Origin of the sequence: Massilia terrae, assembly GCF_024753145.1 — a bacterium.
Taxonomy (GTDB): Bacteria; Pseudomonadota; Gammaproteobacteria; order Burkholderiales; family Burkholderiaceae_D; genus Telluria; species Telluria terrae.
The window spans coordinates 286,942-331,913 of the sequence record NZ_JANUGU010000006.1 but is presented as its reverse complement, the minus strand read 5'-3'; the positions used below and the strand labels follow the sequence as shown (position 1 = coordinate 331,913).

Genomic DNA, 44,972 nt, shown 5'->3' with positions numbered 1-44,972 from the left:
TGGGAATAAAAAAAGCCCGCGGTTTTCCGCGGGCTTTCTATTATTCGCAACAGCTGTCGCTTACTGCGGATTGAGCTTCTTGGTGATCACCCACTGCTGGCCGATCGACATGATGTTGTTCACCACCCAGTACAGCACCAGGCCGGACGGGAAGAAGAAGAACATCACCGAGAACGCCAGCGGCATGAACAGCATCATCTTGGCCTGCACCGGATCGGCCGGCGCCGGGTTCAGTTTCTGCGTGATGAACATCGAGATCGCATACACCACCGGCAGGATGCACCACGGGTCGTGCTGCGACAGGTCGGTAATCCAGCCGATCCACGGCGCGCCGCGGAATTCGATCGAGGCCTGCAGCACGTAGTACAGCGCCAGGAACACCGGCATCTGCACCAGGATCGGCAGGCAGCCGCCCAGCGGGTTGATCTTCTCTTTCTTGTACAGCTCCATGGTGGCCTGGTTCATCTTGGCCGGATCATCCTTGAAGCGCTCGCGGATCGCCTGCATTTTCGGCGCCAGCGTCTTCATCTTGGCCATGCTGCGATAACCGGCAGCCGACAGCGGGAAGAACAGCAGCTTGATCAGGATGGTGAACGCGATAATCGTCCAGCCCCAGTTGCCCAGGACTTTGTGGATCATGTTCATGCCGAGGAAGATCGGCTTGGCGATGATGGTCGCCCAGCCATAGTCCTTGACCAGTTCCAGACCCGGCGCGATGCCTTCCAGCGCCTTCTCGTCCTGCGGGCCCGAATACAGCTTGGCCGAGCTGGAAACGCTGGCGCCCGGCGGCAGGGTCCCGATCGGCATCACGGTTTCGATCGAATACAGGTTGGTGCCGACTTTCGCGGTGCGGATATCGCGCGGCTGGTTTTCCGGCGGGACGAAGGCCGACACGAAGAAGTGCTGCGAAATCGCGATCCAGCCGTCGTTGGCCTTGTTGGTATGCTCGACGGTGCCTTTTTCGATCTTCTCGAAGGTCAGCTTCTGGTATTTGTCGGTCGAGGTGTACAGCGTCGGGCCGGTGTAGCGGCTGTTGAAGTAGGACGAGCCTTCCGGGGTGTTGCCGTCGTGGACCAGCTGCAGGAACACCGACGGGGTCACCGGCGCGGCGCCGACGTTGGTGACGTCGTGGCGCACGTCGATCACGTAGTCGCCGCGCTTGAACGTGAAGGTCTTGGTCAGCTTGACGCCGCCCTGCTCGGCTTCGAGCACGACTTGCACCTGGTTGCCGCCGTCGAGGGTGCGCACACCCGGCTTCACCGAATACACGGTGTTATTGTCCGGCAGGCCATTGACGCCGGTCAGGCCGCTGCGGGCCAGGTAGGTGTGCTTCGGATCTTCTTCGAACAGCACTTCGTTCGTTGCACGATCGGTCGGCTTGCAAGCCGGCGACAGGCCGAAGCAGCCGCCGAACCAGCCCGGGCTGCCTTCTGCCTTATATTTCAGCAGCTCCAGGCGACGGATGACGCCGCCTGCGGTGTCGATGTCGGCCTTGAAGACGTCGGTGGTGACGGTAACCGTCTCGGCCTTGACGGGAACCGGCGCCCCCGGCACGGCGGCCGGAGCGGTCCCGCCCGGCTGCGCTGCGGGCGCGGCGGTGGCCGGGGTGGCGGCCGGCGCGCTCGCGGCCACCTTGGCGGCCGGCGGCGTGGTCGAGAACATCGACTGCTTGCCGTTCGACACCATCCAATCGTTCCACAGGACGATCAGGGAGACGGCGAACACGATCCACAGGATGGTACGTTTATTGATTTCCATTGGATTTCTTCAGGGGTGGTTGCAACCGCAAGCGGCTGGGTGGGAGTCCTGCTTCGCGGGGGGAACAGGGTCGACGCCGCCTTCGTTCCACGGATGGCAGCGGCACACGCGGCGCGCGGCCAGCCAGCTGCCGCGGACGGCGCCATGGGTGCGCAGCGCTTCCAGCGCGTAATTGGAACAGGTCGGGTAGAAACGGCAGTTCTGGCCAAGCATCGGCGAGACCAGCAACTGGTAGGCGCGCACCAGCCAGGCCAGCAGGGTGCTCATTTCGGGGCCGCCGTGGCGCGCGCCTTTTGCGAGGCGAACAGGCGCACCAGCTCGCTGCGCAGTTCGGCCTTCAGGGCGCGGGTGGTGGCGGCGCCGTCCCGTTTCACGACGGGACTGGACAGCCGGACGATGCAGTCGAACGGCGGCAGCGCCGTCGTGCGGAACAGCTCGCGCGTGATGCGCTTGATGGTGTTGCGGGTGACCGCACGCGGCGCGAACCGTTTGGCCGCAACGATGCCCAGCCGCGCATGCGGCAGGCTGTTGGGGCGGGTGTAGAGGACGAAATGCGCGGTTTTTTGCGCCGGCCGCAAACGAAAAACGGATGAAAACTCATCCGTTTTAACGATACGCCGAACGCGCGCGAAGTCGTGCACCCCTTCGCCAGTCATGGCCGACCGCGATCGATCGAGAGCAGCTTGGCCTTAGACGGCCAGGCGCTTGCGGCCCTTGGCGCGGCGAGCGTTCAGGACCTGGCGGCCACCACGGGTAGCCATGCGTGCGCGGAAGCCGTGCGTGCGCTTGCGACGGACGACGGAAGGTTGGTAAGTACGTTTCATGGTGGTCTCGCTTAAGACAAATTAGTATGCAAAATCGGGTCTGACGTCTCGTCAGCTTCGGGCGCCAATGACAGGATCGCAGATGGTTAAGCCAGCGTCACGCCACAGCAGATACTTATCTTGACCGCGTCACGCCGGGGCAATCGTTGAACGATTGAGATGGCACGCGGACAGGGAACCCTGAATTAGACAGCATTTTCGGTCCAGCTGTCAAGGCGGGTGTTGTTCGGGAGAGGGCATTGTTGGCCCAAGAACCGTCGCCCCGGCGGAGGCCGGGGGCCATGCTGAGTACGCTGGGCCTGCGGCGCTACCTTTCGACAACTCAGCTTGTCCATGGTTCCCGGCCTGCGCCGGGACGACGGTATTTACACTGCCAATGTCAAGCCTGCACCGCTGAAAATTTAAAGCTCGTGCCTGTGGATAACTTTAGCCAGTACAGGTAAAATAGCGTGTTACGTATCAATAAGCTGGCATTCATGGAAAACTTCTGGCAGTCCTGTTCCGCGCAACTGGAACTCGAGCTGACGCCGCAGCAATTCAGCGCTTGGATCAAGCCGCTGATCGTCCTCGACTACGAGGACGGCAAGCTGCGCATCGCCGCGCCGAACCGCTTCAAACTCGACATGGTGAAGTCGCAGTTTGCGCCGCGCATCACGGCCCTCGCCTGCCAGTATTGGGAAGCACCGGTTGAAGTGCAGTTCGTGCTCGACCCGAAGAACAAGAAACCGCTCGGCCCGGCCGCCGCGCCCGAACCCCAGCAGGACATGCGCCCGATGGCGCCGATGCTGTCGTCCAGCCCGGACAATATCAACATCGCCAACTCGCCCAAGCGCGAGCAGAGCCGTGTGAACCCGGACCTGACCTTCGACAGCCTGGTGACCGGTAAGGCCAACCAGCTGGCGCGCGCCGCCGCGATCCAGGTCGCCAACAATCCGGGCGTGTCGTACAACCCGCTGTTCTTCTACGGCGGCGTCGGCCTCGGTAAGACCCACCTGATCCACGCGATCGGCAACCAGGTGATGGCGGACCAGCCGGGCGCGCGCATCCGCTATATCCACGCGGAACAGTATGTGCGCGACGTCGTGACCGCGTACCAGCGCAAAGGCTTCGACGATTTCAAGCATTACTATCACTCGCTGGACATGCTGCTGATCGACGATATCCAGTTCTTCGGCGGCAAGAGCCGGACGCAGGAAGAGTTTTTCTACGCGTTCGAGGCGCTGATTGCGGCCAAGAAGCAGATCATCATCACCAGCGATACCTACCCGAAAGAGATCACGGGCATGGACGACCGCCTGATCTCGCGTTTCGACTCCGGCCTGACGGTCGCGATCGAGCCGCCGGAGCTGGAGATGCGGGTGGCGATCTTGCTGAAGAAGGCGCAGCAGGACGGTGTGACGCTGTCGGACGACGTGGCTTTCTTCGTGGCCAAGCACCTGCGCTCGAACGTGCGCGAGCTGGAAGGCGCGCTGCGCAAGATCCTGGCGTACTCGCGCTTCCACGGGCGGGAAATCACGATCGACATCGTCAAGGAAGCACTGAAGGACCTGTTGTCGGTGCAGAACCGCCAGATTTCGGTGGAAAACATCCAGAAGACGGTCGCGGACTTTTTCAACATCAAGGTCGCGGACATGTACTCGAAGCGCCGGCCGGCCAACATCGCCCGCCCGCGCCAGATTGCGATGTACCTGGCCAAGGAGCTGACCCAGAAGAGCCTGCCGGAGATCGGCGAGCTGTTCGGCGGCCGGGATCACACCACCGTGCTGCATGCGGTGCGCAAGATTGCCGGGGACAGGCAGAAGAGTCCGGAAGTGAATCATGAGCTGCACGTGCTGGAGCAGACGTTAAAGGGATAAATACGACCCCTTTAAAACCGTCGTCCCCGCGCAGGCGGGGACCCATAGACCGCGTAACGGGATACTCAGCATGGGTTCCCGCCTGCGCGGGAACGACGAGGTGGGGGTTCAGAAGTGAAGTTCAGTCAGGAAATTCTGGCAAAATAGTACTGATTGTCCTGCAAGACAAAGTTTTCATAAATACAACCTGAGGGATAACTATGCAACTGGTCAAAACCACCCGCGACACGCTGCTCCGGCCCTTGCAGATTGTGAGTGGTATTGTCGAGCGTCGGCACACTATGCCGATTCTGGCCAATATCCTCATCCGCAAAGACGGCGAGAACGTGTCCTTCCTGTCGACCGACACCGAGGTGCAGATCACGACGCACGCGTCCATCGGCTCGGGCGCCGAGGTCACCGGCACCACGGTTGCCGCGCGCAAGCTGCTGGACATCCTGCGCGCGCTGCCGGAATCGGGCGACGTCTCGCTGACCCTGCTGAACAAGCGCCTGACGGTGCAAAGCGGCAAATCGCGCTTCGCCCTGCAGACCCTGGCCGCCGAGGAATTCCCGACCGTGTCGGTGGCCGACAGCTACAACGCCAGCGTGACCCTGCCGCAGAAGACCCTGAAGCACCTGTTCAACATGGTGCACTTCTCGATGGCGCAGCAGGACATCCGCTACTATCTGAACGGCCTGCTACTGGTGCTGGACGGTCACAACGTGATCGCGGTCGCCACCGACGGCCACCGCCTGGCGTTCTGCCAGGTCGAGACCGAGCAGTCGTTCGCGCGCCAGGAAGTGATCATCCCGCGCAAGACCATCATCGAGCTGCAGCGCCTGCTGGAAGAGTCGGACGACACGGTCCAGCTGGACATCGCCGCCTCGCAGGTGAAGCTGACCTTCGCCGACATCGAGCTGGTGTCGAAGCTGGTCGAGGGCAAGTTTCCGGATTACACCCGCGTGGTCCCGAAGGGCTACAAGAACGACTTCACGATCAGCCGCGACGAACTGCTGCGTTCGCTGCAGCGCGCCGCGATCATGACCAGCGACAAGTTCAAGGGTGTGCGCTGCGTGATCGAGCCGGGCGTGATGAAGATCAGCTCGACCAACGCCGACCAGGAAGAGGCGGTGGAAGAACTGGAAATCGACTACGGCGGCGACAAGATCGACATCGGTTTCAACGTCACCTACCTGCTCGACGTGCTGAACAACCTGAAGTGCGACCAGGTGAACATCTCGCTGGGCGATTCGAATTCGTCGGCGCTGATTTCGATTCCTGACAACGGCGACTTCAAATACGTCGTCATGCCGATGCGGATTTAATCGAGCCGCACCGTTTGCACCGTCGCCCCGGCGAAGGCCGGGGCCCATGCTGACTTTCCGAAGTAGCACACGGTCTATGGATCCCGGCCTTCGCCGGGATGACGGTTTTGAGGTGAGTGGCTAAAGCCGGCACAAGCGGCATCAGCATTTGCCCGAACACAGTTTTAAGAGAAAGCAGTCATGTCCGAGAACACTGAAGCAATCCAAGCCGCCGCCCCGAAAGCGGATGATTACGGCGCATCCTCGATTCAAATCCTGGAAGGCCTGGAGGCCGTTCGCAAGCGTCCGGGCATGTACATCGGCGACACCTCCGACGGCACCGGCCTGCACCACCTGGTGTTCGAGGTGCTGGACAACTCGATCGACGAGGCGCTGGCCGGCTACTGCTCCGAGATCCACGTCACGATCCACTCCGACAACTCGATGTCGATCACGGACAACGGCCGCGGCATCCCGACCGGCGTCAAGATGGACGACAAGCACGAGCCGAAGCGCTCGGCGACCGAGATCGCCCTGACCGAACTGCACGCCGGCGGCAAATTCAACCAGAACGCGTACAAAGTGTCCGGCGGCCTGCACGGCGTCGGCGTGTCCTGCGTGAACGCGCTGTCGAAGCTGCTGCGCGTGACGGTGCGCCAGCACGGCAAGGTGCACCAGCTGGAATTCGTGCGCGGCGTGCCGCAGGACCGCCTGATCGAAGTCGTCGACGGCGTCGAAGTCTCGCCCATGAAAGTGATCGGCGACACGGACAAGCGCGGCACCGAAGTGCACTTCTGGGCCGACGAAGAAATCTTCACGCACGTCGAGTTCCACTACGAAATCCTGTCGAAGCGCATTCGCGAACTGTCGTTCCTGAACAATGGCGTCAACATCAAACTGACCGACCAGCGCACCGGCAAGGAAGAAATCTTCGCGTTCGAAGGCGGCACCCGCGGCTTCGTCGAGTACATCAACAGGTCCAAGACCGTGCTGCACCCGACTGTGTTCCAGGCCACCGGCGAGCGCCAGTCCGACCAGGGCACGACCATTTCGGTCGACGTGTCGATGCAATGGAACGACTCGTACAACGAGCAGGTGCTGTGCTTCACCAACAACATCCCGCAGCGCGACGGCGGCACCCACCTGACCGGCCTGCGCGCGGCGATGACGCGCGTGATCAACAAGTACATCGATGAGAACGACTTCGCCAAGAAGGCGAAGGTCGAAATCTCCGGCGACGACATGCGCGAAGGCCTGACCTGCGTGCTGTCCGTCAAAGTGCCCGAGCCGAAATTTTCGTCGCAGACCAAGGACAAGCTGGTCTCGTCGGAAGTGCGCGGCCCGGTCGAGGAAATCGTCGCAAAAACGCTCACCGACTACCTTAACGAAAAGCCGAACGACGCCAAGATCATCTGCGGCAAGATCGTGGACGCGGCGCGTGCGCGCGAAGCGGCCCGCAAGGCGCGCGACCTGACCCGCCGCAAGGGCGTGATGGACGGCCTGGGCCTGTCGGCCAAGCTGGCCGACTGCCAGGAACGCGACCCGGCGCTGTGCGAACTGTACATCGTCGAGGGTGACTCGGCAGGCGGCTCGGCCAAGCAAGGCCGCGACCGCAAGTTCCAGGCCATCCTGCCGCTGCGCGGCAAGGTGCTGAACGTGGAAAAGGCGCGCTTCGAGAAGATGCTGTCGTCGGAGCAGATCACGACCCTGATCGCGACCCTCGGCACCTCGATCGGCCCGGACGAATTCAACGTCGACAAGCTGCGCTACCACCGCATCATCATCATGACCGACGCGGACGTCGACGGCGCCCACATCCGCACGCTGCTGCTGACGCTGTTCTACCGCCAGATGCCTCAACTGGTCGAGCGTGGCCACATCTACATCGCGCAGCCGCCGCTGTACAAGGTCAAGGCCGGCCGCGACGAGCGCTACCTGAAGGACGACGTCGAGGAAGCGAGCTACATGATGATGGTGGCACTGAACGGCGCCGCGCTGATCCCGCGCGACGGCGCCGACCCGATCACCGGCGAAGCGCTGGGCGAACTGGTGCGCCAGTACAACCTGGCCAACGCGATCATGATGCGCCTGACGCGCGTGATCGACCGCTCGGCGCTGACGGCCATCGTCGCCGGCGGCGTGAAGCTGGACCTGTCTACGCTGGCGGCGGCCGAGGAATCGGCCAAGGCGCTGGATGCGGCGATCAAGGATCCGGCGGTGAAGGTGACCGTGCGCTCGGACGACCTGTCGGAAAAGCACGCGCTGCGCATCGAGCGCATTCGCCACGGTAACGTGCAAGTGACCTCGATCGACGCGGACTTCGTGGGCGGCGCGGATTACAGCGTGCTGGCCGGGTCGGCATCGACCTTCAAGGGCCTGATGGGCGAAGGCGCCATCATCCGCCGTGGCGAAGGCGAAAAGCTGAAGGAGTCGGCCGTCGCCGACTTCCACCAGGCGATGCAGTGGCTGCGTGAGGAAGCGGAGCGTGGCGTGTCGAAGCAGCGCTACAAGGGGCTGGGGGAGATGAATCCGGAGCAGTTGTGGGAGACTACGATGGATCCGACCGTCCGTCGCCTGCTGAAGGTCCAGATTGAGGATGCAATTGCGGCGGATCAGATCTTCACCACGCTGATGGGTGATGAGGTTGAGCCGCGCAGGAACTTCATCGAAACGAATGCGCTGCAGGCGGGGAATATCGACGTCTAAGCCGTATCGCAACAGCTCTCTTTACAAGGACCCCTTCGCCGGGTCCTTTTTCTTTGTGTGAACAAAAGCATCGGGGTACTTAAAGCCCCAAAACGTTCAATTTCTATTTGACATCAAAATCCCGCTGCAGGAGTAAAATGTTGACTCATTATCCATCGCACTTTGTGACTGGAGAGCCTAGTGAACCAACATATCCCATTGCCCTCAACTGGAAACCTGCTTCCAATAGCTAACTGCTGGTGGGTGAATCAGAACCAAACCTATACTGAAGAAATCTCTGGCGGCTTTCTGTGGTCCCCCAAGACGAAATCGAATGGTCATAGAAACCAGTTCTACGATTACATGACAGACGTTCGCTCCGGCGATATCGTCTTTTCCTTCAGCGATACCCTTATAAAGGCAGTCGGTATTGCGACAGGCGGTGCCTATAGCAGCGCGAAGCCCGTCTTTGACAAAGCTGGCGACAACTGGTCCAACATTGGCTGGTTTGTTCCAATTGAGTTCACGGAACTGGCGCGGCCGGTACGACCAAAAGACCATATCGATCAGATCCGGCCCTACTTGCCAGAAAAGTACTCGCCTCTTCAAGAGAACGGAGATGGTCTTCAGTCTGTCTATCTGACGCGGGTTCCTCAGCATATGGCCGGGATCCTTATCGGGCTGATCGGACGCGAGTACGAAACTGTGATTGGTCGCCGCCAGGATCTCGAGCAAGAAATCGTGTGCTCCAACCTTGAGGCGGCAATAGTTGGGCGCACGGATATTGGTCCAACAATGAAAGAGCAATTGGTCAAATCCCGACGTGGGCAGGGATTGTTCAAAATAAACGTGCGCCGAAATGAAAAGGCATGCCGCGTAACTGGCGTGAGCGACCCGAGAAACCTTCGCGCGAGCCACATCAAACCGTGGAAAGACTGTACCGATATGGAGAAACTCAACGGGTGCAATGGGCTTCTCCTTGCTCCGCACGTTGATCATCTTTTTGACAAAGGAATGATATCGTTCACGGATAACGGCGATCTAATCGTTTCACCGTTATTGGATCGCGAAATCTTGAGACGCTGGTCGATCCCCGAAGTGCTCAACGTCGGTTCACTACATAAGCAGGCGATGTTCTTGGCATTCCACAGGAAATGGGTGCTCAAAAAATGAACAAACAAATTCTTATTCCGCTAATCATCATTTTCGTTGCAGTGATAATTTCGGCTCTCCTTAGTTCGAAGAAGTCCGGGCGCAGAGAGGGAAAGTACAGGGCGCGCAAGCTTCTAACTGACAACGAGATGGAATTCTTTGGAAGGATCATCCACGCGTTGCCAGAGTATTACGTATTTCCTCAAGTCGCCATGTCCGCCCTGTTGGAGCCGGCCAGCCGTGAGAAGAAGCAGGCTTCTAGTGACCACCTTAGAATCGCGCAACAGCGGGTTGATTATCTGATTTGCGACGAGCGATGCAATATCGTCGCGGTCCTCGAACTGGACGATAGAACGCATTCACGGGCAAAGGATGAAGTGCGAGACAGCCGGCTCGAACAAGCAGGGATACGAACGATCCGTTTTCAGTCACGTAATAAACCAACCGTCGAGGCAATTCGTGCAGCGGTAATGCTTCCTTCGCCCGAAGGAGCGTCCTCTATTCAACACAAGCAGTTGACGTCGACTGTTTGAACAATAGTACGCTATTCCCAGGATCAATCTGCGGTCGCAGCCCGCCCGTTCGTTGATGATGATGGTGCGATTATCGGAAGGAGGCCTTTCGGTCGCGGACAGGTCACAATCACGACCGCGCACAACATCAACGCTCGCTCGGCAAGCACGCTCAAATATCGTCCTCGCTTTTGCTACGCAACCGGCGGCGGAGGCGGGCGTTGTCTGCAATAACTGCGACGAGCAGGACGATGGAAATTACCCACGGCGAATCTAGCCCGAAAAAATGCCAGATCGCCCATCCGAGGCTGGCAAAGAGCAGGCCGGTGACGAGCAAAAATGCGCGATCTTTCATACCACTGTCGCATAGTGCCGGTAGTTAGCTCGCGTAGCCACTCCGGGGTTGTAGACGCCGGGCACCCTCTGGAGAAATGGGACCAGCCACTGCCGAGAAAAGCCCCAGCGGGATACTGTGACAAGGACATCACTCAAGGATGTCCCTTTGCCAAGGGATCGTCCTGAGGCAACCGCGAGACTTCCGATGACGGCTCCGACATAGAACGCGGCGGAGCAAGCGCCAACGGAACCGAGGCCCTCCAGTCGCGTACCAGCGCCGATCATCTCTTTGACGGTAACTCTAGTCCCAAACTTATCGATACAGGCCAGGATTGCCGTTGCGGTGGTGACCGTACTTTGTACTGAACCGAAAAGACTTTCAGGTGCTGGCAGACCGAGGGCCGCCATATTTTCCTTGAAATCGCTGTAGAACTGAGACATGCGAGGCCTCCTAGATGAGAACTGACAACCGTCCACCCAAGCCTCGATTGAACGAGAGAATAGAAGACGCCGGCTTGAAAGACGTCAACTGATGCGAATCTGACCCTTCTCGGTCGTCAGGTTGTTGCCTAGTTTGCGCAAAAATACTTCGCATGCTAAACTTTAGCCTACTAACGATGATTGCGGACTCGCATGCCGTCCTACGACCAAACCCTGATGACCCTCGTTTCGATGCTCCCCCAAGTCGGGCGCGCCTACCGCGCCGCCGTGGACAAGGTCACGTCGGAGTACGGCCTGTCACAGGCGACCGGCCTGCCGGTGCTGATCATGGGCCGCCTCGGCGAAGGCGTGCGCTGCGGCGTGCTGGCCGATACGCTCGGCGTGGAGCCCTCGTCGCTGGTGCGCGTCACCGACCACCTGATTGAAATCGGCCTGGTCGAGCGCCGCGAGGACGCGATCGACCGCCGCGCCAAGACCCTGCACCTCACCGCTGAAGGCGCGCGTCGCGCCGCCGGCATGGAGGAGGCGCTGATTCCCTTCCGCCGCAAGCTGTTCGCCGACATCGCTGAAGACGACGTCCATGCCTGCATGCGCGTGCTGACCGGCCTGACCGCCGCCATCGAAGCCGCCGACAAAGACGCCCCCGGGCGCAAGCATTCGTGAGGGCGCCCACACTTCAAGAGGCGCTCTTCTCCGTTAAAAGTTTCGCTGCCTCGATGCTCGCCGTGTACGTGTCGCTGCGTATCGGCTTGCCGCGTCCGTTCTGGGCGATGATGACCGCGTACATCGTGTCCGCGCCGTTCGCCGGGCCGACGCGCTCGAAAGCCATCTACCGCCTGGCCGGCACCTTTCTCGGCGCGGCCGGCGCGGTGCTGCTGGTGCCGAACCTGGTCAATTCGCCGGAGCTGCTCTCGCTCGGCATCGCGCTGTGGGTCGCGGTGTGCCTGTACATCTCGCTGCTGGACCGCACGCCGCGCTCGTACGTGGTCATGCTGGCCGGGTACACCTGCGCGCTGATCGCCTTCCCTTCGGTCGACCGGCCGGACACGATCTTCGACACCGGCCTCGCGCGCGTCGAGGAGATCCTGCTCGGCATGGGCTGCGCGACGTTGATCCATTCGCTGGTGCTGCCGCAGAGCTTCGCGCCGGTGCTGCTGGCGCGCCTGGACAACGCGCTGCGCGACGCCCAGCACTGGATCACCGACGCGCTGTCGCTGTCGGGCGACGCGCAGAAGGACCGTCGCAAGCTGGCCGCCGACATCACCGAGCTGCGCATGATGTCGACCCACCTGCCCTTCGATACCTCACACTTGCGCTGGACCTCGAATGCGATCCACGCGCTGCAGGATCGCTTGGCGACCATGATGCCGCTGCTGTCCGGGATCGAGGACCGCCTGAAGACGCTGCGTGAACTGGGCGCGGAAGGCGTCTCGCTGCGCTGGCGCGCGGTGCTGGACGACGTGCGCGACTGGGCCAACAGCCGCCGCGGCGAAGTCGACCTTCTTCGCGAACACGCGCTGCGTGCGCAGATCGACGAGCTCACGCCTGCAGTTGGGCGCGCGTCGAGCTGGCAGGAGCTGGTCGAAGTGAACCTGGCGCTGCGCCTGCGCGCGCTGATCGATGCGTGCGTGGCGGCGCAGGCGCTACGCGGCCATATCGATGCCGGCGTCCACGGCAGCCTGCCGCCGCAAGCGCGCGACCTGGAGCCGGCCGGAGCGGCCGCGCTGCATCTGGACCGCGGCATGGCGCTGATGTCCGCGCTGGGCGCGCTGATCGGCGTGTTGGCCGGCTGCGCTTTCTGGATCATCACCGGCTGGCCCTCGGGCTCCGTGGTGCCGATGTTCGCGGCGGTGATGTGTTGCTTCTTTTCGACGCAGGACGATCCGGTCCCGTTCATCACCGGCTTCCTGAAGTGGACGCTGTGGTCGGTCCCGCTGTCTGCGCTGTACGTGCTGGGGATCCTGCCCGCGGTGAACAACTTCGAATCCTTGGTGCTGGTATGCGCGCCGACCTTCTTCGTGCTGGGCGTGCTGCTGGCGCGTCCGGCAAACTTCGGCCAGGCGATGCCCTTCCTGTTCGGCCTCGCCGGCACGCTGGCCATGGTGGACACGCGCAACGCAGACATGATCACGTTCGTCAACAGCACGCTGGCGCAAATCGCCGGTATCTGGATGGCGGCGCTCACCACGCGCCTGTTCCGCACGGTAGGCGCGGGATTCACGGCGCGCCGGCTGTTGAAGGCGGGATGGAGCGAACTGGCAGGCATAGGCCGTGGCGACAAGGTGCCGTCGGTGTCCGAATTCTCGGCACGCATGGTCGACCGGATCTCGCTGCTCACGCCGCGCCTTCAGCTGGCGGGCAAGCAGCAGGACCTGCCGGCGACCGATGCGCTGAAGGACCTGCGCATCGGCCTGAACATGTCGCACCTTGCGGCGGCGCGCGGCGAACTAGGACGCAGCCAGGCGTCGATCGCAGTGGCGATGGCCGACCTGGCGCGCCACTTCGAATCGCGCCCTCAAGTCATCGAGGCCAACGAAGCTCACTTGCTTGGATCACTCGACAACGCGCTGCGTGCGGTCTGCGAGGACATGGCATCCGTCGGGCAAACCCAGGCCGTGGCCGCGCTGGCGGGCATCCGGCGCGACCTGTTCCCGCGCGCCGCTGCCTACCTGCCTTCACCCGTGCTTGAAAAGGAAACTCAATGATCGGCGAAGTCAGTCTCTTCGGCCTGTACATGCCGCCGCTGCTGCTGTTGATGCTGCCGGCGCTGCTGGTCTCGCGCGTGCTGGGCAGCCTGCTTGCGCGCGCCGGCTTTTATCGCCTGGTGTGGCACCCGGCGCTGTTTGATCTTTCGCTGTTCGTCATCGTACTGGGCAGCCTCGCACATTTCGCATCCAACTGGTCCTGACATGGTCAAGAAAAACATCATTCCGGCTGTGGGCCGGGTCGCGATTACTCTGGTGGCGCTGGCCGCCGCCATCTACGCCGGCTTGCAGCTGTGGCGCTACTACGAGGTCGATCCGTGGACGCGCGACGGCCGCGTGAAAGCCTACGTGGTGCAGGTGGCGCCGGACGTCACCGGCTTCGTCACCAAGGTCTACGTGCACGACAACCAGCAAGTGAAGAAGGGCGATCCGCTGTTCGACGTCGACCGCGCGCGCTTCGAGCTGGCGCTGCGCCAGGCCGACGCCAGCGTGCTGGCCGCCCAAGCCGCGCTGGCGCAGGCGCAGCGCGAGAACAAGCGCAACACGCAGCTCGATGATCTCGTATCGCAAGAAACGCGCGAACAAGGCCAGACCAGGACCGACCAGGCGCGCGCCGCGTTGGCGCAGGCGGAAGTCAACCGCGACACCGCCAAGCTGAATCTGGAGCGTACCCGCATCGTGTCCGGCATCGACGGCTTCGTCACCAACCTCGACCTGCGCGAGGGCGAGTACGCGGCGGCCAGCCATCCGGTGCTGGCGATCGTGGACAGCAAGTCCTTCTACATCGAGGGCTACTTCGAGGAGACCAAGCTGCCGCGCATCCACCTGAACGACAAGGTGAGCGTGAAGCTGATGGGCACGAAGCAGGCGATCGCGGGCCACGTCGAAAGCTTCGCCGAGGGCATCGCGGACCGCGACCGCAGCACCGGCGCGAACTTGCTGCCGAACGTGAACCCGACTTTCAACTGGGTGCGCCTCGCGCAGCGCATCCCGGTGCGCGTCGCCATCGACAGCGTGCCCGCCGATGTGCGCCTGGTCGCGGGCCAGACGGCGACGGTGGAAGTGCTGGCCGCCGCCAACCCGGCACCGGCGCAGCATGCCGCGGCGCCCACCACCACCAAGCGATAAGCAACCATGAATTCATATCGAACCATCGTAACCAGAACGGCCGTCGCGTCAGCGCTGCTTGCGTTGGCGGCTTGTACCACCGTGGGACCGAATTACAAGGTGCCTGACGAAGCCGTGGTGAAGCGGCCGGAAGCCTCGAAGCCGTTCCTGGGCGCGGCCGAGAAGCCGTTCAAGTCCGAGCCGCTGCCGGCGGACTGGTGGAAGCTGTACCAGGACCCGACGCTCGACAAGCTGATCGAAAAAGCCTTCGCCACCAACGCCGACCTGCGCGTGGCCGCCGCCAACCTGGAGCACGCGCACGCGATCGTGGAATCGGTCGAGGAGAAGAAGCGTCCGGAAGTGGAGATGGAAGCGCAGCCCGGCTACGGCCGCATCGCCGGCGCTTCGCTCGGCATTCCGGAGAAGCTGCCGGACTCCGGCCTGTACACGGCTGAAGTGAAGGTGGGCTACCAGCTCGACCTGTTCGGCAAGATCAGGCGCGCGATCGAGGCGGCGCAAGCGGATGAGGAGGCGGCGCAGGCGGCGAGCGATCTCGCGCACGTCATCATCGCGGCCGACACCGCGCGGGCTTATGCGGACGCGTGCTCGGCGGGCTACCAGCTGAAGGTGGCGCAGCAGTCGGTCGACCTGCAGCAGCAGTTCGTCAAGCTGACGGGCGAGCGTGTGCAGCGCGGCCGTGGCATCGCGCTCGATAACAGCCGCGTGCGGGCACAGCTCGACCAGTTGCGCGCCTCGCTGCCGCCGCTGGAGGCGCATCGCCGCACCGCGCTGTACAAACTGGCGGTGCTGACCGGCGAGGTGCCGGCCAACTTCCCGGCCGACGTGGCAAAGTGCGAGGTGCCGCCACACGTGGCGAACGCGATCCCGGTGGGCGATGGCGCCGCGCTGCTGCGCCGGCGTCCGGACATCCGCCAGGCCGAGCGCACGCTGGCCGCGTCCACCGCGCGCATCGGCGTGGCGACGGCGGAGCTGTACCCGAACATCACGCTGGGCGCGTCCTTCGGCAGCATCGGCATGATCCCGGGGATCGGCGAGGCGAACACCTGGCATTACGGGCTCGGGCCGCTGATCTCGTGGAGCCTGCCGGCGACCAGTTCGGCGCGTGTGCACATCGAGCAGGCGGAGGCGACGACCAAGGGGTCGCTGGCCAAGTTCGACAGCGTGGTGCTGAACGCGCTGCGCGAAACCGAAAGCGCGCTGACGGTGTATGCGCGTGAGCTGGACCGCAACGCGGCACTCAAATCGTCGCGCGACCAGAGCGCGCTGGCGGAGCGGCAGGCGGACAAGCTGTATCGCTACGGCCGCGTGGACTTCCTGAGCAAGCTGGATGCGGACCGCGCGCTGGCGGTGGCGGAGAGCGCCGTCGCGGCGTCGGATGCGCAGCTGGCGTCGGACCAGGTGACGCTGTTCCTCGCGCTGGGCGGCGGGTGGCAGAACACGCGCGGGCAGCACGCGGAAAAGCAGCACGCAGCCGATTAATCCGCAAGGTATCAAAAAAAAGCTAGCGTCGTTCTCGCGAAAGCGGGAACCCCATTTTGCAGGCAGGCCGCGATCATTAACGTTTGCGGCTGAGCGACGGAAATGGGGTTCCCGCCTCCGCGGGAACGACGTTCTAACTTACATACCAGTACCGGGCCAACGCCCGACTGGAATTTCAAGTGAACAGATCGTCGTCATCCGGGCCGAGGTCGTCGAAGTCGCTGTTTCCGCTGCTGTCGCTCAGCAGGCTATCCGAGCTATCCCGGTCGGAATCGTCGAACAGGTTGCTGCGGTTGCTGTCCTTGTCTTCGTAGTAGTTGTTGACGATGGTGGTTTCTTCGGGCCGCGACATCAAGGCCGATTGCGGGCCGAGGAAGCCGTTGCCGGCGTGGGCGCCGAGTAAATGTTCGAGGCCCTGGAACAGGAAGGCGCCGCCCGCCACGCCGGCCGCGGTCGTCGCAATGTTGCCGAGCATGCTGCCGCCCCTGCCGCTCAGGAAGCCCCCACCGGTAGCCGGCTGCTGTTGGGCCTGCATCGAGGCGGGAGCGGGTTGCTGGTAGCTAGGCGGCGCAGATGCAGAGGGCCGCGTGGCGCCGCTGTTGCCCCAGGTGGTCGGGTCGAGGAAGGATGAGCGGCTCTGCGGCGCGGCGTTGCGCAGCTGGTCTTGCAGCGATTCGATCTCGGCACGGGCATTGTTCAGCGCCTGTTGCATCAGCAGGGCGCGCTGGACCAGCAGGTAGGTTGCATCGGGCTGCTGGCTGGCGGCGCGGTTGATCATGTCTTCGGCCTGCGGATCCTTGGCGACGCCGCGCGCTTGCACCAGCTGGGTCAGGAAATCCTGCAGGAGTTGGGAATCTTGTGGGGTCATGGTGGTGCGCTCCTTGGTTGGTCGCTTGATAATTGGGCGCGCGGGCGGGGGTTTCAAGTTGCTGTTTGTATCAAGCGGTATCGCAAACGCAGCGCGACACCCGGCTTACGCCTTTACAACAGCGTGTCTAGCGTGATCGGTAAATCGCGGACGCGCTTGCCAGTGGCGTGCCAGACGGCATTGGCCACCGCCGCGGCCACGCCGGTGATGCCAATTTCGCCGATGCCCTTGGCGCCGAGCGGATTCACGTGCGGGTCCTCCTCGTCCACCACCAGCACGTCAATATTGCCAATATCCGCGTTGACGGGCACGTGGTACTCGGCCAGGTTGCCATTCACCGCCCGGCCCACGCGCTCGTCGAACACGGTTTCCTCCAGCAGCGCCATGCCCAGGCCCCAGACGATGCCACCCATCAGCTGGCTGCGCCCCGTCTTCGCGTTGATCAGCTTGCCGACACCGTAAACACCAACGACGCGCGGCACGCGGATCTCGCACAAGGTCTCGTCCACGTGTACTTCGACGAACACTGCGCCGAAGGAGTGCATCGAATATTGCTCCGATTCGCTGCCCGGCTCGGCCTTCGCGTTTGCCTCGACCGGCCCGCCGTGGCGCTTGACGATGCTGGACATGCGCTCGCGCCGCTGCGGATCGCTGCGCATGGACAGCCAGCCGTCGGCCGCATCCACGTCGTCCGGTTGCACGCCGCGCAGGGGCGACAGCGCGTCCGCCGCCGCGATACCGATCAGCTTCAGGCGCAAGGCCTGCCCCGCCGCGTGCACCGCCGACGACACGCTCGCCACCGTCATCGAGCCGCCGGAAACGGGCGCCTCCGGCATGCGCGAATCGCCCAGCTCGAACCTGGCGTGCTCGACCGGCACGCCGACCGCATCCGCCGCCACCTGCGTCATGACGGTGTAGGTGCCGGTGCCGAGGTCCTGCGTGGCCGAGCGGGCCAGCACGTGTCCATCAGGATGCATGACGACGGTAGCGGAAGCAGCCATACGGTGCGTCGGATATGTGGCGGTGGCCATGCCCCAGCCGACCAGTTTGTCGCCTTCGCGCATCGAACGCGGCGCGGGATTGCGGCGGCTCCAGCCGAAGCGGTCGGCGCCGAGCTGGTAGCACTCGCGCAAGGATTTGCTGGAGTAAGGCAGCTGCTTCTGCGGGTCGCGCTCCGTGTAATTGCGCAGGCGCATCTCGATGGGGTCGATGCCCAGCTCGTAAGCCAGCTCGTCCATCGCAGCCTCCAGCGCAAAGCTGCCGGTTGCTTCGCCTGGCGCCCGCATGAAAGTCGGGGTGCCGAGGTTCATGCGCGCCAGGCGGTGCGAGGTCTGTTGCGCGGGTGACTCGTACATCATGCGGGTGACCAGCGCGCAGGGCTCGATCCAGTCCTCGATCATCGAGGTGTAGGCGATCACGTCGTGGCCGGACGCGGTCAGGCGGCCGTCGGCCATGGCGCTGAGGCGCATCCGCTGCTCGGTGATGGGCCGGCCGCCGACCGGGCCGAACATCTGGTTGCGGTCGAGCACGAGCTTGACCGGCCGGCCCACCTGCTTCGCTGCCATCGCGGCCAGCACCACGTGCGACCAGACCGAGCCCTTGCAGCCGAAACCGCCGCCGGTGAAGGGGCACAGCACCGTCACCTGTTCCTGCCGGATACCGAGAATGGTCGAAACAATGCTCTGCACGCCCTTGATGTATTGGGTCGAGTCGTACAGCGTGAGATGCTCGCCGTCCCAGGCGGCCACGGTGGCATGTGGCTCGATCGGATTGTGGGTCTCGTATGGCGTGACATAGGTCGCGTCCAGCTGCACGCTGCCGGCCAGCATGCCGGCTTCGAAGTCTCCGCGCCGGGTATCGGCCGACTCGCCCAGCACCTTGTCCGGTGGATAGGTGTGCTGCCTGGCTTGCTCGAATGTCAGGATCGCCGGTGCGGTCTCGTATTCGACGTGCAGGCGGGCAGCGGCCTCGCGCGCGTGCTCGGGCGTATCGGCGACGACCACGGCGATCGGCTGGTTGTTGTAGTGGACAGCGTCGTCCTGCAGCAGGGACAGCACGCGGCCGATCGGCGGCTGCAGCTTGCCCGCCTTCATGCCCGGGGGCAGGGGCGGCGCGTTCTCATGGGTCATGACGAGGAGGACACCCGGGCATTCCGCGTCCGCTTCGATGCGCTTGATTCGGCCGGCCGGGATGGTGCTGGTGACCATGACCGCATGCGCCATCTGCGGCGGGAAATGTTCGGCAGAGTAGCGGGCCGCGCCGCTGACCTTGGCCCAGCCGTCCGTGCGGTTAATGGGGGCTCCGATGGCGCTCATGCCATTCCTCCAGCGATGCGCAAGGCGCGCTCGACGGCGCGGCGCGCCAGCTCGATCTTGAAGGCGTTGTGTTCCAAAGGCCGGGCGCCCTGCACTGCCGCCTCAGCGGCGCTGCGCAGCGTTTCGTTGCTCAAGGGCTCGCCTCGCAGCGCGTCTTCGGCGGCCTGCGCGCGCCAGGGCTTGTGTGCGACGCCGCCGAGCACCACGCGGGCATCGCGCACCGAGGCGCCATCGAATTCCAGCGCGGCGGCCACGGCCACCAGCGCGAACTCGTAGCTGGCGCGGTCGCGCACCTTCAGATAGTGATGGGCGGTGAAACGCGGCGGCGGCAGATCCACCGCGGTGATCAGTTCGCCGGCGGCGATCACGGTATCGTCTTGCGGCCGATCTTCGGGCAGGCGATGGAAGTCGGCCAGCGGGATAGCGCGCTCGCCATTTGGTCCGTGCAGGCGCACCACGGCATCGAGCGCGCACAAGGCCACGCTCATGTCGGATGGATTGGTGGCGATACATTGCTCGCTGGCGCCGAGGATCGCGTGGATGCGGTTGTAGCCATCCCTGGCCGCGCAGCCGGCGCCGGGTGTACGTTTGTTGCAGGGGCCGAGCGTGGGATCGGTGAAGTAATAGCAGCGCGTGCGTTGCAGCAGGTTGCCGCCGACTGTGGCCATATTGCGCAGCTGGCTCGAGGCGCCGTTGAGCAAGGCGTCCGACAGCAGCCGGTAGCGCTGGCGCACCAGCGGATGGTTGGCGGTGGCGGTATTGCTGGCGGTGGCGCCGATACGCAGGCCGCCGTCCGGCAATTCCATGATGCCGGCCAGCGGCAAGCGGCTCACGTCCACCAGCCTGACCGGGCGCTCGACGCCGCTCTTGTACAGGTCGAGCAGGTTGGTGCCGCCGCCGATGAACTTCGCACCGGGTTGGCGCGCCAGTTCGATGGCGTGGGCGACGTCGCGGGCCCGGTCGTAGGAAATGGAGTGCACGCGCCCTCCCCGTCAGCCACCGGGTGCAGCGCGCTCGACCACGCTGCGGATCGCGGCGACGATGTTGGGATAGGCGCCGCAACGGCAGATGTTGCCGCTCATGCGTTCGCGGATCTCGTCATCGCTGAGCTCGCCCATGGACAGCGCTTCGCCGCGCGTGTGCAGGCTGGCGTCGCCGCGCCGGACTTCGCCCAGCAAGGCCACCGCCGAGCACACTTGTCCCGGCGTGCAATAGCCGCACTGGAAGCCGTCGTGGTCCATGAAGGCTTGCTGCATCGCATGCGGATGGCCGTGCGCGGCCAGGCCCTCGACGGTGACGATGTCGCGGCCTTCCTGCATGATCGCGAGCGTCAGGCAGGAATTGACGCGCTCGCCGTCGATGAGTACGGTGCAGGCGCCGCACTGGCCGCGGTCGCAGCCTTTCTTGGTGCCGGTCAGTTCCAGCACTTCGCGCAACGCGTCGAGCAGGGTCACGCGCGGTTCGATCATCAGGTCGTGCAGCGCGCCGTTGATGCGCAGCGTGACTTTTTGCGGCGGCACGTAGGGCGCGGCTTCCGCTTCCAGGCTTGCTTGGTCTTCAGGCATGACAGAGCTCGTCGAATGGATGACTTGAGTCCCGTCTGGCCATCGGCTGGGCAGCGGGTTCGGCTTGCCTTTTCAGGTCCGGCGTATCATCGCGCAAATCGAAAAAGCATGGAGTCCGGCTGACGCGGCGGCGTGTGTCACGAAACACGGAAGCGTCTTATACTCGGCCATATATTCCAAGGGAAAGCGTATGCGCACCTTACTGATTCCGCTGGCCGCCTTGTGCCTGACGGGCTGCGTCGACGATGCCGCCAGCTACAGCGACGCCGATCACTCGCTGGTGGTGCATGCCGAGCAGCCCCATTTCTGGGACCGCGCGCTGAACCTGCAGCTGGTCGCTTCCAACCTTCCGGGCTGCCAGCGCCGCTATTCGCTGGGCACGATGCCGGCCGAGCGCGTCGATGTCGCGCTGTATGCGAACGGAAATGGTGTCTATACGCTGCAGGCGGGCAGCAAGCTGTGGCAGGTGGAAACGAATACCTGCACGGAACTGGCGCCGCCCGCCGCGGCGAGCGGGCAGGCGCTGGGGGCATTCCGGATGATCGGAAACAAGATGGTCTTCGTACAGGCGGGCTCGACGACGCTGGCGCTGCGCTGACGGCTTACGGGCGCAGCCAGCCGCGCGCGATCGGCGCCGCCAGCACGCGGCGATACACCGATTCCATCATCGGCACCAGGGCCGCGCTGGCGGCGATCGCCATGCGGGCCTGGAACAGCGTCGTGACGACGACCGACACCAAGAGTGCACCGAACATATCCATCGGGTAGTGGACACCCAGGAATACGCGCGCCCAGGCAACGACGACGGCCACCGGCAACAGCAGGCTGCCGATGCGGCGCGCGTTGTCGATCTGGCTGAAGGCGAGCGCCAGCGCGACGGTGAACAGGATGGTCGCATGGTCGCTGGGGAAGGAGCTGTCGGGCGCGTGGTGCAGGAAGGTGTGGCCGACGCCAGCCATGAAGGGGCGCGGGTGGAACCACAGCAGGCCGATGGTGGCGTTGACGGCCAGGGCGCCGATCGCGGCCAGGCAAGCGTGCACGGCGGCCTGGCGCTGGCGGGCGTCGCCGCCGATCCACAGGGCGGCAAGCGTGAGAGGCACCAGCAGGATCAGCCATTCCGCGGCGAAGCGCGCGCTGAGCAGTTGCCAGCCGGACAGACCGGCGGAAGCGTTGAGGGCGGAGAACAGGATGAGGTTGAGGTGCTCGAACATGGCGTATTCCGGGGGTAATGGCGAAGTGGCAAGGCTGAGCTCTAGCTTAACCCCCGCGCAGGGGCGCACCACGCGAAATCGCAACAGTGTGTTACAGCTGGGCGACACTACTAAAATAGAACGTCGTTGCCGCGGAGGGGGAACCCCATTTTCCGTGCGCACCACACCGATTAAACGTGGTGGTTTGCGCAAGAAATGGGATTCCCGCGTTCGCGGGAATGACGGCAACTAAAGTGGTGGACAGCTGCGGTCAGCGCGGCGACAGCAGCTGATGCAATCGTTCGATTTCCCTGGTCCGGCCGACCCGTTCCAGCGCGCGCTCAAGCAAGGTCTTGCCGCCTTCGCGCAGCATGGTCCACTGGGTGAAATACTCGTGCACCGTGCGCCACGGCGGGAACTCGGGCGGCATGCTGCGCCATGCGGCGCCCGAATCGAGGAAGTAGATGACCGCGTTGAACACATCGTACAGGTCGTGCTTGCGCGGACGCGTCTTGCGGCGCGCCGCCTCAAGCATGTCCCGGATGTGTTCGAACTGGTCGCGCGACAAGTCGCTCGGAAATTCTGGCCTGGCCATCTCGATCGCCTCAAATAATCCCTTGGAGGCGATCGATCCGGAACAGGTTCCCGAAGCGCGCGCGAAAACGCTCAGTCGCGGGCCAGCGACAGGAATTCGGTGCGCAGCGCCAGGTTGGGCTGCAGCTCGCCGAGCATGGCGGAGGTGATGGTTTCTTCGCCCGGAGTGCGGATGCCGCGGCTTTCCATGCACATGTGGCGGCATTTGACCACCACGCCGACGGCCTTGGGTTCGAGCACTTCCATCAGGGCATTGGCGATCTGGATCGTCATGCGTTCCTGCACCTGCAGCCGCTTGGCGAACACGTCCACGAGACGGGTCAGCTTGGACAGGCCGACAATCTTGCCGTTGGGCAGATAGCCAACCGTGGCTTTGCCGAAGAACGGCGCCAGGTGATGCTCGCAATGGCTGTAGACCGGAATGCCGCGCACCACGATCAGCTCGTTGTATTCCTCGGCGCCATCTTCGAAGGCCTTGAGAATCTCGACCGGGTCCTGGTCATAGCCGGAAGTCCAGTGCTTCCAGGCCTTGGCGACGCGCGCCGGGGTCTCGTGCAGGCCGGCGCGGTTCGGGTCTTCACCCAGACTCGACAGAAGGCGGCGCCAGTCGCTCTCGGTAAAGGCTTCTTTATCGGACATAAACAACCTTAAATTTTTCGATTGCCGTCAGTATATAGAAAATGCGTCGGATCGACCGGCCGCGCCAAAGTTTGATCCAGCCAAACTCGGGCATTTACCGAATGCGCTAGCGTTGTTTTTCGTCTGCCCACGAGGAGAACAATCATGCTCGGGAGTACTGTCCTGGAAGTCGCGATCGGTCTCAGTTTCTGTTTCGGCTCGGTCGCCCTGATCGTCACCACCCTGCAGGAAGCGCTGGCGTCGATCTTCCGTTTGCGCGCCAACACCCTGCTGGCCGGCATCAAGACCATGCTCAACGATCCCGATTTCAGCCGGCTGGCGCAGGCGGTCTACACGCATCCGCTGGTCAACCCGCATGGCGGCGCCGACCACGAACAAGATCTCAAGGCCAAGCCCTCGTACATCGAACCGCTACACTTCGCGATCGCGCTGATGGACAGCATCCAGAAGAACGGGCCGGCGACCTACGAGGCGCTGGGCGCCGCCATCGAGTCGATCCCGGACCCGCAGGTCAAGCGCGCCATGCAAGGCTTGTACCGCCGCGCGGCCGACCTGCAGCAATTCCAGCGCCTCGTCGCCGGTTGGTTCGACAACGCCATGCAGCGCATGTCCGGCGCCTACAAGCGCAAGCAACTGCTGATTTCCTTCCTCCTGTCGCTGCTGCTGGCGGTATTCCTCAATATCGACAGCATCCACCTGTTCCGCACGCTATGGCTGCACCCGGCGCTGGCCGCGCACATCAGCGGCGCGCCCGGCGCGCTGGACCAGGCCACGGTCGACGCGCTGATGGCGCTGCCGATCGGCTGGGAGAAATTCCCGCCGGTGCTGGGGTCGGAATTCCTGCTTCAAGTTTCCGGCTGGCTGGTGACGGCGTGCACCACGCTGTTCGGCGCCCCGTTCTGGTTCGACATGCTGCAGCGCGCCGTGCAGATGCGCGGCACCGGCAGCAAGCCGGCCGAATCCACCGAGACGCAGCCGGTGGCCTTGCCGGCGACCTAGCGGCCCGGAGGCCGGTGCGCGTCCACCAGCACGCTCGACACCGAGATGTGCGGCACGCGCTCCGGCCACTCGTCGTCCGGCCCGAACCAGCGCGCCTCGGACAGCTCGTTCGGGTCGACGCGGATCTCGCCGCTTTCGTAGTCGGCGGTGAAGGCGATCATCAGCGAATGCGGGAAAGGCCAGGCCTGGCTGCCGAAGTAGCGCAGGTTGCTGACCTTCAGGCCGACTTCCTCGTACACCTCGCGGTGCACCGCTTCCTCGATCGATTCGCCCGCTTCCAGGAAGCCGGCAAGCGGGGTGAAGCGCTTGGACGGTGAGTTCACGTGCATCGCCATCAGGTAGGCGTCGCCTTTGCGGATCAGCACCATCATCGCCGGCGAAATGCGCGGGTAGGCCATGTGGCCGCACACGGTGCAGGTGAAACAGCGTTCGCTCCTGGCCTGGCTGGTGGCGCTGCCGCAGGCGCCGCAGAAACGGTGGGTGCGCGCCCACTCCGCGACCTGCGCGGCGCGACCCGCCACCCCTGCCAGCGGCGCATCGAGCGTCCAGAGCGCGGAACGCAGGGTCTGCCAGGCATAGCCCGGGGGCGCGGCATCGCCGTCGAGCCATGCGGTCTGGACATAGCGCCCGTCCAACAGGCCGACCGGCTGCAGCCGCGAGGGATCGACATCCATCGAAGACACGGTTCCCAGGCCCGGCACGGCCAGGTCGGCCTCGCGCAGTAGCAGTTTGCCTTGGTGGAAAAGGAAGGTCAGCGGGTCATCGTGCTCCTGCCTTGTGATCAGCGGGATGAAACTGGCGGGCGTGTGCAGCATCGTCGTGGCATCGGGTGGAGATGCCACGATGATACCCCTTCCTGCTGCAGGGCTCAGCGCTTGGCCAGTTTCTTGCCGAGATCATGGGCGGCCTTGAGGTGTTTGGCGAGCGCGGCGCCCTGCTTCTTCGCCATGGCCGCGATCTCGCGGTCGGACTGGTCCTCGGCGTAATGACGGAACACCTTGGTGTCGCGCTCGTGCACATCGATGTTGTACTGGATCCAGCGCTGCTCGAAATCGCGGCCGGACAGGGCCGACAGCTCGTCCACCGTCATCTCCTGCTCGGGTCGGATCGCCCGTGGCACTTCGAGCTGCTTTTCGCCAGCCAATTGCTCCAGCTCGTGGCCCATGCGGCCGTGTTCGTCGATCATCGATTGCGCGAACTTCTTCACGTCCGGGTTCTGCGAACGTTCGATGGCCAGTTCGCAGATCTGGATCTCGGCCATCGCGTCCTGCATTGCCTCGATCAGGAATTCGTTGCCGCCGGTATAGCGCGGCTGTCCGGGATGCGCCGTTCCATGGCTGGCTTTGCGCGCCTCCTCCTTGTGCGTAGCCTCGTCCTTGGGCGCGGCTTCATCCTTGGCGCCGCGATGCTCGCCATGCTGGCGCGTGGCGCGCGCCTGCCGGGCAGGCCCGGCGCCCGTCACCTCGTCCGGCAAGCGGCCAAAGGCCTGGCTGACGTCGGCAGGCGTCTGGAAATCTTCGTCGGGCAATTGCTCGATTGACTGGCAGACGTTTTCGTCCGCACCCATGCTCTTCGCCTTCGCCAGCAGCGCCTCCTTGGATGCCGGGTAGTCGACGCCCTTCAGGTACTTCTGGATCTGGATCGGATTGACGTGAGCCATGATGTCCTCCCTTCGGAAACCACTTCTGACCTCGTTTTCACGCACAGGTTTCGCCGCGATGCACGCGATCGCCTTGAACTAAGTTGAACTCAGCCTGCTCAAAGGGTAGCTGAACCGCTGCATCGCGCGTGAACCCTGGGAGACGGCGATGGACTACGGGCTGGCCGAAATTGCCGGGACAGCCAGCTCATATCGCTGGAGCGACGATTACCTCGGGCCTGAGCCAAGGCTGCAGGAAATCGAAGCGGCGCTTGCGAGCTGCGACGACCTGGTGGTCGAACGCCTGCGCGGGCGCAGCACGCTGTGCGAGCGCATGCTCGACTTGCATGGTGGCCACGCCCGACCGTGCCCAACTGGGCAATATGTGCGTGGATGGCGTCGCCGCGGTCTGGCATGGTAGGCCGTACGCGCAGTTCCGGGCCCGGCTCTCATCTGCCGTCCCACCCGCGGTCTGCTCCGGCTGTGCAATTTATCGCGGGACATTCTGATGGAGGAAACCGTGAACCGCCGTCCACTCCTGCACCGGCTCGATGTCCGCTCCGTCGCGGTGTTCCGCGCCCTGCAGCTGGGTGACATGCTGTGCGCCGTGCCGGCCCTGCGTGCGCTGCGCTGCGCGGCGCCGGAAGCGCACACCATCCTGGTCGGGCTGCCGTGGGCCAGCCAGTTCGCGCGCCGCTTTCACCACTACATCGACGAATTCATCGCCTTCCCCGGCCACCCCATGCTGCCGGAACAGCAGGTGCGCCATGCGGCGCTGCCAGGTTTCTATGCGGACGTATGCAGCCGCAAGCTGTCGCTCGCAATCCAGTTGCATGGCAGCGGCGACATCAGCAACGAAATTGTGACCGGCTTCGGTGCCGCGACGATGGCGGGCTGCACGCGCGGCGCCACGGTGTGCAGCGAAACCACGACCCTTCTGCCTTTCCCGGAATCCGGCGCCGAACCGGAGCGGCTGCTCGCAATCATGGCCGAACTGGGCGCCGACCGCATGGGTGACTATCTGGAGTTTCCGCTCACGCCGGCCGACGAGCAGGAACTGGCGGACAGCGGCGTCGCCGCCAGGCTGGCACCGGGCCGCTACATCTGCATTCATCCAGGGGCGAGCCATCGCGACAAATGCTGGCCGGCGCGGCGCTTCGCGGAAGTGGCCGACCAGTTGGCGGCGGAGTTTGGCCTCGACATCGTGCTCACCGGCTCCGCGTCGGAAGTGGGACTGGCAGCGCAAGTTGCCTCGCATATGCGCGCCCCGGCCATCAACGCAGCCGCGCCGATCTCGGTCGGCGCCATGGCCTGCCTGATGCGGCGCGCTCGCCTGCTGGTGTGCAACGACACCGGGGTATCGCACATCGCCGCCGGGCTACAGCTGAAGAGCGTGGTCATCTTCAGCAAGGCCGACATCGCACGCTGGTCGCCGCTCGACCGCCACAGTCATCGCTGCATCTGGGACCCGGACGCCGAGCGTGCCGCCGTGGTCCTGGATCACGCCCGTGCGCTGCTTTCGGGCACCGAGCCCGACAACCAACGCGCGACCGGCATGTGGCCATATTGGTGAAGTCCGAATTGGGCGATGCGCCGGCGAACGGCATCATGTGCTCGCTGCGATCGGTCCGCGCCGGCACGCGGGTGGAACACGGCACATATCGCAGCGGCGGTTCAGGAACCTCGTTGAAGTACATCCGCCAAGGTTCGCCCCCCTTGGCGGCATGCGGCGCAGCAGCCCCACCAGGTGCCCACGTGCGCACAGGTAGCGCATCACGGCCTGCACCTCGGCGCTGACGCAGGCATCGGCGCGGACCGACTGGTCGGAAATGACGATACGCAGCGGGCCCACCGTCTGCGCGCCCAACCCGTCAGCGTCACCGCCAGCGCCGCGGCGCGGTCGCAGGTTGGCACCAGCACATCGATAGGGAAGCTGGTCACGGTACAGTCCCACCGGCGCCCGCGCCGTCCGGCCCGTAAAGATAGGGATTGAGCGACGCGTCGTTGTACATCTTGAACTGGCGATAGACCTTGAAATAGGTCTCTCCCGAGCGTGCCTCGCGCAGCAGGCGGTCGAGACAAGCCGCGAGGTCGGCGCGCTGCGCTTCCAATCGTTCCAGCTTCGCGCCGCACAACTGCACATGGGCCTGCCCGGCCGGCGCACGCTGCGACTGCAGGCGCATGTGGTGGACCTTCAGCGCCAGGATCGACAGCCGGTCGATCATGGCGCCCGCAGTTTCGCTGGAAAGACGCGCCCCGCCGCGCAGGCGCACATGCGCGAGCTCGGCCAGGATCGCTTCGTCGATGGCCTCGACCGCATCGTTGCGCTGCTGGTTGTGGCCATCGATGCGGCGCTTGCCGTCGGCGATGTCGGCGGCCGGCACATCGCGGCGGCGCACCCGGTCTTCTTCTTGCCACAGCTGGCAGTTGCAGCGGTGGTTGGCCGCGATGGGCCGCCACGCGGCGGCCAGGTCCGCCGAGGGTGGCTGGGGCCAGCCGGGCCGTGCGAGTTCCCGGTCGTGAAACCGCACGATAGACCACGCGTCGAGCATGCTGTGCATCTGCGCCTCCTGAGTTTCGCGTTTGCGAAAGCCAGTGTTTGAGACTGCTGGGCTGCAGAAGTTCGCCGCCGGCCGCGTGACACATTTGGCGCAGCGCAAACGGCTGCATCTGGTGTCTCGTACGATGGCGCACAGGTCGACAGAGACGAGTGCAGATATAAAAACGGCGCCCTATCGGCGCCGCCGATCGAGGAGATGCCGGGATGATTACTTCAGCAACGGCGAGCGCTTGGCCACCCAGGCGATCGCCAGCGCCAGCACCGCGATCCAGCTGATCGCCGCCTGCATGCCCAGGCCCTGCGCGATGGCGCCGATCGCGGGCGGGCCCATCAGGCTGCCGGTGTACGCCATGCTGGCAACGCCGGCCAGCGCTGCCGGGCCTTGCGCGCCGGCCGCCGAGAACACGAAGGGGAACACCAGCGACAGGCCGAGGCCGGCGACAGCGAAGCCGCCCAGCGCGAACACGGCATTCGGCGACAGCACGGCGAAGAACAGGCCGGCCGCCGCGAGCGCGGCACCGCTGCTGACCAGCTGCTTGGCGCCATGACGCGCCTTCAGGCGGTCACCGGCCATGCGGGACGTCAGCATCATGACCGAAAACGCCGACAGGGCGAGCGGCGCCAGGCCATCGGTGGCGTGGAAGTGTTCGCGCAGGAACACGCCGCTCCAGTCGGCGATGCTGCCTTCCGCCATCGAGCCGAGGAAGCCGATCGCGCCCAGCAGCGCCAGCGGGCCACGCGGCAGCGCGAACTTCTTCTTCTCGACCTGCTCGCACGCATCGCTCACATCCAGCATCTGGTATGCCGCCCACAGCAGCAGGGCCAGCGGACCGGCCAGCATCAGGAAGTGCGTGCCCGGCGCGATGTGCAGGCTCGCCATGAGGCTACCCAGCGTTGCGCCCGCCAGGCCGCCGGCGCAGCCCAGGCCATGCAGCTTGGACAGTTCCGACTTGCCAGTCTCCTTCTCGCGCCTGGTCGCGGCCGAGTTCACCGCGACGTCGAAGGTCGAGGCGGTGATGCCAAGCATCAGCACCGACAGCATCAGGCGCGGGACGGTCGGCGCGATGCCGATTGACACCAGGTCGGCCAGCAGGGCAAGCCCGGCGATCAGGAGCGTCTTGCGCGCGCCATAGTTGCCCATCAGCCAGGACGAGATCGGGTAGGAAACGACAGCGCCGAGGCCGCCGCACAGCAGCACCATGGACAGTGCAGCGTGCGAGACGTGCACGCCGGCGGCGAGCGCCGGGATGCGGCCAGCCCACGAGCCCATGATCAGGCCGAACAGGATGAACAGCAGCGGCAGGGCGAAATCCTGGGCTTGGACTTGGGAAATCGAAAGACGCTGGGTCGAGGTAGGGGAAGAAGGAAGAGTTTGCATTGATCCAGATAAGCGGTTGAGGATGCCAGGCTGGCGTTCTTTTCCAGGGAGGTCGTTGGTTCGCGGAGGTGTTGGCCAACGCTCCCGTACTGACGACTTCTGCCCATAAAAGTCTGCTAACAGGGCCCAAAAAGCGAAACGCCAACCGAAGTGGTTGGCGTCAGGAATCATTTACGGGTGGAATTTTAGACCCGTTTTCGGCCTCTGTGTTTTTCCGATCGGAAAAAATTTTCCTGTATTGCGAAGCTTGCAGCGGATGTAATCGGCCAGTCACGAACACCATCCATTCCGCAGACAATCGCCCTCCCAGCAATAAATCACAAGCAATTGCGCCACCTCACCGCGCCCGCATCCTCCCTGCGGTAGCGTTCAATTTTCCGTCCGGAATTTGCCCGGCCACAAGCGCGGGCGCATTGAAGGAGATCGCCATGGCTAACTCCACCACTATTCGCAGGGCGCTGCCGCTCGCCATTCTTCCCGCCGTGCTGCTGTGCGGCACGGCCTTCGCCCATCCCTACCCCTACCTGCTCGGCGCCAAGACCGACCGGTCCGCCCTGGCCGAGGTGAACCTGCAGTGCCAGCGCGTGCGCTACCAGCGGGTGCCCAGCCAGGACCAGCCGCACCGCGCCGCGCCCGCCCGCTGCGACGCCAGCGCGCTCTACTACACGGCGCTGGCGCGCAAAACCACTTCCGACGCTGACTGGCAAGCGGTGCGCGACTGCGCGTTTGCGACCGGCGACAATGCCGTGCTGATGATGCTCTATGCCAACGGCGACGGCGTCGCGCCCAACCTCGGCCTGGCGATGCGCTTCGCCTGCAGCAGCCCGGGCTCCGTCACGGAAATGAGAAGCCGGCTATTGAAACTGGTCCAGCGCGGCGGGCGCGACCGCGTCGACCGCTGCGAAGAAGCGCCGGGCGCCAGCGGATGCGCAGCGCTACGCGAGCGCCGCCTGGCCAAGTCCCGTGCCGACGAGCTCGGCGGGCTCGCGCGCGGCTGGGCCCCGAAAGAACAAGTCGGCTTCGACATGGCCCTGCAGGCTGCGCGCTATTTCGCCCAGCACCGTCGCGACAACGAGACGGATACGTCGAGCGTCGCGCACGCCCGCGTGCAAGCCGAGGTGGAATCCGCCGAACTGGACCGGTTCGAACAGGACGTCGAAGACTTCCAGCAAGGCAAGCTGCCGCGTTTCTCGGAGGCGGAGTTCGCGGCCCTGGACGCGAAGATGAACGACACCTACCGCCAGTTCATGCAGGCCGCGCCAGTGCCCGATTCCTACCTCGGCAACATCCGCAAAGCCGGCGTCGAAAAGACGCAGCGTGCCTGGCTGGCCTACCGCGACGCGATGGAACTGTTCACCTCGATCAAATACCCCGCCATGCCCTCGTCCGGCCTGCGCGCCCTGCTGACCACGCGCCGCCTCCAGCAGCTCACGGAACTGGATAACGCCATCCTCGGCAAATAGCTCCGCAACCCGGCAGGCAGCTCTGTTGCGGCAGGGCTGCTCGTCGCCTCCTTGCATCGGCAAATGTTGTCTCTTGTGCAAAAAGTTGCTCCGGTGCTATCCTCAGGCATCGCCACCGCGCCTGCCTGAACATGCCAACGACGCCAACCATTGCTGTCTACTATCGGGATTCGACGCTTCGCTACAGCCGCGGAGACGTCATGTGGGGACTCGCCGACCCCGGCACTACCGTGCAGTTGTGGAGCAAGGGCGCCTTACTGGGGTCGTTCACTGTCAGGGCGACGGACGGCCTGTGGAACACCCCCACCGGCTTCGCTCTTCCCGACGGCAGCTACTACATTACCGCCGTCAGCATTGACGCGGCAGGAAACCAGTCGGCCGCTGCCGCCCTCGCCTTCAGCGTCGACAACACGGCGCCGGCGCCGCCCACCATCCAGCTCGATGATCCGGGCAGCACCAATGGCCTCGCAGCCCGCTTTTCGGGAAGCGCGCAGCCCGGGTCGACCCTCGAACTAACCATCGGCCAGGCGAACCAGATCACGACCACGGTGGACTTCAACGGTCATTGGTCCACCAACACCATCGTTCCGGATGGCCATTACAACATCACGGCGACCGCCCGCGACGAGGCCGGCAACGTGTCGACCGCCTCGACACTGGTATTCGACCGCACGCCGGACGACTTCGGCAACGACGCCAGCCACGCTGCCCCGTTTGCGGTGGACAGCACCATATCCGGCGCGATCAACTTCCTGCGTGACGTGGACTGGTTCAAGCTCAACCTCGAAGAGCTGACCACCTACACCCTGTCCCTTAAGGCCGCGAAGAGCGGTGGCGGAACACTACCGTGGGTCAATGGCAACAGCTCCGCCGTATTCCAGTTGTGGGATCCGCAGGCAAACGATGGCGCCGGTCAATTCGTCTTCATCTACGGATTTGCCAGCAATGACGCCGATGAGGTCATCTCCTTGTCGCCCAGCCATAGCGGCACCTACTACGTGCTGATCGGCGCTCCCGACCAGGTAGGAAGCTATTCTCTTCAGCTCGCCACATTCTCCCACGACGACTTCTACTCCGATCGCGCGCGCGCCGCGACGATCGGAGCCGGCGTAACCAGCTCAGGCCGCTTTGATTTCAGTGGCGACCTGGACATGTTCAAGGTCAAGTTGAATGCCGGCGTCACCTATCAGGTCGACCTCGCCGGCGGGCCGACGCTGGACAGCATGTCCTCGGTCGGCCTTGAACTGACCGACGCCGCCAACAGCATGCGCGTGTGGAGTACGATCAGCGGACAGCACGCGCTCGCCACGATTGCGCCGGCCGCGACGGGCGACTTCTATATCGCGGTCAGCTACAGCGGATTCAAGCTGGGCAGCTACCAGCTGAACATCGCGCCGGTGGCCGACGACTTTGGCGCCAGTCCAGGCAACAGCGGCACCCTCGCAATCGGTTCCGCCGTGCAGGGAAAGATCGACGTGGCCGGCGACCTGGACTGGTTTGCGGTCAACCTGCAGGCCGGCACCTCCTACACCTTCCAGCTCGACCAGGGCAGCGCAGGCGCGTACGCCACCCTTTACGTGCACGACGCGTCCGGCGCTCGGCTCAATCCCTGGGCCGCGCAATATGACCACGGCCGCCTGCTGACCTGGACGCCGGACCAGAGTGGCACCTACTACCTCGACGTCGGAAACTACGACCGCGCCACTCCCTACGTGCTGCAGGCACGGGCGGCCGACATCGACGATCACGGCGCCACCGCGGCGACGGCCGGCCTGATTGCGCCCGCCCAGACCATATCCGGCAGGCTCGAAACGCCCTACGACGTTGACTGGTACAAGATTACGGCGAAAGCCAACGCCGCCTACAGCTTCGTGTTCCAGCCCCAGGCGGAAGGCTTGAGCAGCTACGTCGCCTCCGGCACCCTCAACATTGTGGACAGCTCAGGACGCGTGATCAGCAGCGGCCTGTACTTTGACGGCGCAAGAACCTTGACCTGGCAAGCCGCCGCGGCCGGCGACTATTACGTGGCGGTCTCCGCATATGACGCAGTCTTCTCGTACACGATCGCCGCGTCGATGAACGACCAGGACATTTACAGCGGCGACACGAACACCTCCGGTACCCTCAGCCCCGGAGGCGTGGTCCGTAGCGCCATCGACTTCGCCGGCGACACGGACTGGTTCAAGGTCGACCTGGAGGCAGGCCAACGGTACAGCTTCCAGCTGACGGGGGCGGTCGAAGGCGGCGGCACGCTGGCCGCCCCCGAGCTGAGGCTTTACAATGCAAGCAAGAGCGTATTGTGGACAATCGGCGGAAGCAGCTACAACGATCCCTACACGAGCTACACGCCTACCGTATCGGGAACTTACTACCTCCAGGTCCGCCCCGACTACACCGGCGCGGCGTCCACCGGCAGCTATACGCTCAAGGAGGCCAGCGCGACTGTCCCAATCGCCGACACCACGCCGCCCGTGGCACTGGCGCTATCCGCCCCTGAATCCGCGGGAAGCAATCCGCAGGCAGACCATCTCTACATCCACTTCAGCGAAGCCATCCAGCTCGGCACCGGTGCGATCACGCTGCGGCTGGCCAGTGGTCAGCTGGTCGAGACTTTTGATGCGGCAACGAGCAGCCGTTTGTCAGTCCCGGGAGACTTTGCCATCGCAATCGATCCTTCCGCGCCGCTCGCATATGGCACAAGCTATCGGATCGAGCTCGACGCGACGGCCGTGAAAGACAAGGCCGGCCTGGCGCTCGCCGCGCCGTTCAGTACGGGCTTCGTGACCGTCGACCAACCCCTGAACCAGACCGGCGGCGTAGGCAACGATATTTTCCACAGCTCGAACAATTCGGACACCTTCGACGGCGGGCCCGGCCTGGACACGGTGGTCTACCACACCAGTTCGTCGGGCTACACGATGTACTTCGACGGCCACGACATCAATGTCGCAAAGGGCGAGCTCGACACACTCCACAATATCGAGCGTGTCCTGTTCAATGACCGCGCCATCGCCTTCGACCTCGATGGCGCGGCCGGCCAGGCCTACCGCCTGTACCGCGCGAGCTTCGACCGCGTGCCGGACACAGCAGGCCTGGGCTACTGGATCGCCCAGATGGACAAAGGCATGAGCCTGCACGACGTGGCCCAGCAATTCATCGCCAGCGCCGAATTCAAGACCCTGTTCGGCGCCGCGCCCTCCGACGCGGCCTTTGTCACCGCCTTGTACGGCAACGTCCTCCACCGCCAGCCCGACCAGGCCGGCGCGGATTACTGGACCGCCGTGCTGGCGAAGGGCGCCGACCGTACCGATGTGCTGGTCGAGTTCAGCACCAGCGCGGAAAACCAGGCCGCCGTCGTGGGCCAGATCAGCCAGGGGATCAGCTACCTGCCATTTCACTGAGCCCTCGCCCGAGCGAAAAATGTCGAATGGTAAAATCGCCGGCCGTCCGCGCTGCCGGCACGGCTCCCTTCACCCGCTTCATGAATTGGCATTCCATGTCCAGTCTTCGCCCGCTCGCCTTTCTCTTCGGACTCCTGTTTTCGACGGCCCAAGCGGCCCAGCCCGCGCAGGCTGACCTGCTGATCCGCCATGCGCGCGTGATCGACGTTGCGCATGCCCGCATCCTCGACAATCAGGCCGTCGCCGTGCGCGGCCAGGACATCGTCGCCAGCGGCACCGATGCCGGCGGCCGCTACCTGCTGCCCGGCCTGTGGGACATGCACGTCCACTTCGGCGGCGGTCCCGAACTGATCGAAGAGAACAAGGCGCTGCTGCCGCTGTATGTGGCCAATGGCATCACTACCGTGCGCGACGCTTCCGGCGACCTGCCGGAGCAAGTGCTGTCCTGGCGCGCCGACATCGCCGCGGGCCGCCTGTTCGGGCCGCAGCTGTTCAGCTCGGGCGCCAAGATCGAAGGCATCAAGCCGGTCTGGAAAGGCACCGTTGAAGTAGGCAGCCGCGCCGACGTCGACGCCGCGCTGGACCGCCTGCAGAACCGCGACAAGGTCGATTTCGTCAAGATCACCGACAGCACGCTCGAGCCGCAACTGTTCCTGTACGCGGTATCCCAAGCCAAGGCGCGCCACATGCGCACCTCGGGCCACATCCCGATGGCGCTGACGGTGCACCAGGCCGTCGAGGCCGGCATCAGCTCGATCGAGCACCTCGACTATGCTTACAATGCCGGCGTGCGCGATGGCGACCGGATCGCCGCCGACTTTGGCGCCGGCCGCATCACCCGTGCCGAAGCCAGCGCCCGTCTCTACAAAGGATTCGACCCGGAAGTGGCGATGGCCTCGTACCGCGAGCTGGCGCAACGCGGCGTGTTCGTGACCCCGACCCTGAACGGTAGCCGCATCCTCGCCAACCTCGACAATGAGCAGCACGACAAGGATGACTACCTGGCCTACATCGGCCCGGGGCTGCGCCAGACCTACCAGTGGCGCATCGAACGCGCGGCCAAGGCCACGCCCGAGCAAATCGCGGCGCGCCACGCCCATTTCGAGCAAGTCGCGGCGGTGCTGCCGATGCTGCAACAGGCCGGCGTGACCATCATGGCCGGCACCGATGCCGGTTTCCTCAATTCTTTCAACTACCCCGGCGTCGGCCTGCACGATGAGCTGGCCCTGTTCGTCAAGCTTGGCCTGACGCCGGCGCAGGCGCTGTCTACGGCGACCCGTTCGGGCCCGGCCTGGTTCGGCAAGCTCGATCGCTACGGCGCCGTGGAAAAGGGCAAGGCCGCCGACTTGCTGCTGGTCGATCACAACCCGCTGGAAAATATCGGCGCACTGCGCGAGATCCACGCCGTGGTGCTGCGCGGCCAGCTGCAGGACCGTTCCGCGCTGGACGCTCTGCTGGCGCAAACCCGCGCCAAGGTCGCCGCCTGGAACGCGGCCGCACCCAAGCCCTGATCGCGTCATCCCGACGAAAAGCCCCACCTGACCCGGTGGGGCTTTTTGCTTTATGAGGCGACAAAACAATTGGATGCCGTGTCACACAACCTTTTTTCGTCGTTCTTCTGCAACTGGCAATCTCAAAAATTTGTCGTTATTGAAATGTTGAAGGTAGTATTGACGCATATGCATCCGTAGAGCAACAAATTCATTACGACAACAGAAGGGTCGCCATGTTCCGAAACACGCTGCTGCTCAGCTTGGCCATTGCGGCCCCAGCTTTGGCCAGGGATTATCCCAACCTGTCCAATCCCGACCTCAAGCAATATTTCGCCCGCTACGAGAAAGACCGCGTCGAGTTTGCCGACCCAGCCAAGTTCAACGTCCCCAATCCCGCGCCCGCCTGGCCGTGCGAACTCAGCGACGAGGAAAAGACCATGCTCGCCGGGACCATGGCCGCCAATCCCGAGTTCGCCAAGAAAATGGAAAAAGAGTCCCGCAAGACGATGCGCGAGATGGGATTTACCCCTCCGGGTAAAGGCTCCACCACCTACAGCAATGTCGTCCAGGCGATGTTCAGCGGCCAGTGTGTCAACGGCAAAGTGGAAGGCCCGGTCGAGGTCCTTGGCGGGTTCGTCATCGAAAATAAGACCGATCTCACCATTCCCATGGGCGAAAAAGTCGTGCACGCATCGTCGAAGTCCACGACGGACTTGAAGATGCGCCAGCATTACTACGCCACCGACAACAAGATGGATCTCAGCAAGGAGCATGTGACCTACTCGCTGACGAACGGGAAATCGGAGATGCATTACGACGACCCGACCATGGAATCGATGGCAAACAAAACGGCGCCAAAGCTGGCGCCCATGTTATCGATCAGTTATTACAGGCCGGATGGCATTACTGTCACGATGGGCGAGGTTGACTCCGTGACGATGAGCAAAGGCTTCCTGGCGCCGAGCATCAACACGACCAAGGAAATTCAGGTCACGGTGCAGACCAAGCTGCCAGACGACGTCATCATGACGGAGTCTTACACCGGCAAATACCTGACCACCAAAAGCTATATGAAGAACTACAAGCTGCAGGGGCCGCAAGTGATGTACGCGGAAGACTTTGCCAAGAAACTCGGGCAGCCGCCAATGCCTGGTGGTATCGGTGAGCAGCGCCAGCTGGTGGTCGACGGCCGCGACATGATCGAGACCACCATCTGCTGGCAGGAAGGCAAGCAAGTGAAGATGACGCCGTGCCCGGCGCCATGAGAATCGCACGACTGCTGGCATTGCCGCTGCTGCTGGTCGCCACCAGCGCGGCGGCGCTCAATGTCAACGATCCCAACCGCTTCACCTGCAAGCAGGGCGACTGCGTCAACGGCCAGGGCACGGCCTGGGACATGATTCTCAGCGTCGCGATGAAGGGCGTGTTCCGCAATGGACAGACCATTCCGGGCGAAACCTATACGCTGACCGTGCCGCGGGCCCCGGGCAAGACCTATCGCCAGGTCTACGGCGCCAACGGCCTGCTGGCGGAGGGCGACATGCCGCGCACGCTGGGAGGGATGGGCGATGCCATCCCCTACTTCAGCGGCGAATACCAGACCATCCGCCATGCCTTCATGCGCGACAACGTCGCCGTCATCAAGCGCGGCGTCTACTACACCGGCATCGGAATCGAGTACCGCGGCCGCTTCGAATACCTGGCGGCGCGCTCCGGCATCCACAGCGGCATAGCATCCGGTTTTTACATCTTCTTCGGCGACAAGATCGATACGGAAGAGGATGAAAAGGAGACCGGCCTGTTCATCAGCGACGAAATCCTGGCGGCCACGCCGGTTCGCTTCATCAAGGCGACACCGTCCTACCTGGCCCACCTGCAGCGCCAATACCTGCAGGAGCTGGAGCTGGCCAAGGCCGATTTTGCCGAGAAGGATGCCGAGAAAAAGTGGCGCACCGCGCTGGCTATCATCGGCCGCGTCAGCATGGCCCTGGCCGGCGGCGGCGTCGGCGGCAATGGCGGCGGCGGTGGCGGCCTGGGCGGAGATATCGCGATGAACATCGTGTCCGGCCTGATGGACAGCGGATCGAGCGGCGTCAATGTGCAAGACCTGGCGCTGCAAACGGTCGGTTCGCTCGTGACCGGCGACAAGAAGCTGGGCAGCGCGCTCGGCAAGGCCATCAGCGAAGGCCTGGAAGACGGCAATTCACTCAAATGAAGGAAAACCCATGAATTACACCTGGAAGAAATTCGGCGTGCTCGCCGCGGCCGTCCTGTGCGCTTGCGAGACTCCTCAACCGCCTCCCAGCCGCCCCGTGACCTACCAGGACGTGTCATCGGTGGGCAAGGTGGCGGGCGTGGGTGTCGAGAGCCAGGACATCGTCACCGTATCCGACGTCATGGTGCGCGACCTGCTCGCGGATCCCGAGGTAATGAAGATGCCGCGCGTGCCGCGCATCATTATCGACGCCGAATACCTGAAGAACGACAGCACCCAGCGCCTGAATAAAAACCTCATCGTCGACCGCCTGCGCATCAACCTGCAGCGCGCTTCCCGAGGCAAGCTCAGTTTCCTGTCGCGCGAGTCGGCAGCGATGGTCAACGCCGAGCGCGAATTGAAGCGCGAAGGCGTCACCGACGCCGGCACCACCGGCTTGACCAAGGCCCAGGCTGGCGCCGACTACCGCCTGATCGGCCACATCAGCACACTCGATTCCCGCAGCACCTCGACCGGCACGGTCGAGCGCTACACGCAGCTGTCGTTCGAACTGATTGACCTGGAAACCGGTGTCAGCCTGTGGGCCAACCAGTACGAAATGAAAAAAGGCGGACTCGACGACGCCGTCTACCGTTAAGGCCGCCAGTGCTGCGCGGAGTGCGCCAGGGATGCTGTTTGGCGCTGCTGATAGCGGGAGTCGTGTGCGCTGAACCTGTGCCGGCGCCCGGATACTTGCAGGCGCTGGTGGCCGGCGTTCCGGGTGACGACGCGGCGGCGCTGCTCGCGCCCTGGCTGCGCAAGGATGCCGCGGAAGGCCTCCGCAACCGGGTGTTGAACGCGATGGAGGCCGGCAGCCGCGCGCTGGCCGCAGGCTATCTGGAACATGCCGAACTGCTGCTGGCCGAAGCGCAGCGCCAGATCGAAACCATCTACGCCGACAACCCGGCCGCGCAGGCCGCGCGCAGCAAGTTCGTGCCGGAGGCCACCAAGGACTTCAAGGGCGATCCCTACGAACGGGCGATGGTCGGCTACTACCTCGGCCTGATCGACCTGTCCAAGGGCGACTTCGACAATGCCAGGGCCGGCTTCCGCTTCGCGCAGTTGCAGGACACCATGTCGGCATCCGAGGAGTACCAGGATGATATGGCCGTCATGGCGTATCTGGTCGGCTGGACGTATTGGTGCGAAGGTCGGACCAGCAATGCGCAAGAAGAATTCGCGCGCGCCCAAGCGATCCGGCCACAACTGAAGGCGCCGCAGAAAGGCCAGAACCTGCTGCTGATCGCGGAATTTGGCAACGCACCGCAAAAGTCTTCCAGTGGCGCCTACGGGGAGCTGCTTTCCTACAAGCCGGGCGCGGACAGTCCCGTGCATCAGGCTGCGTTTGCGCTGGGGCCGCAACAGATCGCGGCGACGGAAGCGGAGGATGTGTATTTTCAGGCATCCACCCGCGGCGGGTCGGTCGTCGAAACCATCCGCGCCGGCAAGGCCAGCTTCCGCCATGACGCGGATGCCGTCTCCGATACGTCTGCTGCCCTCGCCAAAGGAGCGGTGCAAGGCGCGGCGCTCACGGCGGCTGCGGGAAAAAAACAAGCGACCAAAACCATGCTCGGGGTGGCTGTTGGCGCAGGCCTGGTCAGTGCGGTATCGGGCAAGATTGCCGACGCCACCCAAACGGCAGCCGACACGCGCGCCTGGAGCAGTCTCCCGGCCGAGATCCACCTGGCGACAGCCACCCGGGTCGCGGGAGCCGCGCCGGTCGCCGGTTTTTTCGGCGTCGACGGCCAGCCGCTGTACGGCCAGGCGATGGTAGCAGGCGGGAATGCGGTGTGCGGTATCGCCTACGCGCGTCATCAAAGCGGCGCCGTCAGTCTGGCGGGCGGGCCGGCCTGGAAAGCCCTGCCGGCGCTGGCATCCGCCCCCAAACCGGTGCAGCGCGCCAGCCCCACGCTGCCGACCATTTCGAACGAAGGCGAAGCGTTGCTGGACATGGTGCGCCAGACCCGCGACGGCAAGTGAATACATTGAAGATAGGAGAGACCTCATGAAGATCAAATCCCTGCTCGCCACGATGATCCTGGCCTGCCTGGCTGCTTGTGCGGGGCCCGCTCCGATGCCCGCAGGCGTAACCATGATTAATCCGGTACGCCTGCAAAGCCTGATCGAAGCCGAACCGATGCAAACGTCCCCGACCGGAACCGGCACCTTGCGTGCCACGCTGGCCGTGCGCAACCGTTCGAAAGCGAAGCTGATGATCGAAGGTCGCGCCATTTTTGAAGGGGCGCGCGGCCAGGAGAATCCGACCGGCTGGCAGCACGTCTTCATCGAACGCGATTCTCAGGCCATGCTGCAATTCTCGTCGCTGGGCACGGATGCCCGCAGTGCGAGGATCGAACTGCGCGAGGCGCAGCAATGAAGCGGGCGCTGTTGCTATCTTTCGTATTGGCGGCGCCGGCGCTGGCACAGGACGGACCTTATCGCGCGAATCAGCCGCCGGTGCTGCAAGGCCAGGCCGACACGATGGCGCAAGCCCGCAAGGCGCAGCAACTCGCACTCTCCGATTACCAGGCTGCCTACCGCCGTGCGGGAGCACCGAAGTTCCTGATGATGTGGCACCGTGAACTCAGCGACAGAATCAGTTCGGCGCGCGAGATCCAGGCCACGCAAGCGCGTAGCGGCCCGTCCCCGCGCAATAACTTCGAACAGCTCATCACCATCCGCTGGCAGGATGGCTCCGAACGCGCGGTATCCTTGCTGGCGCCGGAGCAGAATGCGGAATTCGAAACCGGCTTTCACCAGGCCTTGCGTGCCGGCGGCACCGTGCTGGTCGACCGCAACACAGCAATTCGCATGACCGCGCTGGCCAAGAGCAAACAGGGAGCGCGCGAGGAAGACATGAATTTCCAGTCGGTGGAGGCAAGCGCGCTGGCCGACTACGCACAGTATTTCATCGAGGTCCGCTTGCTGCCTGCTGCCGCGAGCGGCCGTTCCGAGGCGCGCGTGACGGTGATCGGCAGCCGTACCGGGGAAATCCTGGCCGACGTGATGAGCAACGATGGAGCGGCGCCGGCGGTGCGCCCCGGCACGCCTGCGGAACTCGGCTACATCCCGCGAGCGCAGGCGACGGCCGCGGAGCCGGGCGCCTGGACCACCGACGAGCACGGCTTTGCGCGCCGCGCCGCCGCACCGCGCTCCGCCCGCGACGAAGGTCAGGCCGCGGCGCAGGTCGTGATGCGTGCCTTGGCCGAAGCATGGAGCAGCGCGGCGCCTGCGGCACACTAGCCCGGCGTTGGTAAAGAAAAGGCCCGCATCCTCTGGCGAATGCGGGCCTGAATCATCAAAAACTGGCTTGGTACGAATTAGAACGGGATATCGTCGTCCATATCCGAGAAGTTCGGAGCCGGGCGCTGCTGTTGCTGCGGCGCCGGGCGCTGCTGCTGCGGGGCCGGAGCCTGGCGCTGCGGCGGTGCCGAACGCTGGGGCGGCGCATCGTAGCCGCCTTCATCCATGCCCATGTCGCCGCCGCCCATGCCCTGGCGCCCGCCCAGCATCTGCATGTTCTCGGCGATGATGTCGGTGGCGTAACGCTCGATGCCGTCCTTGTCGGTGTACTTGCGGGTCTGCAGGCGGCCTTCGACGTAAACCGACGAGCCCTTCTTCAGGTACTGCCCGACGATCTCGGCCAGGCGGCCGAAGAAGGAGATGCGGTGCCACTCGGTCAGCTCTTTCTGCTCGCCGGTGTTGCGGTCCTTGGAACGGTATGAAGTCGCCACCGCGATGTTCGCGATTGCGTCGCCGCTCGGCATGTAGCGGATTTCCGGGTCGCGGCCCAGGTTGCCGACGATGATGACCTTGTTGACGGATGCCATTGCTTTTCTCCTCGGTTGTATCCCTGACTCTGCACTTGACTAAGCGTCAGGGTGGTTAATGTAGCGCGCTATTATTGCCTGCACGGCCATGCCGCGCAAATGGTTTTTGTCGCGCGCGGCACAGGCCTGGCGTCAGATCCGCGCAGCCGAATTTAGTGCAAAAAAGGCATCATTTCCTTGCGCTTGCCCAAGCCTGCAGGGAGCGCCGATTTTTTTCACCCCGCCTGATGCTTTTGCCATTGGAAAGCCCGGGCCGCGCACCATCTGGAACGGACTCGCAAAATGACGAGCGAGAAAAAAACCAGCTATAGTAATGGGTTCTCCGTCCTGGCCCGCTCATCGAAAGCCTGCAAATATCAATGGAAGAAATTCGCATTCGCGGTGCGCGCACGCACAACCTCAAGAACATCAATCTCGACCTGCCGCGCAATAAGCTGATCGTGATTACCGGCCTGTCCGGCTCGGGCAAGTCCTCGCTCGCCTTCGACACCCTGTACGCCGAAGGCCAGCGCCGCTACGTCGAGTCGCTGTCTGCCTACGCGCGCCAGTTCCTGCAGCTGATGGAGAAGCCCGACGTCGACCTGATCGAGGGCCTGTCGCCCGCGATCTCGATCGAGCAGAAGGCCACGTCGCATAACCCGCGCTCGACCGTCGGCACCGTCACTGAAATCCACGACTACCTGCGCCTGCTGTACGCGCGCGTCGGCACGCCCTACTGCCCGGACCACCCGGAAGAGCCGCTGGCCGCGCAGACCGTGTCGCAGATGGTCGACGCCGTGCTGGCCATGCCGGAAGGGACCAAGCTGATGATCCTGGCGCCGGTGGTGGCCAACCGCAAGGGCGAGCACGGCGACCTGTTCGCCACTATGCAGGCGCAGGGCTTCGTGCGCTTCCGCGTGCAGAGCGGCGTCAACGACGCGCGCATCTACGAAGTGGACGAGCTGCCCAAGCTGAAGAAGACCGAGAAGCACACCATCGACGTCGTGATCGACCGCGTGAAGGTCAACCCGGAGATCAAGCAGCGCCTCGCCGAAAGCTTCGAGACCGCGCTGCGCCTGGCCGACGGCCGCGCCATCGCGCTCGAAATGGACGGCGCGAAGGAGCACATCTTCTCGAACAAATTCGCGTGCAACGTCTGCGGCTACTCGCTGCAGGAACTGGAGCCGCGCCTGTTCTCCTTCAATAACCCGATGGGCGCTTGCCAGGAATGCGATGGCCTCGGCCACATCGAGTTCTTCGACCCCAAGCGCATCGTCGCCTTCCCCAACCTGTCGCTCGCTTCGGGCGCGGTGAAGGGCTGGGACCGGCGCAACCAGTTCTACTTCCAGATGCTGCAAAGCCTGGCCACGCACTACGGCTTCGACCTCGACGATCCGTTCGAGAAGCTGCCCAAGCAGGCGCAGGAAGTGATCCTGTTCGGCTCCGGGAAGACCGCCGTGCCTTTCGCCTACGTGAACGAGCGTGGCCGCACCGTGGTGCGCGAGCACACCTTCGAAGGCGTGGTCAACAACCTGCAGCGCCGCTACCGCGAGACCGATTCGATGGCGGTGAAGGAGGAGCTGGCCAAGTTCATCAACGAGAAGGAATGCCCGTCGTGCGGCGGCGCGCGCCTGCGCACCGAAGCGCGCTATGTGAAGATCGGCAGCGGCGAGCAGCAGCGCGCGATCTACGAAGTGTCCGACAAGCCCCTGCGCGACTGCCTCGACTACTTCGACACGCTCGAACTCACCGGCGCCAAGAAGGACATCGCCGAGCGCGTGATCAAGGAGATCGTGTCGCGCCTGAAGTTCCTGAATAACGTCGGCCTCGACTACCTCTCGCTCGACCGCAGCGCCGACACCCTGTCCGGCGGCGAGGCCCAGCGCATCAGGCTCGCCTCGCAGATCGGCTCCGGCCTGACCGGCGTGATGTACGTGCTGGACGAGCCCTCGATCGGCCTGCACCAGCGCGACAACGACCGCCTGATCGCCACGCTCAAGCACCTGCGCGACATCGGCAACAGCGTGCTGGTGGTGGAGCACGACGAGGACGCGATCCGCACCGCCGACTACGTGGTCGACATGGGCCCGGGCGCGGGCGTGCACGGCGGCGAAGTGATCGCCGAGGGCACGGTCAAGGACATCATGAAGAACAAGAAGTCGCTGACTGCGGCTTATTTGTCCGGCGCGCGCAAGATCGAGGTGCCGAAGAAGCGCACCAAGGCCGACGAGAACCGCCAGCTGGTGATCACCGGCGCCAAGGGGAACAACCTGAAGAACGTCAGCCTGACGCTGCCGGTGGGCCTGCTCACCTGCGTGACCGGCGTGTCGGGCTCGGGCAAGTCGACGCTGGTGAACGACACTCTGTACCCGTCGCTGTCGCGCCACCTGTACGGCTCCCAGACCGAACCGGCGCCGCACGACGCGATCGCCGGCCTGGAGCACTTCGACAAGGTGATCTCGGTCGACCAGGCGCCGATCGGCCGCACGCCGCGTTCGAACCCGGCCACCTACACCGGCGTGTTCACGCCGATCCGCGACCTGTTCGCGACGGTGCCGACCGCGAAGGAACGCGGCTACTCGGCGGGCCGGTTCTCGTTCAACGTCAAGGGCGGCCGCTGCGAAGCCTGCCAGGGCGATGGCG

Annotated in this window: 41 protein-coding genes and 1 pseudogene (1 of these 42 running past the window's edge); 24 read left to right on the top strand and 18 right to left on the bottom strand. The window is 64.1% G+C overall.

Translation table 11 applies throughout. The features are described 5' to 3' along the window. Positions 1-60: 60 nt before the first annotated feature. From yidC to rpmH, 4 genes are read right to left on the bottom strand one after another with little or no spacing between them, the layout of a single operon-like run. Complete coding sequence (gene yidC, locus NX778_RS18155) at positions 61-1,758, bottom strand: membrane protein insertase YidC (protein ID WP_258813188.1); 1,698 nt, start codon at positions 1,756-1,758, stop codon at positions 61-63. Between the two features lie 9 nt (positions 1,759-1,767). Then, positions 1,768-2,025, bottom strand: a complete 258-nt coding sequence (gene yidD / locus NX778_RS18150) for a membrane protein insertion efficiency factor YidD (RefSeq protein WP_258813187.1) — start codon at positions 2,023-2,025, stop codon at positions 1,768-1,770. After that, on the bottom strand, positions 2,022-2,414 hold the full coding sequence (rnpA, locus tag NX778_RS18145) for a ribonuclease P protein component (RefSeq protein WP_258813186.1): 393 nt from the start codon (positions 2,412-2,414) through the stop codon (positions 2,022-2,024). Before rnpA ends, yidD begins: the two co-directional genes overlap by 4 nt. A 33-nt stretch (positions 2,415-2,447) precedes the next feature. Beyond that, positions 2,448-2,582, bottom strand: a complete 135-nt coding sequence (gene rpmH / locus NX778_RS18140; protein WP_040378179.1) for a 50S ribosomal protein L34 — start codon at positions 2,580-2,582, stop codon at positions 2,448-2,450. A 476-nt stretch (positions 2,583-3,058) separates the two neighbouring features. On the opposite strand from rpmH, the gene dnaA reads away from it, so the two are divergent. From dnaA to NX778_RS18115, 5 genes are all read left to right on the top strand, one after another. Beyond that, positions 3,059-4,438 (top strand): chromosomal replication initiator protein DnaA, encoded by a 1,380-nt coding sequence (dnaA, locus tag NX778_RS18135; RefSeq protein WP_258813193.1) that lies wholly within the window; start codon positions 3,059-3,061, stop codon positions 4,436-4,438. A gap of 200 nt (positions 4,439-4,638) precedes the next feature. Then, a complete protein-coding gene (dnaN, locus tag NX778_RS18130) occupies positions 4,639-5,745 on the top strand; it encodes a DNA polymerase III subunit beta (RefSeq protein WP_258813185.1) in 1,107 nt (368 codons plus the stop codon). A gap of 180 nt (positions 5,746-5,925) precedes the next feature. Beyond that, positions 5,926-8,430: a DNA topoisomerase (ATP-hydrolyzing) subunit B gene (gene gyrB / locus NX778_RS18125; RefSeq protein WP_258813184.1), complete on the top strand. Its 2,505-nt coding sequence runs from the start codon at positions 5,926-5,928 to the stop codon at positions 8,428-8,430. Positions 8,431-8,610: 180 nt separating this feature from the next. After that, positions 8,611-9,582, top strand: coding sequence for an HNH endonuclease (locus tag NX778_RS18120; RefSeq protein WP_258813183.1), 972 nt, complete (start codon positions 8,611-8,613; stop codon positions 9,580-9,582). Beyond that, entirely contained in the window at positions 9,579-10,094 is a 516-nt protein-coding gene (locus tag NX778_RS18115; RefSeq protein ID WP_258813182.1) for a DUF2726 domain-containing protein, read from the top strand. Before NX778_RS18120 ends, NX778_RS18115 begins: the two co-directional genes overlap by 4 nt. A gap of 151 nt (positions 10,095-10,245) precedes the next feature. On the opposite strand, the gene NX778_RS18110 is transcribed toward NX778_RS18115, so the two are convergent. Together NX778_RS18110 and NX778_RS18105 are read right to left on the bottom strand one after the other, a co-directional pair. Then, positions 10,246-10,428, bottom strand: a complete 183-nt coding sequence (locus tag NX778_RS18110) for a hypothetical protein (RefSeq protein WP_258813181.1) — start codon at positions 10,426-10,428, stop codon at positions 10,246-10,248. Then, a complete protein-coding gene (locus tag NX778_RS18105; protein ID WP_258813180.1) occupies positions 10,425-10,850 on the bottom strand; it encodes a hypothetical protein in 426 nt (141 codons plus the stop codon). The genes NX778_RS18110 and NX778_RS18105 overlap by 4 nt, the downstream gene beginning before the upstream one ends. 192 nt (positions 10,851-11,042) lie before the next feature. Here NX778_RS18105 and NX778_RS18100 point away from each other — a divergent pair, with 192 nt between their 5' ends. The 5 genes from NX778_RS18100 to NX778_RS18080 are packed head-to-tail and all read left to right on the top strand — an operon-like array spanning position 11,043 to position 16,162. Further along, the gene (locus NX778_RS18100; protein ID WP_258813179.1) at positions 11,043-11,513 is read left to right on the top strand and encodes a MarR family winged helix-turn-helix transcriptional regulator; all 471 of its coding nucleotides are present in this window, start codon (positions 11,043-11,045) and stop codon (positions 11,511-11,513) included. Then, entirely contained in the window at positions 11,510-13,555 is a 2,046-nt protein-coding gene (locus NX778_RS18095) for an FUSC family protein (RefSeq protein ID WP_258813178.1), read from the top strand. Before NX778_RS18100 ends, NX778_RS18095 begins: the two co-directional genes overlap by 4 nt. Continuing rightward, complete coding sequence (locus NX778_RS18090; protein WP_258813177.1) at positions 13,552-13,758, top strand: DUF1656 domain-containing protein; 207 nt, start codon at positions 13,552-13,554, stop codon at positions 13,756-13,758. The genes NX778_RS18095 and NX778_RS18090 overlap by 4 nt, the downstream gene beginning before the upstream one ends. Position 13,759: 1 nt before the next feature. Then, the gene (locus tag NX778_RS18085; protein ID WP_258813176.1) at positions 13,760-14,683 is read left to right on the top strand and encodes an efflux RND transporter periplasmic adaptor subunit; all 924 of its coding nucleotides are present in this window, start codon (positions 13,760-13,762) and stop codon (positions 14,681-14,683) included. 6 nt (positions 14,684-14,689) lie between these two features. Further along, the gene (locus tag NX778_RS18080) at positions 14,690-16,162 is read left to right on the top strand and encodes an efflux transporter outer membrane subunit (protein ID WP_258813175.1); all 1,473 of its coding nucleotides are present in this window, start codon (positions 14,690-14,692) and stop codon (positions 16,160-16,162) included. 175 nt (positions 16,163-16,337) lie between these two features. On the opposite strand, the gene NX778_RS18075 is transcribed toward NX778_RS18080, so the two are convergent. From NX778_RS18075 to NX778_RS18060, 4 genes are all read right to left on the bottom strand, one after another. Continuing rightward, on the bottom strand, positions 16,338-17,030 hold the full coding sequence (locus NX778_RS18075; RefSeq protein ID WP_258813174.1) for a DUF2076 domain-containing protein: 693 nt from the start codon (positions 17,028-17,030) through the stop codon (positions 16,338-16,340). A gap of 113 nt (positions 17,031-17,143) precedes the next feature. Then, on the bottom strand, positions 17,144-19,345 hold the full coding sequence (locus NX778_RS18070) for a xanthine dehydrogenase family protein molybdopterin-binding subunit (protein WP_258813173.1): 2,202 nt from the start codon (positions 19,343-19,345) through the stop codon (positions 17,144-17,146). Next, a complete protein-coding gene (locus NX778_RS18065; protein ID WP_258813172.1) occupies positions 19,342-20,325 on the bottom strand; it encodes an FAD binding domain-containing protein in 984 nt (327 codons plus the stop codon). Before NX778_RS18065 ends, NX778_RS18070 begins: the two co-directional genes overlap by 4 nt. Positions 20,326-20,337: 12 nt before the next feature. Further along, entirely contained in the window at positions 20,338-20,910 is a 573-nt protein-coding gene (locus NX778_RS18060) for a 2Fe-2S iron-sulfur cluster-binding protein (RefSeq protein WP_258813171.1), read from the bottom strand. 190 nt (positions 20,911-21,100) lie between these two features. Between NX778_RS18060 and NX778_RS18055 the strand changes: the two genes are divergently transcribed. Beyond that, on the top strand, positions 21,101-21,508 hold the full coding sequence (locus NX778_RS18055; protein ID WP_258813170.1) for a hypothetical protein: 408 nt from the start codon (positions 21,101-21,103) through the stop codon (positions 21,506-21,508). A gap of 4 nt (positions 21,509-21,512) precedes the next feature. Here the strand turns inward: NX778_RS18055 and NX778_RS18050 are convergent, their stop codons facing one another. The 3 genes and pseudogenes from NX778_RS18050 to folE all read right to left on the bottom strand — a co-directional run bounded on the left by NX778_RS18050 (position 21,513) and on the right by folE (position 23,333). Further along, positions 21,513-22,121: a phosphatase PAP2 family protein gene (locus tag NX778_RS18050; RefSeq protein WP_258813169.1), complete on the bottom strand. Its 609-nt coding sequence runs from the start codon at positions 22,119-22,121 to the stop codon at positions 21,513-21,515. A gap of 298 nt (positions 22,122-22,419) precedes the next feature. Then, a pseudogene (locus tag NX778_RS18045) lies at positions 22,420-22,695 on the bottom strand (transposase); the annotation flags it as partial. Between the two features lie 71 nt (positions 22,696-22,766). Next, positions 22,767-23,333 carry a GTP cyclohydrolase I FolE gene (folE, locus tag NX778_RS18040; protein WP_258813168.1) on the bottom strand — a complete coding sequence of 189 codons (567 nt, stop codon included), beginning with the start codon at positions 23,331-23,333 and terminating at the stop codon, positions 22,767-22,769. A 144-nt stretch (positions 23,334-23,477) separates the two neighbouring features. On the opposite strand from folE, the gene NX778_RS18035 reads away from it, so the two are divergent. After that, positions 23,478-24,332 carry a hypothetical protein gene (locus NX778_RS18035; RefSeq protein ID WP_258813167.1) on the top strand — a complete coding sequence of 285 codons (855 nt, stop codon included), beginning with the start codon at positions 23,478-23,480 and terminating at the stop codon, positions 24,330-24,332. On the opposite strand, the gene nudC is transcribed toward NX778_RS18035, so the two are convergent. Further along, on the bottom strand, positions 24,329-25,147 hold the full coding sequence (nudC, locus tag NX778_RS18030; protein ID WP_258813192.1) for an NAD(+) diphosphatase: 819 nt from the start codon (positions 25,145-25,147) through the stop codon (positions 24,329-24,331). The genes NX778_RS18035 and nudC overlap by 4 nt on opposite strands. A gap of 53 nt (positions 25,148-25,200) precedes the next feature. After that, entirely contained in the window at positions 25,201-25,992 is a 792-nt protein-coding gene (locus NX778_RS18025) for a DUF4142 domain-containing protein (protein WP_258813166.1), read from the bottom strand. Positions 25,993-26,140: 148 nt separating this feature from the next. Here NX778_RS18025 and NX778_RS18020 point away from each other — a divergent pair, with 148 nt between their 5' ends. Then, on the top strand, positions 26,141-26,392 hold the full coding sequence (locus NX778_RS18020; protein ID WP_258813165.1) for a hypothetical protein: 252 nt from the start codon (positions 26,141-26,143) through the stop codon (positions 26,390-26,392). A gap of 99 nt (positions 26,393-26,491) precedes the next feature. Beyond that, the gene (locus NX778_RS18015) at positions 26,492-27,544 is read left to right on the top strand and encodes a glycosyltransferase family 9 protein (RefSeq protein WP_258813164.1); all 1,053 of its coding nucleotides are present in this window, start codon (positions 26,492-26,494) and stop codon (positions 27,542-27,544) included. Between the two features lie 364 nt (positions 27,545-27,908). On the opposite strand, the gene NX778_RS18010 is transcribed toward NX778_RS18015, so the two are convergent. Together NX778_RS18010 and NX778_RS18005 are read right to left on the bottom strand one after the other, a co-directional pair. Further along, positions 27,909-28,532: a DUF4254 domain-containing protein gene (locus NX778_RS18010; protein WP_258813163.1), complete on the bottom strand. Its 624-nt coding sequence runs from the start codon at positions 28,530-28,532 to the stop codon at positions 27,909-27,911. A 207-nt stretch (positions 28,533-28,739) separates the two neighbouring features. Beyond that, a complete protein-coding gene (locus tag NX778_RS18005) occupies positions 28,740-29,909 on the bottom strand; it encodes an MFS transporter (protein ID WP_258813162.1) in 1,170 nt (389 codons plus the stop codon). 428 nt (positions 29,910-30,337) lie between these two features. Between NX778_RS18005 and NX778_RS18000 the strand changes: the two genes are divergently transcribed. From NX778_RS18000 to NX778_RS17960, 9 genes are all read left to right on the top strand, one after another. Further along, on the top strand, positions 30,338-31,372 hold the full coding sequence (locus NX778_RS18000) for a lysozyme inhibitor LprI family protein (RefSeq protein ID WP_258813161.1): 1,035 nt from the start codon (positions 30,338-30,340) through the stop codon (positions 31,370-31,372). A gap of 200 nt (positions 31,373-31,572) precedes the next feature. Next, a complete protein-coding gene (locus NX778_RS17995; protein ID WP_258813160.1) occupies positions 31,573-34,773 on the top strand; it encodes a DUF4214 domain-containing protein in 3,201 nt (1,066 codons plus the stop codon). Positions 34,774-34,868: 95 nt separating this feature from the next. Continuing rightward, entirely contained in the window at positions 34,869-36,284 is a 1,416-nt protein-coding gene (locus NX778_RS17990; protein WP_258813159.1) for an amidohydrolase family protein, read from the top strand. 215 nt (positions 36,285-36,499) lie between these two features. Continuing rightward, positions 36,500-37,531, top strand: a complete 1,032-nt coding sequence (locus tag NX778_RS17985; protein ID WP_258813158.1) for a hypothetical protein — start codon at positions 36,500-36,502, stop codon at positions 37,529-37,531. Further along, complete coding sequence (locus NX778_RS17980) at positions 37,528-38,481, top strand: hypothetical protein (protein ID WP_258813157.1); 954 nt, start codon at positions 37,528-37,530, stop codon at positions 38,479-38,481. Before NX778_RS17985 ends, NX778_RS17980 begins: the two co-directional genes overlap by 4 nt. A 10-nt stretch (positions 38,482-38,491) precedes the next feature. Continuing rightward, complete coding sequence (locus NX778_RS17975) at positions 38,492-39,118, top strand: LpoB-related protein (RefSeq protein WP_258813156.1); 627 nt, start codon at positions 38,492-38,494, stop codon at positions 39,116-39,118. A 62-nt stretch (positions 39,119-39,180) separates the two neighbouring features. Further along, the gene (locus tag NX778_RS17970) at positions 39,181-40,500 is read left to right on the top strand and encodes a COG3014 family protein (protein ID WP_258813155.1); all 1,320 of its coding nucleotides are present in this window, start codon (positions 39,181-39,183) and stop codon (positions 40,498-40,500) included. A 25-nt stretch (positions 40,501-40,525) separates the two neighbouring features. Continuing rightward, a complete protein-coding gene (locus NX778_RS17965) occupies positions 40,526-40,897 on the top strand; it encodes a putative periplasmic lipoprotein (RefSeq protein ID WP_258813154.1) in 372 nt (123 codons plus the stop codon). Next, positions 40,894-41,763, top strand: a complete 870-nt coding sequence (locus NX778_RS17960) for a hypothetical protein (RefSeq protein ID WP_258813153.1) — start codon at positions 40,894-40,896, stop codon at positions 41,761-41,763. Before NX778_RS17965 ends, NX778_RS17960 begins: the two co-directional genes overlap by 4 nt. Positions 41,764-41,840: 77 nt before the next feature. Here NX778_RS17960 and ssb read toward each other — a convergent pair whose 3' ends face one another. Further along, the gene (gene ssb / locus NX778_RS17955; protein ID WP_258813152.1) at positions 41,841-42,350 is read right to left on the bottom strand and encodes a single-stranded DNA-binding protein; all 510 of its coding nucleotides are present in this window, start codon (positions 42,348-42,350) and stop codon (positions 41,841-41,843) included. Between the two features lie 359 nt (positions 42,351-42,709). Between ssb and uvrA the strand changes: the two genes are divergently transcribed. After that, positions 42,710-44,972 carry the 5' portion of an excinuclease ABC subunit UvrA gene (gene uvrA, locus NX778_RS17950; protein WP_258813151.1) on the top strand. It continues 587 nt past the right edge of the window, so the window shows 2,263 of its 2,850 coding nt (coding positions 1-2,263); its start codon is at positions 42,710-42,712; its stop codon lies off the right edge, out of view.

Bases quoted from the DNA above. Each gene is read 5' to 3' on its own strand.
- yidC (WP_258813188.1), bottom strand. From the start codon at position 1,758: ATGGAAATCAATAAACGTACCATCCTGTGGATCGTGTTCGCCGTCTCC.
- yidD (WP_258813187.1), bottom strand. From the start codon at position 2,025: ATGAGCACCCTGCTGGCCTGGCTGGTGCGCGCCTACCAGTTGCTGGTC.
- rnpA (WP_258813186.1), bottom strand. From the start codon at position 2,414: ATGACTGGCGAAGGGGTGCACGACTTCGCGCGCGTTCGGCGTATCGTT.
- rpmH (WP_040378179.1), bottom strand. From the start codon at position 2,582: ATGAAACGTACTTACCAACCTTCCGTCGTCCGTCGCAAGCGCACGCAC.
- dnaA (WP_258813193.1), top strand. From the start codon at position 3,059: ATGGAAAACTTCTGGCAGTCCTGTTCCGCGCAACTGGAACTCGAGCTG.
- dnaN (WP_258813185.1), top strand. From the start codon at position 4,639: ATGCAACTGGTCAAAACCACCCGCGACACGCTGCTCCGGCCCTTGCAG.
- gyrB (WP_258813184.1), top strand. From the start codon at position 5,926: ATGTCCGAGAACACTGAAGCAATCCAAGCCGCCGCCCCGAAAGCGGAT.
- NX778_RS18115 (WP_258813182.1), top strand. From the start codon at position 9,579: ATGAACAAACAAATTCTTATTCCGCTAATCATCATTTTCGTTGCAGTG.
- NX778_RS18110 (WP_258813181.1), bottom strand. From the start codon at position 10,428: ATGAAAGATCGCGCATTTTTGCTCGTCACCGGCCTGCTCTTTGCCAGC.
- NX778_RS18105 (WP_258813180.1), bottom strand. From the start codon at position 10,850: ATGTCTCAGTTCTACAGCGATTTCAAGGAAAATATGGCGGCCCTCGGT.
- NX778_RS18100 (WP_258813179.1), top strand. From the start codon at position 11,043: ATGCCGTCCTACGACCAAACCCTGATGACCCTCGTTTCGATGCTCCCC.
- NX778_RS18090 (WP_258813177.1), top strand. From the start codon at position 13,552: ATGATCGGCGAAGTCAGTCTCTTCGGCCTGTACATGCCGCCGCTGCTG.
- NX778_RS18085 (WP_258813176.1), top strand. From the start codon at position 13,760: ATGGTCAAGAAAAACATCATTCCGGCTGTGGGCCGGGTCGCGATTACT.
- NX778_RS18080 (WP_258813175.1), top strand. From the start codon at position 14,690: ATGAATTCATATCGAACCATCGTAACCAGAACGGCCGTCGCGTCAGCG.
- NX778_RS18075 (WP_258813174.1), bottom strand. From the start codon at position 17,030: ATGACCCCACAAGATTCCCAACTCCTGCAGGATTTCCTGACCCAGCTG.
- NX778_RS18070 (WP_258813173.1), bottom strand. From the start codon at position 19,345: ATGAGCGCCATCGGAGCCCCCATTAACCGCACGGACGGCTGGGCCAAG.
- NX778_RS18060 (WP_258813171.1), bottom strand. From the start codon at position 20,910: ATGCCTGAAGACCAAGCAAGCCTGGAAGCGGAAGCCGCGCCCTACGTG.
- NX778_RS18055 (WP_258813170.1), top strand. From the start codon at position 21,101: ATGCGCACCTTACTGATTCCGCTGGCCGCCTTGTGCCTGACGGGCTGC.
- NX778_RS18050 (WP_258813169.1), bottom strand. From the start codon at position 22,121: ATGTTCGAGCACCTCAACCTCATCCTGTTCTCCGCCCTCAACGCTTCC.
- folE (WP_258813168.1), bottom strand. From the start codon at position 23,333: ATGTCCGATAAAGAAGCCTTTACCGAGAGCGACTGGCGCCGCCTTCTG.
- NX778_RS18035 (WP_258813167.1), top strand. From the start codon at position 23,478: ATGCTCGGGAGTACTGTCCTGGAAGTCGCGATCGGTCTCAGTTTCTGT.
- nudC (WP_258813192.1), bottom strand. From the start codon at position 25,147: ATGCTGCACACGCCCGCCAGTTTCATCCCGCTGATCACAAGGCAGGAG.
- NX778_RS18025 (WP_258813166.1), bottom strand. From the start codon at position 25,992: ATGGCTCACGTCAATCCGATCCAGATCCAGAAGTACCTGAAGGGCGTC.
- NX778_RS18020 (WP_258813165.1), top strand. From the start codon at position 26,141: ATGGACTACGGGCTGGCCGAAATTGCCGGGACAGCCAGCTCATATCGC.
- NX778_RS18010 (WP_258813163.1), bottom strand. From the start codon at position 28,532: ATGCACAGCATGCTCGACGCGTGGTCTATCGTGCGGTTTCACGACCGG.
- NX778_RS18005 (WP_258813162.1), bottom strand. From the start codon at position 29,909: ATGCAAACTCTTCCTTCTTCCCCTACCTCGACCCAGCGTCTTTCGATT.
- NX778_RS18000 (WP_258813161.1), top strand. From the start codon at position 30,338: ATGGCTAACTCCACCACTATTCGCAGGGCGCTGCCGCTCGCCATTCTT.
- NX778_RS17995 (WP_258813160.1), top strand. From the start codon at position 31,573: ATGTGGGGACTCGCCGACCCCGGCACTACCGTGCAGTTGTGGAGCAAG.
- NX778_RS17990 (WP_258813159.1), top strand. From the start codon at position 34,869: ATGTCCAGTCTTCGCCCGCTCGCCTTTCTCTTCGGACTCCTGTTTTCG.
- NX778_RS17985 (WP_258813158.1), top strand. From the start codon at position 36,500: ATGTTCCGAAACACGCTGCTGCTCAGCTTGGCCATTGCGGCCCCAGCT.
- NX778_RS17980 (WP_258813157.1), top strand. From the start codon at position 37,528: ATGAGAATCGCACGACTGCTGGCATTGCCGCTGCTGCTGGTCGCCACC.
- NX778_RS17975 (WP_258813156.1), top strand. From the start codon at position 38,492: ATGAATTACACCTGGAAGAAATTCGGCGTGCTCGCCGCGGCCGTCCTG.
- NX778_RS17965 (WP_258813154.1), top strand. From the start codon at position 40,526: ATGAAGATCAAATCCCTGCTCGCCACGATGATCCTGGCCTGCCTGGCT.
- NX778_RS17960 (WP_258813153.1), top strand. From the start codon at position 40,894: ATGAAGCGGGCGCTGTTGCTATCTTTCGTATTGGCGGCGCCGGCGCTG.
- ssb (WP_258813152.1), bottom strand. From the start codon at position 42,350: ATGGCATCCGTCAACAAGGTCATCATCGTCGGCAACCTGGGCCGCGAC.